We start from the raw sequence: 57,671 nt of genomic DNA on the forward strand, positions 1-57,671 counted from the left end.
AGGTCCTGAACTTAGTAATGACAGAATCTTTATTCATTCCTAGAATCTCATCATAAGGACCGGTCATGCCTACATCCGCTATGAAGGCTGTTCCATTGGGCAGCACGCGGTTGTCCGCTGTCTGGATATGCGTATGGGTACCAACAACGGCTGAGACCTTTCCATCCAGGAACCAGCCCATTGCCTGCTTCTCACTGGTCGCTTCTGCATGAAAGTCAACAAAAACAAATGGTGTCCTTTCTTTTGCCTCGGCGACAAGCTCTTCCGCAGCTTCAAAAGGACAATCTAATGCAGGCATGAAGGTTCTTCCTTGCAAATTGATGACCGCTGTCTCAAAGCCGTTGATGTTAATAAACGTCAATCCGCTTCCTGGTGTGCCTTTCGGATAGTTGGCAGGCCTCACCATTAACTTAGTTTTATCAATAAAATCAAAAATTTCTTTATTGTCCCAAGTGTGGTTACCCATCGTGATGATGTTGGCACCATCATTTAAAAAACGTTTATAAATTTTTTCTGTTATTCCTCTTCCACCTGCTGCATTTTCACCATTCACGATCGTGACGGAAGGACGGTACTTCGCCTTAAGCTTAGGCAGATATTCCGATACCATTTCTCGGCCGAGAGAACCTACTACATCTCCAATAAATAAGATATTCATTTGCAAACCCTTTCTGCTTCAACATTTCTTACATTTTATCACAGCAAGCACAAATCGCATACTGCTCCACTTTTGCACGCTAATAATGACATGCTTTAAAGCAATAACATGCCTTGACAGCCATAGAAAAAGCGGTGTGAAAATCACACCGCTTTATTTTGCGTATTCTACAGCTCTTGTTTCCCGAATGACGGTAACCTTGATATGGCCTGGATAATCCAGTTCCTCTTCAATCCGTTTCCGGATGTCACGCGCCAGACGATGAGCTTCCAAATCATCAATCGATTCTGGTTTAACCATGATACGTACTTCCCTGCCCGCTTGGATTGCGAATGACTTCTCAACACCCTCATAGGATTCTGAGATGTCTTCCAGCTTCTCTAAGCGGCGGATGTAGTTCTCAAGCGTTTCACTCCTGGCACCCGGCCTTGCAGCTGAAAGTGCATCAGCAGCCGCCACAAGTACTGAAATGACAGACGTTGGTTCCGTATCACCATGATGGGATGCGATACTGTTAATGACCACTGGGTGTTCTTTATACTTCCCAGCTAGTTCTACACCGATTTCCACATGGCTTCCTTCTACTTCATGGTCAATCGCTTTACCGATATCATGCAGAAGACCTGCACGGCGGGCAAGCGTTACATCCTCACCCAGTTCGGCAGCTAGCAGACCTGAAAGGTACGCCACTTCCGTTGAGTGCTTCAAGACGTTTTGACCATAGCTTGTACGGAATTTCAATCGTCCTAGGATCTTGATTAAATCTGGATGGAGCCCGTGAACTCCAACATCGAATGTTGTCTGTTCACCTATTTCACGGATATGCTCATCCACTTCCCGTCTTGCCTTATCGACCATTTCCTCGATTCGGGCTGGATGGATCCGTCCATCCTGCACCAATTTTTCAAGTGCAATTCTCGCAGTTTCACGGCGAATTGGATCAAAACCGGATAAGATAACCGCCTCTGGAGTATCATCAATAATCAAATCAATTCCAGTCAGCGTTTCTAATGTACGAATATTACGCCCTTCACGACCGATGATTCGACCTTTCATCTCATCATTCGGAAGGTTTACAACAGATACCGTTGTTTCTGCAACATGTTCTGCTGCACAACGCTGGATTGCAAGTGAAAGAATCTCTTTCGCTTTCTTATCAGAGTCTTCCTTTGCACGTGTTTCATGCTCTCTGATCATCATGGCAAGGTCATGAGAAAGTTCATTCTCAGTACGATCAAGGATGATCGCTTTTGCCTCATCACGCGTAAGTGCGGAGATGCGTTCCAGTTCGGTTTGCTGTAATCGTATCATCTCGTCCACTTTGCTTTCCATCTCTTCAATATGTTGTTGTCTTCCATTCAGAGTATCCTCTTTTCGTTCAAGCTGAGATTCCCGCTTATCGAGTGACTCATCTTTGCGATCAAGGTTCTCTTCTTTTTGCGTTAAACGATTTTCCTGCTTTTGCAATTCATTTCTTCGTTCACGAAGGTCATTTTCCATATCAGTACGAAGCTTGTGATTTTCATCCTTTGCTTCCAAGAGCTTTTCCTTCTTCAGAGCTTCGGCCTCGCGCTTAGCATCTTCAAGAATCTGCTCTGCCGAACCTTTAGCTCCAGCAATTTTTGCCTCAGCAATGGATTTACGAATAAAGTATCCAACAACTACACCGACGATTAGGACAAGCAAAATGGAGATGATTGTAATGAGTTCCATCATTTCACCTCCCCTTGCTATGAACTTTTGTCATGTCTTTTTTACATGTCGGCTGGTACATTGTTCCAAAGGTTTCAATATACAGCGCTAGGCTTTCAAATATTAACATTCGAAAATTTGTAAAATATACATGTTAATTTTAAATCTCAGAATATTCATTGTCAAGGGGGGGAGACCTTTCCCCCTTGATTCTATGGATAATTTCGTTAAAAAGTGATAAAAAACACCTTATTTCTGTAAATTGTCCATCCACTTTTCATGATAAGGTTCCAGGATAGTAGTTCATTATCCCTCCAAATGCATAACTCCACTTGACAGACGCACGGAACCAGCATCGTCTTAATAAAAAGCGGAAGCGTTCAGCCTTCTCCAGAATGAAGGACTTTTCAATGAGAAAAGAAGCTTTAATTATCACAGCAATTCCTTAAGATTAGATAACTACTAACAGGTAAGACACCATAGTGCTTTAGCTCATTTAAAATTCCAGAAATCGAGACCGACTCTCTAATCCCCGTTACTGAGTCTGGAATCAGCGAGCCAATATAGTACCGGAATTTAATCTTTGGCCCTCATTTAAAAAGGCTGTTGTCGCATATTCTCTAATCGAAGAAGAGCAGCTCTTTTCCTTTGTTGTTACAATATTATTCCTTATAATGAGTCTTTTTTTGGAATTAGTTTTAAATAGCAACACAGTTTACGAAAAGAGCCTTTTAAAAAAGGAAGCAGGGAGTTCACCTCCCTGCTTCCTTGAAAGTCTTATTGATCCAGTAACAATTCGTCCTGGCCTTCTTCAGTTTCTGCTTTGCCTGTATCCAGACCATAATGATCACGAATTTTCATCATGATTTCATTACGGATTTCAGGGTTTTCTTTCAGGAAAATCTTCGCGTTTTCACGTCCCTGGCCAAGGCGCTCTTCATTATAAGAGTACCAGGCACCGCTTTTTTGAACGATATCCAGCTCTGAACCCATATCAATGATTTCGCCTTCCCTGGAAATCCCTTGTCCGTACATAATATCAACTTCAGCTACCCTGAAAGGAGGGGCTACTTTATTTTTGACAACTTTGACCTTCGTTTTGTTACCAACAATTTCGTTTCCTTGTTTCAATGCTTCCGCACGGCGCACCTCAAGACGGACAGACGAATAGAATTTCAGCGCACGACCACCAGGTGTCGTTTCAGGGTTACCAAACATAACTCCGACTTTCTCACGAATCTGGTTAATGAAAATCGCAATTGTTTTCGATTTATTGATTGCTCCTGACAGCTTCCTCAAAGCCTGGGACATCAAACGAGCTTGAAGACCAACGTGCGAGTCTCCCATTTCGCCTTCAATCTCCGCTTTAGGAACAAGTGCTGCAACAGAGTCAATGACAAGGATATCCACAGCGCCGCTTCGTACAAGAGCTTCTGCAATTTCTAGTGCCTGTTCGCCTGTATCAGGCTGAGATAAAAGTAATTCATCAATGTTAACACCAAGTTTTTGAGCATAGACAGGATCAAGTGCATGCTCTGCATCTATGAATGCCGCCTGGCCTCCCTGCGCTTGTACTTCCGCAATTGCATGAAGGGCCACAGTTGTCTTACCAGAAGATTCCGGACCGTAGGTTTCAATGATCCTTCCGCGAGGATATCCGCCTACTCCAAGTGCAACATCCAGGGCCAGCGAACCACTAGGAATTGTAACAATATTTCGATCTGTTTGTTCTCCCAGTTTCATGATGGAACCTTTACCGAATTGTTTCTCAATTTGTTTAAGTGCCATATCCAAGGCAGCTTGACGATCGCTCACAAATATTTCCTCCTTTTAATCTCTTACATATATAGAAAGACAGAATAGCAATTAATCAATTGCTTGTCTCATTTCAACAACCTATCTCTACTATAAACCCTTTTGGTCAATTTAACAAGAGAAAAGTCGAACATTCATTCGGTTTTTTTCTTCTTCCTTATTATTCTACTTTATAGATTTCTCTAGAAGAAAATCTCGTTTTTCCTGCCAGCCGAAGGAGCAAAAGGCATTTTCAGCGAAAAACTGATTTGAATGCATTCCCTGTTTTCACCCCTTGACAAGCCTAAGAAATCTAAAGAAATGGATATACACAAATATCGAACGGTCAGCACCTTACGCATACTGCAACTGATGAACCTTTCTGCAAAAGAACAGGCCGACAGGAAAACCTGCCGGCCTTAAACTTATGAATCGCCCTCTCCCCTTAATTCTTTCAAGAGGAAGTAACACCCGTATTTAACTGTCCGTGCACGATTTCCATTTCGTGTACCAGCAAGATTCAATAAGAACGTTTTTGTTTTACTGTCTTTTCGGGCGATACCTATCCAGATCGTGCCTTCATCCTTCCCTTCATGAGGTCCCGGACCTGCAGCTCCTGTAAAACTGATTCCGATGTCAGAATCGAATTTCTCCCTTACATTCTCAGCAAGTTCTTTAGCACAAGGTTCACTAACTGTGCCGTGTATACTGATTGTGTTAGGGGATACGTCAAGAAGGTTCTTTTTTATCTCTGGAGAGTAACAAACAATGCCGCCTTTCAACACGGCGCCAGCCCCTGATATGGAAGTCATCTGCGACTGAAACAATCCACCAGTCAAACTTTCCGCACACGCAATCGTTAGTTCACTCTCCTTAAGCGCTTTCGACATCTCATCCATCAAGCTTGTATCATCATATCCATAAAAATAAGGCCTTACCCTTTTGAGGATTGTAGTTTCCATTTCATCCAGCATTTTTTCAGCATTCTCTTTGGAAACATCTTTAGCAGTTAACCTAAGGGTAACTTCTCCATCAGAAGCTAGAGGAGCAACCGTAGGGTTTGTTTGAGCATCAATAAGATCCATCAATTCTGTTTCCAGTTCCGCTTCGCCTATGCCGAAAAATCGAAGAACCCTGGAAGAAATGATCTCTTTTCTGCCCAGCGCTTTTTCTATTGCCGGCCTTCCGTACTTTTTAAACATCGGGACCATTTCAGATGGCGGGCCAGGCAGGAGCATATATTGATGTGATTCATCGATCAGGAACATTCCCGGTGCCATTCCCTGTTCATTCTTCAGTACATGAGAGCCTTTTAATACATGGGCCTGCTTCTCATTGTTAGGAGTCATCTCCCTTTGTACTCTAATAAAATAATCTTTGATGAATTTAAATGCCTCTTCATCTTTTTCAAGAGAGGTATTTAAGTGCCCTGCTATAGTTTCTTTCGTCAGATCATCTTTGGTCGGGCCCAGCCCTCCGGTAAAGATGATCAATTGGGCACGGGATTCTGCTGTGGTTATTGCACTTTTAAGCCGGTCGGGGTTATCTCCCACGACTGTATGATAATATACATTCACACCTAGTTCAGCCAGCTGTTCTGAAAGGAATTTCGCATTGGAATTTACTATTTGCCCTAAAAGTAATTCAGAACCTACAGCAATGATTTCTGCGTTCATAATTTTATCCCCTTTATCTCAAGCTTGTTTTTTTCACTATAAGAATTATAGGCTTTTTGAGATGATTCCACAAAAAAGAAGTCCTAAACCTCTGAGCAAACCAGGGAAGGACTTCTATTTACTGAATTATTTAGAATTGAGAAATGCCTGGCGGTTCTTGTAAAAGTATTCCCATCCAGACCAGATTGTTATGAGCATCGCGATCCATAAAGTGATCGTGTCAAAAGGAATCGAAACAGCTTCAAAAATGATGTTATGAAGCAGCAAGGATGAGATGGCAATGATCTGAGCCCACGTTTTGATTTTCCCAAGTGTATTGGCGGCAACCACTTCGCCTGTGCCAGCCAATACCAGCCTTAATCCCGTAACGGCAAATTCCCTGCTTATGATGATGATGACAATCCAAGAAGGAGCAAATCCCATTTCAACTAAAACGATTAAAGCTGCAGATACAAGCAATTTATCTGCAAGCGGATCAAGGAATTTCCCTAGATTTGTGACAAGATCCAATTTCCTGGCATAGTAGCCGTCGATCCAATCGGTTGTGGAGGCTATGATAAACAATAAGCCTCCGGCAAAGTGAGTTACAGGCATTTCAGTGCCCAATAATGAAATGTTCCCCCAGTCAAATGGGTATAGCATGATGATCATAAATAGCGGGATTAAAATAATCCTCGATACCGTGATTTTATTTGGCAAGTTCACTCTTTCTACCTCCTTGAATCATAACAAAACAGAATAGCCACAGAGGTGGCTATTCTTGTGCAGAACGCCTGATGATGATGTCCTGCCTGACAACTTCGGCTGCTGAAACTTCATAGTTGATCTGTTCATCGTTTACTTTTATAGTCGTTGCAGGAGCATTCCCGACAATGATGAAAGCTTCACCGTCTGCTGAAAGATCGAAGGATTGACTATCCCCGTTTTTCATCATTTGCGAAAAAAGCTGTTCATCCTTGGAATTATAAACGCCTATCCAAGTATCTCCGCTGGCCGAAATGTCCAAATTTAAGTCTTCTGTATTTTTCAAATCGTAAGTTGTTTCTTTTCCACTTACATTCGCTACAGTGATTTCTTGTGATGGCTGCTCAGCCGGTTCTTCCGGTTCTTCCGGTTCTTCCGCTTCTTCTTCATTTCCTTCTGAATCCGATTCGTCTTCAGAACCGCCTGCTGTATCATTGGATTCATCCGTTCCCCCATCCTCATTATCCGGCTGCTGAACTTCAGGAGACTCGGAATAATCGACGGATTCTTCCTGGTCATTTTCTGTGCCGGCATTATCATTTCCGAATTGCTTCGGCAGCAAATACCATACCACAAAAACCGCTCCAATAACAAAAAGAGCCACAAGAATCTTCGGAATGATGTTCAGAACTTTCGATGAACTTTCAGATACCGGTTTTCTCGACTGTACCCTTGAAAGTTCAGGAAGATCCGCTGCATTGGTAACGGGTATATCATTCGGATATTCTTCAAAAATCCTTTCAGGATCCAAGCCGACAGCTTCGGCATATTGCTTGATAAAGGCCCTGACATAAAACTTGCCGGGCATCATTTCATAATTTCCTTCTTCAATTCCCATTAGATAGCGTTTCTGAATCTTCGTCATGTTCTGCAAATCATCCAGGGAATATCCATTAGCTTCACGAGCTTCTCTGAGTCGTGTTCCTAGTTCAGTCAAAACAAACACCTGCCAATTTTAAAAATCGAATCCCCCAAAATCTGAGTCTTGGAAGAAGTTGTTCTTTTCCACCAAATCATATGTAATCTCTTCGTCAGGGTCATTTCGAAGTTCAATAATATAGTCAAAATCATCCAGAGAGTACTCAGAATTCTGTACAAATATATCTGGATGTTCAATTACTTTTACAGCGGAAAGACGCATAATCTCCCTAACGAGCTGCCAATGCCGTTCATTCGCTCTTCTGGTTGAGACAATTCCGTCGATAAGAAAAATATTTTCAGAAGAATATTCATCATCAATTAACTGGCTGCGTATGGTTTGTTTCAACAATGTGGATGAAACAAAGAGCCACTTCTTATTGGCACACACGGAAGAAGCCACTACCGATTCCGTTTTCCCAACACGCGGCATTCCTCTGATTCCAACAAGTTTATGGCCTTCCTGCTTAAAGAGTTCAGCCATGAAATCCACCAGCAGCCCCAATTCGTCCCTGATGAACCTGAATGTCTTTTTATCATCTGCGTCTCTTTGAATGTATCTTCCATGCCTTACAGCAAGACGGTCCCTTAATTTAGGTTCCCTCAACTTTGTTACATTTATCGTATCCATCGTCTGCAAAATCGATTCAAGCCTCGTAATCTGCTCATCGCTGTTAGCCAGGAGCAGCATCCCTCTTCTGCCTTCGTCCACACCATTAATAGTCACAATGTTAATTGATAGCATACCAAGTAATGAAGAAATGTCACCAAGGAGTCCTGGACGGTTTATTTGAATTTCATATTCCAAATACCATTCTTTTCGTTCCATAAGATCCCTCCGAAATATAAGTGACAATTGTCCAATAGCAGATTTCTACATTTTTCCCGACAATTAGAGAATTTAAGTCATTCATCGTATAGCTTCTATAATATATGATTTTCCTTAGTTAGAAAAGGAAAACCTTACATTAAAGCCTAATATTTCATCATTTCTTACTATTCTTACCCCTATTGACCTATCCCGAATCATTTTCAAGCATATCTTCGTTATTGACATCCTTTCATTAATCATGATCTTTTAGTTCCTGATTTATTTATTGAGCTATCTTCATAGTTCATTTATGGATCAGGACTATCAATATGGAGAGCGAAACGGGATTTTTCAACAAGGGGTTACTCTAATAAAACAGCAGTTTTTGAATAATCCCCCTGTAATGGGACTTTCTATACTGATTGCTGGGATAATTCTGGGGGAGATAAGGCTTTCAACATACACAATTAACCCTTCAACAAATAAAAAAAGAGAGGAATTGCTTCCCCTCTTAGCGAGTGCCGTCATTCTTTACAAGCTTGACCATCATGTTGGCAATTGCATGCTGCTCTTCAGTAGATGCAACAGACCACAAGTCAGCAAGGACACGCTCCTGGTCGTTTTTCGCTTCTACCTGATTTGCCAAATAGTCTCCCACTTGATAAGCAAGGTCTGAAACCACTTCACCTTGAACGCCTTCACTTTGTGCTTGATTCAAACGGTCACCCAAAAAGTTTTTCCAATCTTGCCAGTTATCCAATACAGACATACGTGGAGCCTCCTTAGAAGTCATGCTTTGATTCAGGCCTCATTCTGCAGATTAAAGGCCCTGCATTTCTTTAAGAAATACAACCTTAGTTTGCATCTTCCCCAAAGAAAATATTCATTGGGCTTTCAGAAATTCTCCAGGCCGTTTTGCGATTTTACGTATACCAGCCGCCATTGACTGAAAGCACCTGCCCTGTAATGTAAGATGATTTAGAAGAAAGCAAAAAATCAATGGTGTCTGCCACTTCGGACGGTTCTGCCATTCTGCCCATTGGGATTTCATCAACAACTTCAGAAATTTCCTCTGTTGAAAAACTGGTCATCATGTCTGTTTTTACAGCTCCCGGTGCAACCGCATTCACCCTAACATTGTTTCTAGCCAGCTCTTTGCTTAAAGCTTTCACAAACGCTATTTGAGCACCTTTTACTGAGGAATATAACACTTCACAAGCAGCTCCTGTCTGACCCCAGATCGAACTGACAATGACTGCATTCCCGATAGGGCTCTGTAACAATTTCGGCAGAAGCCCCTGCATGATTTTCATCAAGGATTTAACATGAAGATTCCACATGCCGTCCATTTGTTCGTCTGAAATATCTTGAAACAATCCATATAGGGGTGTCCCGCTAGTATAGATGACCGCATCCACATGGAATATCTGTGAGAGAAGATTTTGTGCTCCGCTTTCCGACGAAAGATCTGCTTTCACTGGTATATACTCACCTTGAAACTCACTAATTTCTCCAAGAAGTTCCTCAACTGCCGTTTGATTAGAATGATAATGAAGATATAAATTCCATCCTTTTTCGGCTAATGTGAGGGCTGTTTGTCTGCCGATCCCTCCTGAGGACCCAATAATCAAAGCAAACTTTTTCATAAGTCTCCTGACCCCCTTTTGAAGCTTTTTATACATTTATGTAAGACTGTTTCTTACCATTAGTTATTGATTTTGCTTTTTAATGTCCCATGGATACTGAGACCTCTCTATAAACTGGAAGAGCTGCCCTATTCTTACCTGCCAGGATAGGCTAGTTCACCAAGCCGTTTTCTTTTAAAAAAGGGTGTTTTCGTATAACGGGTCTGTTACCAATTGAACAAATTCACCAGCAAGAATACCGGTAAATCATCAAAAAAGGAGTGGCAAAACCAATGCGGTTTAACACTCATTTTGAAGTTTTTATTTTTAATTTTGTAATACAAAGTGCACCCTAAATAGCAAATGACAGAACTTTTTTGTTCTTTAAAATTTGCCGCACAATTTCCTATACACTTTCAATCCCATATTAATTTGAAGGAGAGTTGTTAATTCTAAAAAATCTAGCAATGACTTGATTGGAACGGAAGGTGCATGACCTCCTGCTGGACTAGCGTGCGTCTAGTTCCAGCACCTGGAGTGGAAATCAGTAGACATTTTTTTGTATTTCAAACTAAGAGTTTTATCTCTTATCGGGGGAGAGTGGCTCTTTTCTTTTCGGTGTTCCCAGATTTTACCCCTCTTAATATGGTTACTTTTCGGAATTAGTTTCAAATAGCAACAAAGTTTACGAAAAGAGCCTTCAAAAATTTAATAGCAGTAAAATTTCCGAAAGACCCTTATGCAAAAACCCAGCAGGAACTGAGGTTTTGTTCCCTCAATTTCTGCCGGGCTTTTTCAAAATCTGTTTATTTTTCTTTAGGAAGCACCTGACAGACTGTGAACCTTTTTTCGTCAAAATACTCGGACACCACTGAGTTGATATCCTCAAAAGTGATCGTTTCGAGTGTAGGCACGACATCAAATAAGTCCATTTCATTGAATGCATAGCGAGTGAATTGATTGGCGATATACTCAGGAGAATTGATGGCCCTTAAGAATGCTCCGATCTTTTTCTTTTTCGTCCGCTCCAAGGCTTCTTGCGTAAGGGTCTTCCCTTCCTTGGCATTTAAGAGGATTTCAGTGATTCGATCTGCCATCTCATCTGGTTTCTCTGTATCACCGCCAAGAATGGCAAAGCCAAACCCTTTTTCCTGAGTGAAGTCATAATGAAATGTCTCATCGATAAGGCCATCATTATATAATGAGAAGTAATTCTCTGAGCTTTTGCCGAATAACATATCCAACGCAATATTCATGGAAAGCTCGTGTTTCAGCATTTCGCTACCCTGCTGTTCTGTATTGACGGCTTTGACACCCACCAGGCATTTCGGTGCCTGGACATTCATGTGAAGGACCTGTTTCTTCTCAGCGGCCTCCACTGGTTCATCTTCGAAACAGCGTTTGATTTCATCCATTTCTTTGTAGTCTTTTTTACTTTGGTTTTCCCTGACCTGCTTGATGATTTTTTCAGGATCTACAGCGCCCACTATGAACATGAGCATGTTGCTTGGGTGATAAAAAGTTTCATAGCATTGATATAGCATATCCTTGGTAATATGTGAGATGGATTCAATAGTCCCTGCTATATCAATTTTCACAGGATGATTATGATACATATTTTGGATGACACCAAAGTACAAACGCCAGTCAGCGTTGTCGTCATACATTGTAATTTCCTGGCCGATGATTCCTTTTTCTTTCTCAACGGTACTTTCAGTGAAGTAAGGAGCTTGAACAAAGTCAATCAAAGTTTCCAGATTCTTCTCCACTTCAGAAGTAGAAGAGAAAAGGTAGGCTGTCCTTGTAAAGGATGTGAATGCATTGGCGGAAGCTCCCTGCTTACTGAACTTCTGGAATACATCTTCATCTTCCTTTTCAAAAAGCTTGTGCTCCAGGAAATGGGCGATACCATCTGGCACTTTTGAAAATTCAGTACTTCCTTTAGGGACAAAATGATTGTCTATAGATCCATACTTGGTTGTAAATGTAGCGTACGTTTTATTGAATCCCTTTTTTGGCAGTACATATACCTGAAGTCCATTATCCATCTTCTCAAAAAATAATTCTTCTTGCAGCTGATCGAATGAGATTTTTTCCATCATTCATCCCTCCATTCCTGTAAGAAAATAGATGGTATCCATATTGACTTTTTTCGCAACAGTGGTGATTTCTTCTTTTGTAACCTTCTCTATACTCTCCAGCCAATGATCAAGCTCAATTTTTTGCCCTGAAACGACATTGTGGTAAAGGATTTCCACGAGGCCCCTTGGAGTGTCGATGGTTTCAAGAAGCTGATTCCTGATCACCGCTTTAGTCTGCTGAATTTCTCCTTCTGTGAAGTCACCATTTTTCATTGCCTGCATTTGTTCTTTAATGATGGTCACTGCCTGGTCATAATTCTTGCCATCGATCCCCGACATTACCATCATCAACCCTTTATGGCTTTCCAGTCTGCTCGCAGCATAGTAGGCAAGGCTTGCTTTCTCACGCACGTTAATGAATAACTTGGAGTGTGAAAATCCTCCAAAAACTCCATTGAACACTTGCAGTGCCCAATAATCATCCGCTCCATAAGCTACATTCGTTCTATACCCAATGTTCAGCTTGCCTTGCTTAACATCATGTTTTTCAACCACTTCATTGACTTCATGGAAAGAACCTGAGTTGGCACTGCTGATGACCTGGGCATCCCTGTTCTGTAAAGAAAAAATCTCTTCACACATTTTTTCAGCTTCCTCTGCGTCGACGTCCCCTATTACATATAGATCCATTTCATCATTTTGAATTGCTTCCCGATAATACTTATAAAGGCTTTCAGCCGACGTTTTATCGACTTCCTCGAGAATACCATTGGGATGAAGGGAATATGGTTCATCCTTGCACATCTCCTCTACAAGACGGGAATTCGCATATCTCATTTTGTCGTCAAAAACGGACTGAATCCTCACCTTTTGGTTTTTCTTCTCTTTTTCTACTGTTTCTGTATGAAAAGAGTCACCAGATATGTTCGGATACAATACTACATCTGCAAGAAATTGAAGCCCCTTTCTCAGCAGCGGTTCAGAATCCTTCAGGAATTTCTCATTCGCCACCTCGACGGAAAAGCTCATCACATGATATTCGCCTTTTTTAGCCAGGTCTACAAAAAAATTCGCTCCATACAATTCATCAAGATAAGAGCGGAGTGCTGTCGTACTAGGATATTTCTTAGCACTGCTTTGCAGCACGTGGGGAAGGAGCCCTCTTGGCGTCACTTCCTCTGCTTTTAAAGGAGATTTCATTCTCCAAACAAGGGTGTTTGTCTTATATTTATCAGTCCGGACAATATGTAACGAATAACCGCTTTTCGTTTTGACCACTTCATTGACTATAGACATTAGCCATCCTCCTTTTGCTGAAAAGATCTTTTTACAAATTTGCTATTAAAAAATTCAGGTTTTACATTAAAAGAACTGTTTATCATATTTATTTTGATGTAAATTCTCTTTAACTATACATGTTAGGCTTTAACTCTTTCAAGTTTTTACCTCTCATGCCAATCCGATCCCTGCGGGTTTTTTTTCGGATTTTATCTATTATATGCAGATAAAACTGAGAGCATATCTTCATATATTTACCTAAAGAAATCTCTGGATATGAAGATTGAAAATGTATTTTATCTATTGGTTCCACACAAATTGTGTTGAAATAAAAAAATCGCATACTCTTTTTAATAATAGGAGTCAAAGATGCCTACAGCATCCCGCCTTTAACTTATAACCACAGGCAATAAAAAAAGCGGAAAACATTTAACGTTTTCCGCTCAAAGATACCAGGAAGTATTATCTGCTTCCTTTTATATATGGATTTCCAAGAGCTTTCGGTGCATCAGCTCGTCCGATGAATCCTGCCAGAGCAAGGATGGTCAATACGTAAGGCGCAATCTGCAAGTAAACACTTGGTACGTTTTCAAACAATGGAATGCTCGATCCAACAATACTTAAACTTTGCGCGAATCCAAAGAAAAGCGCTGCGCCCATTGCACCGAGGGGATTCCATTTACCAAAGATCATCGCAGCCAGCGCCATGAATCCTTGACCGGTAATAGTGGAATGGCTGAAATCCAGAGAGATCGATTGAGCGTAGACAGCTCCACCAAGTCCTCCAAGGACCCCGGAGATAAAAACACCAATATAGCGCATTTGGGTTACGTTGATTCCCATAGTATCGGCAGCCATCGGATGTTCTCCTACTGAGCGGAGCCTCAAACCAAAGGGTGTTTTATAAAGAATATACCACACTACAAAGGCAAGGATGATTGCAATATATGCGGTATAAGTCACGCGGCTGAAAAACAAGTTTCCAATGACAGGAATATCGCTCAGAAAAGGAATATCGATTTTCTTAAAACTGTTCTCCGTCCGGATGATATCGGTCTGTCCTTTATCATAGATAAGTTTAACAAGGAATAAGCCGGCACCCAAAGCAAGGAAGTTAATTGCAACACCGCTTACAACCTGGTCCGCACGGAAAGTGATGGAAGCTAAAGCATGAAGCAATGAAAGCAGACCTCCGACCGCCATAGCCGCCAGCAGCGCTACCCATGGAGTAGCGGCACCGAAAGTCGATGCAAAAGTAAGGTTAAAAACTATAGCCGCAAAGGCGCCAATGACCATCAGCCCTTCCAGGCCGATATTTACTACTCCTGAGCGTTCAGAGAACACTCCACCCAATGCAGTGAAAATAAGCGGAGCTGCCACAACCAGAGTTGAAGAAATAATGATTTCCAAGATTGTCATAATACCCACTTATTTCACCCCCTTTTTCGGACGATTCAACAGCCATTTAATCATATAGCTGGATGCCACAAAGAATATAATCAAGGCAATGACAATTTCAACAAGTTCATTTGGCACACCTGATTCAAGCGGCATGTTCAAGGAACCTACCTTTAAGCCACCAAACAGAATAGCCGCCAATATAACACCTAAAGCTGCATTGCCTCCAAGCAGGGCAACCGCGATTCCGTCAAATCCAACTCCTGAAAAGCTGGAATGCAAGAAAGCAAAACCGAAAGTTCCCAGCCCTTCCATCGCTCCTGCTAATCCGGCAAAAGCTCCTGAGATGACCATGGACAAAACAATGTTTTTATTCACATTCATCCCGGCATATTGTGAGGCATGCTGGTTGAATCCAACTGATCGCAACTCGTATCCAGTTGTAGTTTTTTCCAGTAAGAACCACATAAGGATTGCGGCAGCAACAGCTAAATAGATTCCATTATGAAGAGTTGAATAGTCAGTCAGTGTTTCAAAAAATCCACTTCTTAATGATGCTGACTCCGGAATGCTTCCAGTCGCATCTGCTTCATCGGCAATGACATTTCTAATAAGATAATTAGTAGAATAAAGTGCGATGTAGTTCATCATAATCGTTACAATTACTTCATGAACTCGCCATTTAGCTTTCAGAATACCAGGAACAAGTCCCCATAAAGCCCCGGCGGCTGCAGCTGCAATTATGGATAAAGGGAGATGAATGATCTTAGGAAGATCGAAAGCAAGCCCTACCCAAACGGAAGCTGTCCAGCCAACCAAAAGCTGTCCTTCCACCCCGATATTGAACAAACCTGTACGGAAAGCGAATGCTACCGCCAAGCCTGCGAGTATATAGGGGATCACCTGTCTCAACGTTTCCCCGACGTAGAACCTGTCACCAAAAGCTCCGCTCCATAGTGCTGCATAGCCTTCTATAGGATTATATCCAGTGATAAGCATGATAATTGCACCAGCCAGCAGACCCAGAATGACAGAAATAACTGGGATTAAAATATTTTGATACTTTCTAGACATTGACAGAGTCACCTTCTTTCTTCCGTTTGGAACCAGCCATCAACAGCCCCAATTCTTGTTCTGTTGTTTCTTTAGGGTCGACGATCGCCACGATCTCACCTTCATAAATAACAGCAATCCGGTCACTGACGTTTATAATTTCATCAAGTTCAAATGAAAGCAAAAGAACTGCTTTATTGTTGTCACGCTGTTCTATTAAGCGGCTGTGAATGAATTCAATTGCCCCAACATCCAGCCCTCGTGTAGGCTGTGCAGCAATTAAAAGATCAGGATTTCTGTCGATTTCCCGGCCGATAATTGCCTTTTGCTGGTTTCCGCCAGATAAAGATCTTGCAAGTGTATATTCACTAGGTGTACGGACGTCATATTCACCAATTAATGAAGCAGCTTTTTTGTAAACCTGCTTAAAATTCATTACCCCCGATTTGGAGTAAGGTTTTTGGTAATAGGTTTGCAGCACCATGTTTTCACCAATTGGGAAATCAAGAACAAGACCATGTTTATGGCGGTCCTGAGGAATATGGGCAAGGCCCGACTCCGTAATTTTACGGGGCTTATGATTTTGTATTTCTTTTCCGTTCAGTTTTATAGAGCCGCCTGTCGTTTTATGCAGCCCAGCAATTGCTTCAATCAGCTCTGTCTGGCCATTTCCGTCCACACCGGCAATCCCCACAATTTCCCCTGCTCTAACAGTAAGGCTCAGTCCTCTTACCGCCTCGACTCCCCGTGAATCTTTTACTCTGAGGTTTTCTATTTCCAGAACAGGCTCATTCGGAGCGGCCGGGCTTTTCTGGGTTGTAAAGTTAACTTCCCTTCCAACCATCAGGCTTGCAAGTTCATTTACATCTGTTTCTTCCACAGTCACTGTACCGATTCCCTGACCTTTTCTGATTACGGTACATCGATCACAAACTTCCATGATTTCTTTCAGTTTATGAGTGATAAGAATAATGGATTTACCTTCTTTTATCAGTGTTTTCATTATTACAATAAGCTCTTTGATTTCCTGAGGCGTCAATACGGCTGTCGGTTCATCAAATATCAGGATTTCTGCTCCGCGGTATAATGTCTTCAATATCTCTACGCGCTGCTGCATTCCGACGGAAATATCAGATATCTTAGCTTGAGGATCTACCGCCAGTCCGTACCGATCTGAAATCTCCCGCACTTCCTTTTCTGCCTTTTTAATATCGATTTTACCGCCTGATTTAGGTTCCTTACCCAAAATGATATTTTCTGTAACCGTAAAGGTATCCACAAGCATAAAATGCTGATGGACCATACCGATCCCCAGATCATTGGCAATGTTGGGATTAGTAATTTTGACACTTTTCCCATTGACTCTGATTTCACCCTTTTCAGGTTGATAGAGACCGAAAAGAACGTTCATTAGTGTTGATTTTCCAGCACCATTTTCCCCCAAGAGCGCATGGATTTCGCCCGGCTTTAATTGAAGGGTTATATTATCATTAGCCACGATACCAGGAAATTCTTTGCGAATATTCAACATTTCAATAACATATTCCACCAGATTCACTCCTTGCTATAAATAGAGTCTTTCATTAAAGTATGAAGTCAGACTTTTAAAACAGTTTGAATTTAATTTAGGAATTTAGCCCCCTGAAAAACCCCTAAATAAAAAGCAGAATCAAAAAATTCTACTTTTTATTTAAGCTTTTTAATTAATTGGTGGGAAATGAGTTCGTTCTCTTTCCCCACCAATTATGGCAATTATTTATTCTGGTTTAGTCGGAACTTCAACTTCACCATTTGCGATTTTTTCTTTCCACTCATCAACTGCAGCTAACACTTCTTCAGACAAGTTATCTTGTGTTGGAGCAATTCCTACACCATCGTCTTCCAAGCCATACTGGACAGTTTCCCCGCCAGGGAATTCTCCGTCCATAGCTCTCTCAGCGATATCAATTACCGCAGTATCTACACGCTTGACCATTGAAGTCAAAGTAATGTTCATTTCTTCACCATCAACAGTAACCGAACCTTCAGCAGCCTGGTCACGGTCTACTCCGATTACCCATAGCTCTGAATCAGGATCTTGTTGTTTACGGTTTTTCGCTTCAGTAAATACTCCATTACCAGTTCCGCCTGCAGCGTGGTAAATGATGTCGCTTCCAGATTGATACATTGAAGCTGCCATTGATTGACCTTTATCCGCCTTATCAAAAGCACCAGCAAATTGAATGTCAACTTCTGCTTCAGGGTTTACTGCTTTAACACCCGCCTGGAATCCGGCAGCAAACTTGTTGATCAAGTCAGAATCAGTTCCGCCAATGAAACCTACTTTGTTTGATTTAGTAGTAAGACCTGCTACCACACCAACAAGGAAAGACCCTTCATGCTCCTTGAAAGTTACGCTGGCAACATTATCGACTCCTTCGATAACATCATCAACAATAACAAAATTGCTCTCTTCACGTTGTTTAGCCACTTCTTCGATGGCAGGCTTTAATTTATAGCCGATACCGTAGATAAGGTCGAAATTGTTTCGCACGGCTGTATTTAAGTTTGTTTTATAGTCAGCATCAGATTTGGATTGAATGTAATCATAACCCTCTGTACCTTGATCCAGTCCATTATCCTGGCCAAATGCCTCAAGGCCTTCCCAAGCAGATTGGTTGAAAGATTTATCGTCCACGCCGCCCACGTCAGTAATCATTGCTGTCGTGAAAACATCTCCTTCACCATTTTTCGCTGGTGCTACGTCTTCACCGTTATTGTCATTAGAACCGCATGCACCAAGAAATGTACCTGCTGCAAGCAGCATTGAAAGCGCTAAACCAAATTTACGTTTTTTCACCTTGGTTACCCCCTGTTATTATGTTGATGTTACTGATCTTGCTGATGTAGTAAGAAAAATACTAGACTTACAGAACTGATTAAACCCGTTTTCTTAACACTTGGAAACTGAACTTGTCTGAACGGAAATAATTGACAGAATAAAGAATCGGATGATCATTCTCATCAAAATGCATCTGCTTAAGAACAAGCAAAGCAGATTCCGGTTCGCAATTGAGTATTGGGGAGATCCTTTCGTGAAATCCCACCGGTTCGATTTGCGTCACGGCATAAGTGATTCTTTTATTCTCTTCCTGTTCAAGAACTTGAAAGAGAGAGTTGACATCTGTGGTAAACCTGCGCGGATAAACACTGGAGGGCATTTTGTCCACACAATAGACAACCGGTTCTCCATTTGCAGTCCTTACACGTTCAACCATGACGAGTTCCTCTTCTTCTTCCAGTGAAAATCGACGGATATCTTCATCTGTGGCCCCTTGGAAGCTTGAGCTTAAGAAAATGGTCCCAGGCTCCATGCCTGCATGTTTTATCATGTTCGTGACACTGTTTAACTGCTCTATACCAGAAGTGAAGAGCGGCTTAGCGTTTACAAATGTTCCAACCCCGTGCCTGCGGATAATGACATTTTCTTCTTCGAGAATGCGTAAAGCTTCTCTAAGTGTCGCCCTGCTGACCCCAAGCTGTTTCGCAAGGTCGAATTCGGAAGGCAGTTTTTCTTTCTCTTTATACTGCCCTTCATCGATGTCCTTTTTTAGACGATCGATCACTTGTAAGTATAAATGTCTATTGTCTGCTTTTATTGTCATCCAAGAACCACCACCATTTCTTCCCAAGCACACACTTTTGATGTATATCTTTCCTACTAATCCAAAATACTATATCATTTTTAAAAAAATAAATAAATAGGTTATTAAGTTTTTGTCGAAAAAACTAGAAAATCGCAAATTTCAAAATTTTCAACTTGGGTGAAAGGGTTGTCTTTTGGGTGATAATTCCTTTTCTGTATCTTTTTATTATGAAGAAAACATAATGTAAACGCTTTTAAAAGTATAACACATTAACAATCAAGAAGGCTAGAGGTCTGACCTTTTAAAGTTTAAATTATTTTTACCAATTATAAAACCGTTTTCATTTATCTTTGGATTCTCATAAGGTTATTCTATTCTTTTTTCGAGCGACTTTTTTAAATGAGACTATTTAGTTCCAATTTCTTATACAGACTTAGTAAACTCATTCAAAAAGCGCAGGCGCCTTTATCAGCCCCGACAGGTAAACGTTCCAAAGAAAAAGAAAGGCGGTCTTGCCTTTTATTCTCTTTGGGTTATTTGACCCCGAGGGCTTTGGAGACGGATTAAGAAACGCTGCCTAATTTCCGATCTAAAGATTTGAGGTTATCTTTTTAAAAAGCTGTTTTCGCATATATTGTTGCTTTCGGATATCCCCGGATACTAAGAGTTTTATTTCTTATCGAGGAGAGCAGCTCTTTTCTTTTCGATATTACCGTATTTTTTCCTTCTTAAGATTGATATTTTTCGGAATTAATATCAACTAGCAACAAAGTTTACGAAAAGAGTTTTTAAAAAAAACTGCCTGAAAAAATCCAGGCAGTCAATCTCATATTATGAAGAATGTTCCTCGGAAGGCTTTCCGATAAGTACGGTTCTTGGCTTACTGCCTTCGTACGGTCCGACAACACCGCGCTCTTCCATACCATCTATCAATCTGGCAGCCCTTGTGTATCCTATTCTGAATCTCCTTTGCAGCATGGAAACAGATGCCGTCTGCATTTCTGCGATCAATTGGACCGCTTCATCGTACAACTCATCCTCGACAGTTGCTGTACTGCTTCCTTCAGACACTTCATCAGGAATCATCTCTTCCTGATACTGTGCCCGCTGCTGGCCGATTACATAGTCGACAATGTCTTCAACTTCTTCATCCGATAAAAACGCTCCCTGCACCCTTGTCGGCTTTGATGCTCCAACAGGCGTGAACAGCATGTCACCACGGCCAAGGAGTTTCTCTGCTCCTCCGGTATCCAGGATCGTTCGGGAGTCCGTCTGTGAAGACACAGCAAAAGCAATACGTGAAGGAATGTTCGCTTTAATGACGCCTGTTATGACATCGACGGAAGGCCTCTGAGTGGCGATAATAAGATGGATTCCGGCAGCACGCGCCATTTGGGCAAGGCGGGTGATAGCATCCTCTACATCACTTGAAGCCACCATCATCAAGTCAGCCAGCTCATCGACTATAACAACGATATACGGAAGTTCCGGCTGTTTTTCTTCGTTTTCTTTATTATGTCTTTTGATATGTTCATTATAGCCTTCTATGTTTCTTGTTCCCGTGTGAGAGAACAGTTCATACCTTCTCTCCATTTCATTGACGACTTTCTTTAGTGCCTGCGAAGCTTTTTTGGCATCCGTTACAACCGGAGCAAGCAAATGCGGTACTCCATTGTAAACATTCAGCTCGACCATTTTGGGATCGATCATCATTAACTTTACTTCATGAGGTTTTGCCCGCATCAAGATGCTTGTGATAATGCCATTAATACATACACTTTTTCCGCTTCCCGTTGCACCGGCCACAAGAAGATGGGGCATTTTGTTCAGTTCGGCCAATACGGCTTCACCCGTGATGTCCCGGCCGAGGCCAATCAGCAATTTAGAATTGGGTTTATCGTTGGATTTGGACTCAAGCACTTCCCTTAAGGATACCATCGCCACCTCCGAGTTAGGAACTTCAATTCCGATGGCAGATTTTCCGGGTATCGGTGCTTCAATTCTAATATCCTTAGCTGCCAGGGCAAGTGCAAGGTCATCACTCAGGTTGACGATTTTGCTTACTTTCACCCCAGTATCCGGATGCACTTCATACTTGGTAACGGCAGGCCCAAGATGAACCTGGGTCACCTTTGCTTTGACACCAAAGCTTTGGAACGTTCTTTCAAGCTTTGCCGCATTTGCATGGATCATCTGGTACTCATTGCTTTGATCTGTCTGTGTCGGCCTTGCTAAAAGGGAGATAGGCGGCAGGTTATAATCTTTGTTTTCCACTTCTGTAAACGTTATTGGAGGAGCATCATCATCACTTGAAGAGGCTGGTTCCTCCTGATCCCCCTGCTGTTGTGATGAAGCAGTCTGGTCAGCTTCAGCTGACAAGGAAGGAATTGTTTCATCCGGATAGGCTCTTTCATTGAAACTCGAAATGATCGGCTCCACTTTCACTTCCTCTGCGGGTTCAACCATTGGTTCAGATTCTGATTTCGGCTTAACCCTCTCTGTCTTCCTTTGCTGCTTCTCTTCCTTCTTCTCGATTCTTTCTTCTTTCCAATCTTTCATATCTTCCCTGAAGGCATCCCATTGGTTTCCGAAGAACTCCGTTGTTGTATTTCCCATTTTACCAAGAGCGGAACCGAATGACTTTCCTGTGATCAAAACAATACCGATTGCAATCAATGCCATACACAGGATTTTGGTCCCGGCAGAATCAAATAGAAAAAAAGAAACAGCATATAAAACTGCTCCAATGACACCTCCTCCTAAATCAGAGGTGCTGGATTCACCGCGCACTTCCATCCAGTAAAGCTCCCATGTATTTGCGATCACACTTGGGTTTTGAAATGCCCCATCATTTGAAAGCAGTTCAAAAAGCTTAACATGGCTTAAAAGTAATGTACTTAATAAAATTATGTATATCCCGGCCAGCCTTCTTGTAAAAAAGGCCGGCATTTCCCTTTTTACCATCAAATATCCCGCCATTGCCAATAACGCAATGAACGCAGCCATGTACCACTCGCCCATAAAAAACCTGAAAAAGTGGACCAGTGCTTTTCCAACTGCCCCCAGCTGTATGATAGCAATCAAACTTAGGGCTATCATCAGCATGCCGATCAGTTCATATTTAATTGTCTGTTTAATAGTGGACGACTTCTTACTGCTTCTTCTTTTTCTTTTCGCCAAAGTTCTTTCACCTAAATTCTATTTAATATGCTTATGTTCCGGATCATTTATCATTCCCGGACGCTTGATGACAACATCTTATAGATGAAGAAAGGGCTGGCATTTCCAGCTTCAGCCGCAAGCAGGAAAAACCAGTCCCATATATTTGAGAAAGCTTGTCAGAACCATGTTATTTACTTCCGCTTTCTCCATTTATTATATCATATACTGCCATTGGCGAAAATCAATCCAAAGATTACATTTGAAGATACTGTCCAGGACAAACCTGCTCATTTAAATAGTGAGCAGGATCACTGCTCATGACCCTGACGACTCTGTATTGGTGCTGTGTTTGTTCAACAAGCAGAGGAATTCCCTGCCATTCCATGAAGACTTGCTGTGTAAAGGCGTTTTCTTCAGGAGGAAATATCAGTTCTTGGGGAACAGTTGTATGGAGGATCATTGCAGCATTCCTTCTTCTTTGCTGCCGCCTTTAAGAGAAATGAGCTCGTTTAATTTCTTTATTGCTTCCCCAACACCGCCTACTCCGTCAATCAATCCATATTTCACTGCATCTTCACCGACTACATTCGTGCCGATGTCTCTTGTCAGATTTCCTTTGGCAAACATTAGCTCTTTGAAGTCTTCTTCTGTCACTTTCGAATGCCTTGTAACAAAGTTGACGACACGGTCCTGCATTTTATCCAGATATTCGAAGGTCTGAGGAACTCCGATGACCAATCCTGTCAATCTTACCGGGTGTATGGTCATTGTCGCTGTACCGGCAATGAATGAGTAATCACATGATACTGCGATTGGGACTCCTATCGAATGTCCCCCTCCCAATACGATAGAGACGGTTGGTTTAGATAAGGAAGCGAGCATTTCAGAGATAGCCAGCCCTGCTTCTACGTCTCCTCCTACTGTATTAAGTACAATCAATAATCCTTCAATTTTCGGATTCTGTTCTATTGCCACCAGTTGAGGAATGACATGCTCGTATTTAGTCGTTTTATTTTGCGGGGGAAGCTGCATATGTCCTTCAATCTGTCCGACAATCGTTAAGCAATGGATATTAGAATCACTTGATAGCTGAGGTACATTGGTCTGCCCGAGCTGTTGAATTTTTTCCATTAATCCAGTAGGTTTACCCTCTTTTTCTTTTTCCTCATTCTTATCCGCATTTTGATTCATATTAAAATTCATTCCTAAGTCACTCCTTCTTCAGCAATAATAGGAATAGTATTTTCTTGTTGTGGTGTTTCAATTCATGATAGGCCTGGAAGGAGTAAATAAAAGGGATTGGCAATGTGGAGCATGGCTTTCTGAAAACTCAACTCTGATAAATCATTCTTTACATGGCAAAAAGCATACTGACATTAGAGACTTTATCACTTCACCGTACTAAAAGCGATTGTTCATTATAGCGCGTTAAAGCGTTAGAGTTTTTACCAAAAGCTTAATACTAATCCCAAAAAAAAAACGTAATTCACCGAAATAACTTAGTCAGTATGAAAAGAAAAGAGCTCCTATCTCCGATTAGAAAGAGAAGCCTTAGTTTACTGGGAAAAATCCATCTCTCTTGGAATTTTCCCAAAAGTAACAATGAATGCTAAAACAGCCTTACCAAAAGAAAAAGCCGGCCTCTAATGGGGCCGGCTCTTTCTCAATTAGAATTATACTTCCATGATAATAGGCAGGATCATCGGCCTTCTTCTTGTTTTGCCAAAAAGAAGGTGGTTCAGCTGATCTCGGATATCCTGCTTGATATTGGACCATTCAAATGTCCCTTTAGCAAGATAACCCTCAACAATTTGTCTTACGAGCTGCGTAGACTCATCCATCAATTTTTCCGACTCACGGACATATACAAAACCACGCGAGATGATTTCCGGGCCTGAGACAAGAATTTTTCCTTTACGGCTCAATGTCACAACAACAATAAAGATACCGTCTTGTGAAAGGAGCTTTCTGTCTCGAAGGACAATATTGCCGACATCACCGACACCTATGCCGTCAATCAGGACATTTCCAGCCTGGACCCTTCCGCTCATCCTCATTTTTCCATCTTTATACTGAGCGACATCCCCCTTATCAAGGATGAACACTCTGTTATGTGAAATCCCGACTGAATTCGCAACTTTGGCATGTGCGATCAGCATTCGGTATTCCCCTTGAATTGGAATGAAGTATTTTGGTTTCATCAAATTCAGCATCAATTTCAAATCTTCCTGGCTTCCATGTCCGGAAACGTGGACTTTCTTATTGGCTGTCATAACATGAGCGCCCGAACGGTACAGCATGTCCACTGTTTTTGACATCGTCAATTCCATTCCATGTGAAGGAGTGGCAGTAATAAAGACTGTATCGCCATCCTGGATGTTCACCAGTTTGTGTGTCTGTTTAGACATTTTCTGAAGAGCTTCAAATGGCTCTCCCTGATCCCCGGTGGCAATGATAATTATTTCATCGTCATTATAGTTCGAGATATCCTGAATCGGGATGATCACGTCTTCCTTGATTTGCAGATATCCCATATTCAATGCAATTTCATATACTCTCTCAAGGCTTTTGCCCACAACCGCCACTTTTCGGTTGTTTTGATAAGCAGCATCGAAAACCTGCTGAATCCTGATTAAGTTCGAAGCAAAGCAAGCTACGATAATTCTGCTTTTCGCTGAATGAAATGCGGAGTTCAACTGATTGGCAATCACTTCTTCCGAGGTTGTATACCCAGGCCTTTCTGCTTCCGTACTATCGGAAAGCAGGCAAAGCACTCCATTATCCCCGATTTTCGCCATCTTCCCCATATCCGGGCGGTACAGGCCTTTAGCTGCCTGATCGAACTTAAATTCACCCGTATGTACAATCGAACCTTCCGATGTATTGATAGAGACTCCCACAGAATCAGGAATACTGTGGGTTGTTCTGAAGAATGTGACATCTACTCCATCAAAGAACAGCCTGCTGTCTGAATGGACATTATAAAATTTGACATCCGCCTTCATGTCTTCATCTTTGAGTCTCCCTTTTACAAGGGCATTGGTCAGTTTGGTGCCGTATACTGGAGCTTTGATTTTTCTAAGAACATATGTGATGGCACCGATGGCATCTTCATGTCCGTGGGTAAGAAAGATCCCTTTGACACGTTCTTTGTTATCAACCAAATATTGGATATCAGGTATGACCATATCAATCCCGAACATTTCGTCTTCAGGGAACATCAGCCCTGCATCAATGACAAAAATCTCCTCATCCACTTCAATTACATACATGTTTTTGCCGATTTCCCCAACTCCTCCAAGGGGAATGATCTTTATACTTTCATTCTTTTTCTTGCTCAATGTCGTTTTCCTCCTATGCTGTAATTCCCGATCATTAATCAGTTAAATACATTATACTTTATCGGATTTTATCTTTACAACGAAAATCATCAGAATCGGTCAATAAATTCAAAATATTATGGTATTCGGTTCATATATAGTCTTTTATCCATTTGAATTTCTGCCTTATTCAAGCTTTCATATTTTTTTGCCCCCATTTATTTCCGGTGAAAGACTGACTGCAGAAAACCCATCCTGTTAAGACAGTCACACTTTCTGCAAGAACAGTACCTCATGCAATCATGAACTGATTCTTCAAAAAAAAAAACGCAGCCGGAAGTTTACGGCTGCGTTTTTGTTGCATATCCCTTTATTTAAATTTCAGCACTGCTGCCAGCTGTGTTCTTTCCTCTTCTGTTAAGGGAATGAGCGGAAGCCTTACGGAACCTACATCCATCCCCTTAAATTGAAGTGCCGTTTTAACCGGTGCAGGGCTCGGAGCTGCAAATAAACCATTCATTACCGGCAGTAATCTGCCATGCAGTTTAGAGGCTTCACGCACGCTGCCTTCAAGGAAGACCTTGATCATTTCCTGCATCTCATTCCCGATTACATGGGAAGCTACGGAAACAACACCGGTTCCTCCGATTGAAAGGATAGGAAGTGTCAACCCGTCATCTCCGCTGTATAAGAGAAAATCATCAGGAGTATTGGCGATGATTTCGGTCATTGCATCCAAATCCCCGCTCGCCTCTTTGACGGCTGTGATATTGCTTATTTCAGAAAGCCTGATGACCGTTTCAGGAGAAATTTTTGCAACTGCCCGGCCAGGCACATTATATAGCATGACAGGAAGCTCAGTGGCTTCAGCAATTGTCTTGAAGTGCTGGTACATGCCTTCCTGGCTGGGTTTATTGTAATAAGGCACAACGACCATGATGGCGTCGATTCCCGTTTCGACTGCTTTTTTTGTAAACTCCACGGATGCATAAGTATTGTTGCTTCCCGTTCCCGCCACAACCGGAACCCTTCCATTGACGGCTTTTACTACGTGCCGGAAAAGTGCTAATTTTTCTTCTTGAGATAAAGTCGGAGACTCTCCTGTCGTCCCTCCGACAACTAAAGAATCACTGCCATTTTCGATCAAGTAGTTTACTAGTAATGTTGTTTTTGGAAAATCAATGTTTCCCTTATTATCGAATGGTGTAACCATTGCTGTAGATACACGCCCAAAATGCACTGTACTCCACTCCTTTTCATTCTTCTATACTCAGTTTACCCTCTTCCGCCTCCAATTGAAAAGAGTCATGAAGAGAATTTACTGCAGTTTTAAGATCTTTTTCTTTTATGAGTACCCAGATGGTCGTATGGCTGTCTGCAGATTGCAGAATGCGGATGTTGTTCTCTGACAGAGCTGTAACAATTCCGGCCGTCACCCCCGGAACCCCTTTCATTCCTGCCCCAACAACTGATACCTTCGCACATTCGGTTTCAATCAAAGGGTCGTGTCCCAAGTTCTTTAAAACATGGAAAGCCCTTGAGGTCAGTTCGGATGGTACCGTGTAAATGACTCCTTGAGGCGAAATGTTGATAAAGTCGACCGAGATATTTTCGTTAGCCATCGCCTTAAATACCTCTGACTGAAGATTATATTGCTCTTTCTTGGCGGAGACTTTAATTTGTGAGAGACCTCCGACATGCGCTATGCCGGTAATCGTTCCGTTCTCCAGCCCTTTTTCCCTTTTTTTCTCCAGCGAAGTAACCAAGGTGCCAAGGTTTTCAGCATAGGTGGAGCGGATTCGAAGAGGAATCCTTGCATCCATGGCAATTTCTACTGCGCGGGGGTGAATTACCTTAGCTCCTTGATTTGCAAGGTTGCACACTTCGTTGTATGAAATAACGGAAAGCGGCCTTGCTTTATCCGTAACTCGTGGATCAGCGGTCATGATTCCTTCGACATCTGTAAATATATCCACCCACTCTGCCCTTAATGCAGCGCCCAAAGCCGCAGCAGATGTATCGCTTCCGCCACGGCCGATAGTCGTTACATCTCCATTCGGTGAGACCCCCTGAAATCCAGCCACTACAACAGCTTGGTTTTCTTTTAATTCAGAGAGCAGCCGGTCACATCTCATTTCGGTGATTTTTGCGTTGGTATGGTCATTGTTTGTGCGGAAGCCTGCTTGTGCTCCTGTCAAAGCAGCGGCTTTGATTCCCAACTCCAGCAGCAGATTCGTAAATACAATTGTGGAAATCGTCTCCCCGCACGATAGAAGTACATCTTGCTCGCGGTTACTGACCTTAGTGTCCTTGCCATTGATTAAAGAGAGCAATGTATCCGTTGAATATGGCTCCCCTTTTCTTCCCATGGCAGATACCACCACGACCACCTTGAAACCTTCTTCAATCGCTTTTGCCACATGCCCGGCTGCCTTTGAACGCCCTTTATCATCACGGACCGATGTTCCTCCATACTTTTGAACAATTATTTTCATTTCTACACCCCGATGTTTTTAAAATATAAAAACAAGAGGCCTTACTGCAACTGTTTCATGGAAGATTACGGTATATACTACTGGATGAGCCTCAAGAAAGCTGTTATTTCTTTTTAATTAAATTCAGTTTAATCAGGCTTTCGGCAATCTGAACAGAGTTCCAAGCTGCACCCTTCAGCAGATTATCTGAGACTACCCACATATGGAACCCGCGGCTGTCATCCAGGTCTCTCCTGATTCTTCCTACAAAGATATCATTGCTGCCGACTGCATTTGCCGGCATAGGATACAGCTGATCTTCAGGAGAGTCCTGAAGCACGATGCCAGGTGCATCCTTTAAGAGTGTCTGGATATCTTCTACTGTGACATTATCATCCTTTATCTCAAAATATACACTTTCAGAATGTCCTGTGACTACTGGAAGCCTTACACATGTCGCGGCAACCTTAAGGTCAGGCATCGACATGATTTTCTTCGTTTCATTTATCATTTTCATCTCTTCAAATGTATAGCCATTCTCTTCAAAGTTATCAATTTGCGGAATGGCATTGAAAGCAATCTGGTGATGTTTCTTCCCGCTTTTTACCGGAAGTACTTCTGCTTTTGGCTCTTCTCCATTCAAAATCGCCTGAGATTGCTCATGCAGTTCATCGATTGCAGCCGCTCCGGCTCCGGAAACCGCTTGATAAGTAGATACAATCACTTTTTCTAATCCGTATTTTTCTCTAACAGGTTCTAAAGCTGCAACCATTTGAATAGTGGAGCAGTTTGGATTTGCGATAATTCCTTTATGATTTCTGATTTCTTCTTCATTCACCTCAGGCACCACCAAAGGGACATTCGGATCCATTCGGAATGCACTCGTATTATCGATACAGACGGCACCTCGTTTGGCCGCTTGTGGGGCGAGTTCCTTAGACACGCTGCCTCCAGCACTGAACAAAGCAATATCAATATCATCAAATATTTCCGCTTTTGCTTCTTGGACAGTGATTTCTGTCCCTTTATAAGTAACTTTCTTGCCCGCAGAACGAGCTGAAGATAAAAGAGTCAGCTTTTCAATGGGAAAATCCCTGCTCTCTAGTGTTTTGATCATTTGCTGCCCAACCGCACCTGTTGCGCCGACAACTGCTACATGAAATCCATTCGAATTCATACTTCATTCTCCTCCCAGACCCTAGATCCTTAGCTTTCACTGTTTTCATCACATTCTCCCTGCATTTTAAGTACACCGGATGTGCTTGCGATAAATTTTTACTCATTCTTGATTCCCGAGAAGAACCCTCAAGGAGCACACCGTAAGCCTCCTGCAATAAGAAACAGCGTATTGCCGCTGCCATGAGTGAGATTTTGCAATAACCAGTATAGAAAGCCTTGTTTATTTTAAAATTCGGTATAATTAACATTTTAATCATTTACCGTGATAAAGAATATTTTAACATAAACAATAATCGGACAATATTATTTTTTATTGAAAGGACACTGGAATATTTCGGGTGGCTGGCTGTGCAGGAGTCCTTATATCTGATTTTCGTCTCTTGCGTTAACTTCCCTTCCCCTTCAGGGCAAGCCAAAACCGCCCCCTGACTGGAGCGGCATAATATCGGATTTTATGAAATCGTGGTACTAGGGAAACGGCTGTTAACTATCCAGGTATTTTTCGACCACAACCGGCTGAAGCTGTTTCCCTTCAAGAGCCGCCTCCACTGTTTCCACTAAGCGGGACATTCTGGCAACCATCGATTTTGGTTTCTTTTCCGGATCATCCTGCCCGAATGGAATAAAGTAAATATCTTTCGCAGAAATCAGTCTCATCAAGTTTACGCCATTCAGTCCTAAGGCATCGTTCGTTGAAATGCCTAGAACAACCGGCCGGTGATTTCTCAATGTCGCTTTTGCAGCCATAAGAACAGGGGAGTCCGTCATTGCGTTCGCAAACTTGCTCATTGAATTTCCGGTTAAAGGAGCAATGACCATACAGTCAAGCGGCAGCTTAGGACCCAGAGGCTCTGCTTTGACAATAGTATCGACTACTTTATTTCCTGTTACCTCTTCAATTCTCTGAATCCAGTCTTCGCCATCTCCAAACCTTGTAACCGTGTTTTTAACTGTAGAAGTAACGACTGGGATGACTTCTGCTCCTTCGTTCACCAGTCTTTCAATCTCTGGGAATACTGCATCGTAGGTACAATGGGATCCAGTTAAGCCGAATCCGATACGTTTTCCTTTAACACTCATATCCATTACTCCTTTCGTGATGTAAAGTCATGAAGCAATAGCTGTGACAAAACGTTCGCCAGAATCTGTCCAGCAGATTTAGGAGCCACAATGCCAGGCAGTCCCGGGGCAAGCAGGGCTTTCACTCCACGTTTTTCTGCATAACGGAAGTCTGTTCCCCCCGGCTTGGATGCAAGATCGATAATAAGTGTGTGGGCCGGCATCTTTGCTATGACTCCAGCCGTCACTACTTGCGCGGGTATCGTGTTGATGAGCATGTCACTATTACTGACTTCCTTTTCCAGATCATCCAGGTGGAACGGGATGAGTCCCATTTCGGTGATGCGTGCTAAATGCTCACTCTTTCTGGCTCCCACCTTCACCCTGGCTCCCAAGTGGTGAAACGTCCGCGCTACACTCATTCCAACACGGCCAAGACCTAAAACGATCAGATTTGAACCGTGAATGGTAAAGTCCGTATGTTGGATAGCCATCATGATCGTTCCTTCTACAGTTGGGATGGAATTATATATTGCCACGTCATCCCTCTCAAAAAGCTGTATCAGCTCTCTCTCTGCAGAAGAGGTAACTTCGCTAAGATACTTGTTCGTGATTCCTGAATAAATCTTGCAATGTGAAGGGGTTTCCTTCAGAGCTTCTTCAGTAAGTTTTATCTTTTCATTAGAAAAAATCGTTTCGATTTCTCCCTCCAGGTTCGTTCCGGGTACCGGGAGGATGATCGCATCAACGGCGTTGAATTCGACTTCATCTATCTTTTCTTTAACCGCACCTGTAAATGCATGGTCCAATTGCTCAAATCCTATCAAGGATATTTTCGCATCGAGTTCTGTAAGCTTACGAATAATCTCGAGTTGACGAGCATCTCCGCCTAAGACTGCGATCTGCATTCCAGTCAACATCAATGCTTTCACCTTCTTTTAACGTAATCGCGTTGCCACCTGCAAAGGTTTATCACTTCAACATTGTATGAAGGGTAGGGGAGATGGGTGAGTAGCGCAAGAAAAATAACCATATTCTGAGGGGAATTGGGGGAGTCAATGAAGCGTAAACAGCAGTTCGGATAACAATTTTATAGTGAATCCATTTTTATAAACTAATTTTGAACCCTGTATAATCCCTGCTGCAAGTGTACGACTAAGCTGGTGGAATGCAGAACTCCTGCTCTGATTGCTTATCCTGGCTAATTCAGTTTATTAGTTGCACTTTAGCTCTTTCTGACTGAGGACGTGAGACTGCTTGGAAGGTGCTCATTCTTGTCTGCACCTCGCTCCTTTGAGGACATGGGGTGACTGAATACAGGTCAATCTTGTATGCACCTCGCTCCTCTGAGGACATGAGTGGCTTGAATACGGCTCACTCTTGTATCCATCTCATTCTTCTGAGGACATGAGTGGCTTGAAATAGCCTCACTCTTGTATCCATTTTGCTCTTCTGGTGACATGAGTGGCTTGAAAGCGGCTCAATCTTGTATCCACCTCACTCTCTTGAGGACATGGGGTGACTGGAAACCGTTCACTCTTGTATCCACCTCACTCCTCTGAGGACATGAGTGCTTGAAAAGGAATCACTCGTGTATCCACCTCGCTCTCTTGAGGACATGAGTTGCTTGAAAGGGCCTCACTCTTGTATCCACCTCGCTCTTCTGGTGACATGAGTGGCTTGAAAACGGCTCAATCTTGTAGGCACCTCGCTCCTCTGAGGACATGAGTGCTTGAAAAGGAATCACTCTTGTACCCACCTCGCTCTTCTGGTGACATGAGTGGCTTGAAAACGGGTCACTCTTGTATCCAACTCGATCTCTTGAGGACATGGGGTGACTGAAAACCGTTCACTCGTGTATCCACCTCATTCCTCTGAGGACATGGGGTGCTTGAAAAGGCCTCACTCGTGTATCCACCTCACTCTCTTGAGGACATGAGGTGGCTGAAAACCGTTCACTCGTGTATCCACCTCGCTCTTCTGAGGACATGAGTTGCTTGAAAACGACTCACTTTTGTATGCACCTCGCTCTCTTGAGGACATGGGGTGACTGGAAACCGTTCACTTTTGTATCCACCTCACTCCTCTGAGGACATGAGTGCTTGAAATGGGCCACGCTCGTGTATCTACCTCACTCTCTTGAGGACATGAGGTGGCTGAAACCCGTTCACTCGTGTATCCACCTCGCTCTTCTGNTCTTGAGGACATGAGGTGGCTGAAAACCGTTCACTCGTGTATCCACCTCGCTCTTCTGAGGACATGAGTTGCTTGAAAACGACTCACTTTTGTATGCACCTCGCTCTCTTGAGGACATGGGGTGACTGGAAACCGTTCACTTTTGTATCCACCTCACTCCTCTGAGGACATGAGTGCTTGAAATGGGCCACGCTCGTGTATCTACCTCACTCTCTTGAGGACATGAGGTGGCTGAAACCCGTTCACTCGTGTATCCACCTCGCTCTTCTGAGGACATGAGTTCCTTGAAAAGGACTCACTCTTGTACCCACCTCACTCTTCTGGTGACATGAGTTGCTTGAAAACGGCTCAATCTTGTATGCACCTCGCTCCTCTGAGGACATGAGTGCTTGAAAAGGGCCTCACTCGTGTATCTACCTCACTCTTGAGGACATGTGGTGACTGAATACAGGTCAATCTTGTATGCACCTCGCTCCTCTGAGGACATGAGTGGCTTGAATACGGCTCAATCTTGTATCCACCTCACTCTCTTGAGGACATGGGGTGACTGGAAACCGTTCACTCTTGTACCCACCTCACTCTTGAGGACATGGGGTGCTTGAAAAGGCCTCACTCGTGTATCTACCTCACTCTCTTGAGGACATGAGGTGGCTGAAAACCGTTCACTCGTGTATCCACCTCGCTCTTCTGAGGACATGAGTTGCTTGAAAAGGACTCACTCTTGTATGCACCTCGCTCTCTTGAGGACATGGGGTGACTGGAAACCGTTCACTTTTGTATCCACCTCACTCCTCTGAGGACATGAGTGCTTAAAAAGGGCCACGCTCGTGTATCTACCTCACTCTCTTGAGGACATGAGGTGGCTGAAAACCGTTCACTCGTGTATCCACCTCGCTCTTCTGAGGACATGAGTTGCTTGAAAACGACTCACTTTTGTATGCACCTCGCTCTCTTGAGGACATGGGGTGACTGGAAACCGTTCACTTTTGTATCCACCTCACTCCTCTGAGGACATGAGTGCTTGAAATGGGCCACGCTCGTGTATCTACCTCACTCTCTTGAGGACATGAGGTGGCTGAAACCCGTTCACTCGTGTATCCACCTCGCTCTTCTGNTCTTGAGGACATGAGGTGGCTGAAAACCGTTCACTCGTGTATCCACCTCGCTCTTCTGAGGACATGAGTTGCTTGAAAACGACTCACTTTTGTATGCACCTCGCTCTCTTGAGGACATGGGGTGACTGGAAACCGTTCACTTTTGTATCCACCTCACTCCTCTGAGGACATGAGTGCTTGAAATGGGCCACGCTCGTGTATCTACCTCACTCTCTTGAGGACATGAGGTGGCTGAAACCCGTTCACTCGTGTATCCACCTCGCTCTTCTGAGGACATGAAATTGCTTGAAAAGGACTCACTCTTGCATCTACAGTCCGGTCAATTATCAAGTTCTTTTTAACTGAGGAATTTTTCAAGGAATAAGGGGAGAGCTCTCTCTTGGTTAGGAAAGGAGGTTTCTTTAATACCACGCTCTAAGCTCTCTGGCATCTCCGCATATCCCGGGATTCTTAAGACCATCAAAAAGCCTCCTTTGGCAAGGAGGCTTTTTGTCTGTTAATCTTCCGCTACTTCTAATATGATCATATCAGATCCAATTGTCCGGATATGCTGCCAGGGCACCCTGATTTCAGCGCTCTGCTTTCTCATCCATTTACCTGTAGGAATCACCAGGGCGTTGATTTGACCTGTCCGTTCATTGAATTCCAAGTCTGTCTGTCCCAGCACACCCAATCGTTCAGCTTTCTTGTAGTCCACTATTTCCTTCCCGCTTAGTTCACTAAGACGCATTTTAGTCACCCGCTTTTCAGTAATGTAGCCCTTTCAAGAGCCAGCCTAATATATTCATCCTTATACTAAATGTATAAAGTGCTTTTCCATTTTAGAAGTGATGTTGAAAAATACTTGTTTTTTTATCAGATAGAAAAGCAAAAAGCTCCGACCCCTTTAAGGGCCGAAGCTTGGATTCACGCTTTCTTTATATTGGAAGGCATTTGCCCATCAGGACTGATAAGAGCCGCAGAAAAATCGTTACTGAAGATTTCTTTCCCTAGATTGTTAACCCTGTCAATGGAAACCCCATCAATTTCCTCAACAATTTCATCCAGAGTTCGGTGTTTTTTCAGCAGCAATTCATTTTTTCCATTCCTGCTCATCCGGCTGTTTGTGCTTTCAAGGCTGAGCATTAAGTTTCCTTTCAACTGCTCTTTGCTGTTGGCCAATTCTTTTGAAGTGATTCCTTCAGCTGTCAAATCAGTAAGAGTGGTTTGAATGGTATCAAACAGCTGGTTCAACTGCTTAGCTCCGGTGCCGCCATAAATGGTTAGCATACCGCTGTCTTCATAGGCTGAATGATAGGAAAACACGGAATAAGCAAGTCCCCTCTGTTCGCGCACTTCCTGGAACAGGCGGGAAGACATGCTGCCTCCCAGTACATTATTCAAAACAATTAAGCTGTAGACATCATCATGGCCGATTTGCAGCCCTGGATAGCCAAGGCAAAGGTGAGCCTGTTCTGTTTCTTTCTTTTTGGAGATTTTATTCTGGTGGAAGGAAGGAACCTCATTTTTCTCATGCCCTTTTCCGCCTTCATATTTCCCAAAAAGATTTTCAACTTCCTTAATGAACGAAGCATCCACATTTCCAGCTACTGAAATGACTACATCGTCAGGAGTATACATGTTGTGCATGTACTCCCTTAATGTATGGCCATTGAATGTATCAAGAGTTTCTTCGGTTCCCAGGATTGGATAGCCCAGCGGGTGGTTTTCATATACCGCCTTGCTCAGCACATCATGAACAATATCATCCGGAGTATCTTCATACATCTTGATTTCTTCATATACGACGTTCTTTTCTTTCTTTAATTCCTCTTCATCGAATGCCGAGTTAAAGAACATATCCGCAAGTGTATCAAGTGCATATTTCGCGTGATTATCAAGGACCTTTGCATAATAGCAGGTATATTCTTTAGAAGTAAATGCATTTACCTGTCCTCCGATGCTGTCGAAGGATTCAGCGATATCACGAGCACTGCGGGTTTCCGTCCCTTTAAAAAACATATGTTCTAAAAAGTGGGAAATGCCGTTGTTTTCTTTATTCTCATGGCGTGAACCAGTACCAATCCAGATACCGATTGCCACCGAGCGGACAGTTGGAATTTCTTCCAGAACAATTCTTAGACCATTTGAGCACGTATATTTTTTAATCAAAAAAATTCCTCCTGTTCATGTTGTCAACATCTGCTAGTTCTTATTATTACTTTTTCCTTTTAGGAGAGAATTATTTCCTGTTTTTATAATTCTTTCTTCCTTCAGCAAACTAGAGACTGTTCCAATTCTTATTTCTTCTTGTTTAATTGCCATTATAAGTGCAGGCAGCGCCGATGATGTAGAAGCTGTGGGATGCATCAATATGAGCGCACCATTATGCAATTTTGAAGTTACTCTTTCTACTATGACACTTGGAGAGGGTTTTTGCCAGTCTATTGTATCAACGCTCCACAATATCGTTTTCATTTTGAGCTCAGCCGCAATCTTTACAACTTCATCGTTAAATCCGCCACTTGGGGGACCGAAAAGACTCACTCTTCTGCCGGTTGTTGCTTCAATGATTTCATTGGTTTTTGACATTTCCTCCCTGATTTTTTGAGGCGTTAAGGTTTCCATTTGGGGATGGGAGAACGAATGATTTCCTATTTCATGTCCCGACTCTGCAATCATCTTTGCCAGTTCCGGATTCTGCTTCACCCATCTTCCTTCCAAAAAGAAAGTGGCATATATCTGGTGCTTCTTCAAGGCAGCCAGCATATCCGGTATGTATTCATTTCCCCATGCGACATTGATGATAAACGAAGCCATAGGTTTTTCCGGATTTCCTCTATATATAGGAAGCGGCGGAAGGCCTGAAAGATGCATTTTTGGCGGAACCTGTTCGAAAACAAGTCTCTCACTGTCAAATTTGCCCTCTTCCTTCATTTTCTCATAAGAACTTTTAATATTCACCTTTAAACCATTATATCCAGGTGTTCCTTTCCAGACAGGATCATTCTTCGCATCTATTGGGGGAATTTCATATTTTCCTGCTTCTGATTTAATTTTTTCCATTAAGTCTCCAGGCTTGGAATCCACAGCCACCGCCGGTTCTTTTAAAGTCTCGACATATTGTGCTGTCATAGGATTGCTAACAGATAATATGGCAAGAGCGATGCAGACAGCGATGCCGGTCAGTACCTTAAAATTCATCTATTGATCACCCCTTTCTTATCCCTACAGCATATGAAAAAGGAGGACAAGGTAGAACCCAGGGTGTTCAGACGGTTGGAGAAATGGTGTTTCACTTCCAGAGGGACAGCAGCGATTTCACATACGAGACCCCAAGCGCAGTTTTATGAGCATTGTTAAAGAAAACTTCATCTGTATACACATGTCTCTTATCAGCTCTTCTTTTTTAATACTTGACACATCATCTTTTGGGCTAAGTAATTTCCATGAATTTTGCTGCTATTTAAAGTGAATATCAAAAAGAACCGCCTTAGTACATCCGGGATAAAGATTCGAGCTTCTTAGGATAGAAAACCAAGTCCCAAGGGGAATCCTTAAAGCAGCAATCTATACGAAAAAACCGATTAAACAGCAGTCAGCTATAACACTGAAAGGAACTCATTTACCACTCGCAGATGCTTTCTTTACCGGTTTCATTCTATACCGATCTCTTCTTCATTAGAAAGAAGCTGACCATATCGGTCAGCTTCAATCATTATCTATTCTTATTTTTCAGCTTGTTCCGCCTTTTCGCGCTGCTCTTTGATTACCGCTTTACGAGAAAGGTTGACACGTCCTTGACGATCAATTTCAGTCACTTTCACAAGCAGTTCGTCACCAATGCTGACGACATCCTCGACTTTACCGATTCGCTCTTCAGCCAGCTCAGAAATATGAACCAAGCCGTCTTTTCCGTTGAAGATTTCAACAAAAGCTCCGAATTTCTCAATACGTTTTACTTTACCAAGATATAACTGCCCGACTTCCACTTCACGAACAATATCCTCGATGATCTTTTTAGCCTTTTTATTCATTTCTTCATCAATGGAAGAGATGAATACAGTACCATCTTGTTCGATGTCAATTTTCACGCCGGTTTCTTCAATAATCTTATTGATTTGTTTTCCGCTCGGCCCAATAACATCCCTGATTTTATCCGGGTTGATAGCCATCATAAGAATTTTAGGCGCGTATTGTGATAATTGTTCGCGGGATTCTGAGATTGTTGAAAGCATGCTGTCTAGGATATGCATACGGCCGCTCTTGGCCTGTTGAAGAGCTTCTTCAAGAATTTCCCTTGAAAGACCTTCAATTTTGATATCCATCTGCAATGCTGTTACTCCTTTAGAAGTACCTGCTACTTTAAAGTCCATGTCCCCTAAATGGTCTTCCATTCCCTGGATATCAGTCAGGATTGAATAATGTTCCCCTGATTGAATGAGGCCCATGGCAATACCGGCTACAGGTGCTTTGATCGGCACTCCTGCATCCATCATCGCAAGAGTACTTGCACAGATGCTCGCTTGGGAGGTGGAACCATTAGATTCCAACACTTCGGAAACAAGACGGATTGTATAAGGGAAATCCTTCTCATTTGGAATGATTGGTTCTAGTGCTCTTTCACCCAGTGCACCATGCCCGATTTCACGGCGTCCAGGTCCGCGGAGGAAGCCTGTTTCACCAACACTGAATAATGGGAAATTGTAATGGTGCATAAACCGCTTTGACTCTTCAAGGCCCAAGCCGTCAAGTACCTGTACATCTCCAAGAGCACCAAGGGTACAAATGCTTAACGCCTGAGTCTGTCCGCGTGTGAACAAACCTGAACCGTGAGTTCTTGGAAGAAGGCCTACTTGCGATGCAAGCGGGCGGATTTCATCAAGGCCGCGGCCATCAGGACGAAGCTTCTCTTCAGTGATCAAACGGCGAACTTCACCTTTGACCAGCTTGTCCAGTACCTGTTTAACTTGCTTAAGCTGATCATCACCAGCTTCTTTCTCTTCGAATTTAGCGATGACTTCATCTTTCACTTCTTTGATCGCTGCTTCACGGGCATGCTTTTCCTGCACTTGAATCGCTTTGATCATATCTTCTTCACAAATGCCGCGAACTTCCGTTTCAAGTTCCTGGTCAATTTGATAGAGTTCAACTTCAATCTTTTCTTTGCCAACTTGGGCAGCAATTTCTTCCTGGAAGGAAATCAATCTTTTGATTTCTTCATGTCCGAACATAATCGCTTCAAGCATCGTTTCTTCAGGAACTTCGTCAGCACCTGCTTCAACCATGTTGATGGCATCTTTTGTTCCGGCAACGATCAGGTTAATTTCACTCTTTTCAAGCTGTTCCACGTTCGGGTTGATAATGAAATCGCCCTGGATCAAACCAACCTGCACTCCTGCAATCGGCCCTTGGAATGGGATATCGGATAGAGTCAATGCAAGGGAAGATCCAAACATTGCCGCCATTTCAGAAGAACAGTCCTGATCCACACTCATGACCATGCTGATCACCTGTACTTCATTCCTGAAACCATCCGCGAATAGCGGACGGATCGGACGGTCAATCAAGCGGCTTGCCAAAATGGCTCTTTCACTTGGACGTCCTTCACGCTTGATGAATCCTCCTGGTATTTTACCAACAGCATATAAACGCTCTTCGTAATTGACCGTCAGCGGGAAAAAATCAAGCGGCTTTGGATTCTTCGATGCTGTTGCCGTGCTTAGTACAGCTGTATCTCCGTAACGGATCATTGCTGCACCGTTTGCCTGCTTAGCCAGCTGACCATACTCTACTGTTAATTTCCTGCCTGCCCAATCTATGGAAAAAACTTTTGTTTCCTGTTCCATAATGAACCCCTCTCTTTACTTCTCAATTAAGAGTATTCGGTTTCTCTCATACCCTTGAAGCAGTTATATACATTTTTAATTGAATGAACGACTTTTATATGTATTGTGACTTATCCTGAATGGGAATATTCCCACTGCTTCCCCTTTCCAGAATTATAAAGTCTCCAGCAAGCAGCACTAATGAAAATACTGTCCAGCGAAAAAATCCGCAAACTTCCTAGTGTGAAAGTAAACAATCAAAAATGAAAAAGCAAAAGCTTTTTGCTGCTTCATTCTTGATTGTTTGGTTAGCAGTATTCCCAATATAGCGATTGCCTTAAACCTAAATAAAAAGCGGGAAAAAATCCCGCTTTTGAGTCACTTATCGGCGTAAACCTAATTTGTTGATCAAATCACGGTAGCGCGCAACATCTTTATTACGCAGGTACGTTAAAAGATTACGACGACGTCCTACCATTTTCAAAAGACCGCGACGAGAGTGGTGGTCTTTCTTATGCGTACGCAAATGGTCGTTCAGAGTGTTGATTTCTTCTGTAAGGATAGCGATTTGAACTTCTGCAGATCCAGTATCGTTCTCATGAGTTTTGTACTCATTGATTAATTCATTTTTACGTGTTTGTGTGATAGCCATCCGTTTCACCTCCTAATATTCTTTCAAAATCCCCTGTGACCCAGCAAGCCGTTGGTGAATCGAGCTGCCAAGTAAAGGTTCATTGTCATACGTTAATTAGAATACTACTTTTTCTACTATAAATCAAGTCTAAACTAATAATTTTTCAAAGTATGATACAGCTTCCTGTTTATCCTTTTCGATTTGTGCAATCAATTGCTGGATTCCATCGAATTTTTGCTCTGATCGAATATACTTATGCCATTCTACTTTTACTTCTTCTCCATAGATAGACGAGTTATAGTCAAAGATATGTACCTCTATGGACAGTACCTTATCGTCCGGATTATTGAACGTGGGCTTATATCCAAGGTTCGCCACTCCATTATGCCAGTGATTCTGCACAAAAATTCGCACTGCATAAACTCCGAGCTTAGGTATGATGTAATCATCGGACAGTTCTATATTGGCTGTGGGGAATCCGATTTTTCTTCCCCGCTTATCTCCATGAATGACCGTTCCAGAGGTAGAATAATAACGTCCAAGGAGATGTTCCACCTTTTCTGTTTCACCTTCAGCCAGTGATTTCCTGATCAAGGTTGAACTGATTTTCTCTTCATGATCTGTCTGTTTGTTCACTGTTGTATAGGAGAATTTATCTCTTGAATGGAATTGAAGCGTTTCCATGTTCCCTTTCCCAAGCTTCCCATAGGAAAAGTCAAAGCCTGCGGAAATATGACGTACATTCAAGTTGATTATATACTGATCAACATACTCCTGAGGATGGAGATCGGCAAAATCCGATGTAAACCTGACAATAAATAAATATTCTACTCCCAGCTCTTCCATCAGCTTAATCTTATCCTGAAGCGGAGTAATATAGTGTACATGCTTATGCTTTCGTCCCAAAACCACTGAAGGGTGAGGATCGAATGTCATGACAGCGGTGCTAAGGCCGCTTTCTCCCGCTTCCTTGATAGCTGTTTTGATCACCTTCTGATGTCCTCTATGGACCCCGTCAAAATACCCCAGCGCCATTGACAAAGGAGGAAAATCCTTTGGAACGAAAGAATGGGGATGATGGACCGTAATAACCTTCATGTTATCTCACCTATTTTCGCTAATCATTGAATAATACTTTTACAGGCTTTATGATGCCCTTTTTCTCTGGATGAGCCTGATAGATCGCTAAAGTCCTGCCGTCATGGTTCATAGCAACTTGGTCATCCGGCCAATCATTCGGCATCTCAAGCACTGATCCATTCTTGACTTTCATAGCTAATGTATCACTTAAATTCCATTTCGGCAAATGAGAGATTCCCGTTTCAATGGGGAATAATGTTTTTTCAACCTCACCTGACCCTGCCAGTTCTTCTAGTTCTTCAAAAGTGACGCAATCTTTTTCTTCAAAAGCAGCAGAGCGGACTCTGCACAGTTGAGACATATGGGCTGGATAGCCAAGCTTCTCACCGATTTCAACTGCCAGAGTCCTGATATAGGTACCCTTGCTGCAGGAAACTCTGAATTTGAAACTAATACGTTCCCCTTCAAAGACCTCTCGATCATCCAGCAATTCAATGTGATGAATGATTACTTTTCTGCTTGGGCGGTCAATCACTTTCCCTTCCCTTGCATACTCATACAGCCTCTTGCCGTTCACTTTGACAGCGGAAAACATGGGAGGTGTCTGGGTGATTTCTCCTTGAAACGAATGAAGTGTATTCAGTATCTGATCCCTGCTGAATGAATCAATGACCTTTTTTTCAGAGACTGTTTCACCCCAGGCATCCTCAGTTGTCGTGGCCCTGCCTATGGTGACTTCTCCTTCATAAGATTTTCCGCCGTTCATTATGTATTCGGCAATCTTTGTTCCCCTGCCGATGCAAAGCGGCAGGACACCGGTCACTTCAGGATCAAGTGTTCCAGTATGACCAACCTTCTTTGTCTTTAAAATCTTTCTGACTTTAAAGACGCAGTCATGCGAAGTCATCCCTCTTGGCTTCCATAACGGTAGTATTCCATTCATGTCTTTCCCTGCCTTTCTATTATTGATTGCTCAACATTCCGTCCGTCCAACACTCTTCCAGGCGGTGCTTCTTCCATTTGCATGTCCCATGCTGCCAGCTTGTGGACATCTTTTTAGGCTGCACACCATTTTCTTGTACCCATTATGACATCTTGAAGACATCAACTTAGGCCGAAACCATTTTCTTGTATCCATACAGCATGCAGCCCGCATATGGACCTGTTAGTATTATGTACCAATTGAACTACCCACCACTTCCCCCCCTTACAGGTCGCTTGAAGTGGGGGATTCCTAAGAACACAAACCTATTGGTTCGTTTTTGATTAGGCTATCTCCGCAGTCCCTGCGGTTAATCGCAATGCTTCATTGCGAAGATTTATACTTGCGTTAAGATCCCTTTGATGGCTGCTTTTACAAGTTGGACAGGTCCATTCACGCAACGCAAGATCTTTAACGTCTTTATACTTATAAATGCATACAGAACATAGCTGGCTGGAAGGGAAATTTTTCGCTGCGGCTATCACCTGTTTACCGTACCATACTGATTTGTATTCCAACATAGACCTGAATTGGGCCCAGCTTACTTCGCTGATTCCTTTAGAAAGGTTTTTGTTTTTCAACATTTTTTCGACGGACAAATCTTCAATGCCGATAATGTCGTGGTTTTTGACTATTTCGGTAGAGATTTTATCCAGCATATCTTTACTTGCAGTAGCGATTTTTTCGTGCAACCGGGCAACTTTCTTTTTTTGTTTAGTCCAATTCGAAGAACCCAATTGCCTCCTTGAAAGAATGCGTCGGGCATTCATTATTTTCTTTTCTAGTGTACGGAAAAAACGGGGGTTTTTATAGGTTGTGCCATCTGAAAGAGTAGCGAAATCCTTCAGACCTACGTCGATTCCGACAGAGGTGCCAGTTTTTTTATAGGGTTGAACTGCTGATTCAGCCAAAATTGAAACGAAGAACTTACCCGAAAGGCTTCGTCGAATGGTGGCGTTCATTATACGTCCTTCTACCTCACGACTCTTGGCAAACCGAACAAGGCCGAGTTTTGGCAATTTGATGTATTGATCTTTCACTTGTATATTCCCGTTCACAAACTTTGTGGTATAGGATTGAACGGGATTCTTCTTCGATTTGAAGCGAGGTAAACGATTTTGTTTCTTGTAAAACCGTGTGTAGGAATCATGAACGATTTCAACTGATTTCTGAAGGGCAATACTATCGACTTCTTTCAAGAATGAATAGGTCTTCTTGAGCTCTCGAACATCTTTGATGGATTGGTTCTTGTTGAAAAATTCACCTTTCCAATTGTTAGCTGTCCATTCTGTACCATTTCATTTACGATAGACCAATAAGCGTCTTTGTTCTTTTGTTTCCCAACAAAATAGTTGTAGATGAACCGGGAACAACCGAACGTTTTATTGATTAATTCAATCTGTTCGTGATTTGGATAGATCCTGAATTTAAAGGTTTTTTAACATTCAAATGGTTTCACCTCCTTTTAGTAATTATACCAAGAAAGATTGTAATATGAGAACATATGTTTCTTTCGAAGTTTTTTTAGTAGAGACCAAAAGGCAGGCGATTCATCTCCCCCTTACCGTTGGGCTATGCCCTTCACACGCTTGAAGAGGGAGTTTTCTCGCCATTTTATAGATAAAAAGGCTGACCAGAATTAATTGGTCAGCCCTTGTCCATTAATGAAGCAAGCAGCTGTTTCCTCGCGGAAAATCAGTCCTGCTTTTCTTCAGGGTCATCTTGAATCTTTTTAAGCAATGATTCGATGCGATTTCCATAGTTGATCGATTCATCAAATTCAAAAATGAGTTCAGGTGTTTTACGCAAACGAACTCGCTGTCCGATTTCCGAACGAATAAATCCTTTAGCTTTAGCCAATCCCTTCAAAGTGTTTTCCCTCTGCTCCTCATCTCCGAGGACGGTTATAAACACCTTGGCCTGCTGCAGATCTCCTGATACTTCTACATCAGTCACTGTAACAAAGCCAATTCTTGGATCTTTGATTTTTCGTCCGATAATATCGCTGAGCTCCTTTTTCATCTGCTCGCCAACACGATTAGAACGATGGCTCATCAATATCACCTCTTAACTTCCTGTTTTTATCTAAAGTCTGTGGGATTAAAGTAGTTCGTGTATTGTTTCCCCTCTTTCCCATTCGGGAAATGAATCAGTCAGCTTCAGAGCACTATCAATCACTGCGCGGGCCGATTGACTGGATGATGACACAGTAACAATGGCTATTCTTGTCCTCTGCCAAACATCCTGGTGGTCAATTTCAGACACCGCTACATTGTATTTTTGCTTCAAGCGGGTTAACACCCGCTGAAGCACCGATCTTTTGTCCTTAAGAGAATGAGAATCATGGATAATAAACTCACATTCCACATAAGCGATCATTATCTTTTGATTTCCTGCATTACGAAGGCTTCAATGATATCTCCTTCTTTGATATCGTTGAAATTCTTGATTGTGATACCGCACTCATAGTTAGTGGCAACTTCTTTCACGTCGTCTTTAAAGCGTTTCAGGACATCGAGTTCGCCTTCATATACGACGACTCCATCACGGATTACGCGAACACCGCTGTCACGGGTGATTTTCCCGTCTGTTACATAGCTTCCCGCAATTGTTCCGACTTTAGACACTTTAAATGTTTGGCGCACTTCTGCCTGGCCGATGATTTTCTCTTCAAATTCAGGATCAAGCATACCATTCATTGCAGATTCAATCTCTTCAATGACCTTATAAATGATACGGTGAAGACGGATTTCAACGCCCTCTGCATCAGCGGCACGCTTAGCATTGACATCCGGCCTTACATTAAAGCCAATGACAATTGCATTCGATGCAGCGGCAAGAGTGATGTCTGATTCATTCAATGCACCGACACCGGTATGGATGATTTTAACATTTACTCCTTCAACTTCTATTTTTTGAAGTGAAGCAGCCAAAGCTTCTGCAGATCCTTGAACATCCGCTTTCATGACAATATTAAGATCTTTCATTTCACCTTGTTTCATCTGTTCAAACAGGTTATCAAGGCTGACACGTGATTTTTCACCACGCTGCGCTTGCAGGGCTTGCTGTGCACGATTTTCCCCTACGGAACGTGCTGTTTTTTCATCTTCAAACACGACGAATCTGTCGCCTGCTTGAGGCACATCATTCAATCCAGTGATTTCAACAGGGGTTGAAGGGCCGGCTTCTTTCACCCTGCGGCCAATATCATTGACCATTGCACGTACACGGCCAAATGTGGTGCCGACTACAATCGGATCACCGACTCTCAGCGTTCCATTTTGAACAAGCAGGGTTGCTACTGATCCACGGCCTTTATCAAGTTCTGCTTCAATGACAGTACCTTGCGCCAGGCGGTTAGGATTAGCTTTTAACTCTTCCACTTCAGTTACAAGCAGGATCATTTCAAGAAGGTCATCGATGCCCTCGCCTTTCAGGGCAGAAAGCGGTACGAAGATTGTATCGCCGCCCCATGCTTCTGGAACAAGCTGATACTCGGTTAGTTCCTGCATGACACGGTCAGGGTTCGCTGCTTCTTTATCCATTTTGTTTACTGCAATGATGATTGGAACTTCTGCGGCTTTGGCATGGTTGATGGCTTCAACCGTCTGCGGCATTACGCCGTCGTCGGCTGCAACGACGATGATGGCAATATCCGTAACTTGAGCTCCGCGGGCACGCATAGTGGTGAAAGCAGCATGTCCAGGTGTATCAAGGAACGTGATTTTTTTGTCATTCTCAACAATCTGATAAGCACCGATATGCTGCGTGATTCCGCCCGCTTCCCCTTCGGTTACTTTTGTGTTTCTGATAGAGTCTAAAAGCGTCGTTTTACCATGGTCAACGTGACCCATGATGGTTACTACAGATGGACGTTCCACCTGGTCTGCTTCAGAGTCTTCTGTGAAGTATACTTCCAGATCTGATGTATCGACAAGGATTTCTTCCTCTACTTCTACACCATACTCAGCAGCGACAAGTTCAATCGCTTCCTTCTCAAGCTCTTGGTTGATTGTTGCCATTACACCGAGCATGAACAGCTTCTTGATGATTTCGGAAGGCTCGCGGTGCAGTTTTTTCGCCATTTCGGCAACAGTAAGAGATTCTGTGAAAGTGATTTTTTCAGGAAGCTCTTTTTCCTTTTTCTTTTGAGGCTGGCTGTTGGCAGGCTGGCTGCCTCTGTTGTTGTTGTTATTTCTGTTATTGTTCTTGTTGTTGTTGGGCTTATTGTTGTTTTTACCTTTTTTATTATTGTTAAACCCTTTTTTATCTTTTGACTGGCCTGCCTGTTCAGGCTTTTTGCCATCGCGGTTAGCTGGTGTGCTGCTTTTTGCTGCTTCTTTATTTGGAGTTTTAGCTGAAGCAGATCCTTCAGATTTTCCTCCATAAGACTTGTCTAGTTTGTTAACGGTGTCGTCCTCCAGTGTTGCCATATGATTTGATACTTCAATATTCATTTCTTTCAGTTTGGAAATAACGTCCTTGCTTGAAACGTTATGTTTTTTTGCGTATTCGTATATACGTACTTTGCTCATATGTTCACCCCCATTGAGATTCATCGAGCAGCTTGGAAATCTTACTTGCAAAACCGGCATCGAGTACAGCGATGGTTACCCTTGCTTCTTTTCCAATTGCCCCTCCGAGAACACCTCTGTCTTCCACTTGATAAACAGGAACTTTGTAGTAGCTGCATTTATCGGTGATTTTTTTTCTGGTGTTTTCAGATGCATCGCCTGCAAGCAGAACGACTTTTGCCCGGTTGTTTCTGATTTCCTTAATAACAAGCTCTTCGCCTGAGATCACTTTGCGTGCCCGATTGGCCAATCCTAGCAGAGACATCCATCGATTTTCCTGATTCATATAATCGTGAATTACTCCTTTTCCACCAGCGCAAGCAGCTCTTCGTAAATCGAATCATCCACTTTTGTCTGTAATTGATTGGCTATTGCATTTTTCTTTTTTGCTGTGAGAATGGCATCCTCTGTTTTCGAAAGGTATGCTCCTCTTCCTGACTTCTTGCCTGTCTGATCAACGGATACTTCGCCTTCCTTTGAACGAACGATCCTGATCATTTCTTTCTTTGGTTTCATTTCCCCTGTGGCCAAGCACTTTCTTAAAGGAACTTTCTTTTGAGTACTCATCACTATCACCTTTATTCCAGATCTTCGGAAGAATTATCTTCATAATCCTCTTCTTCATTCACAGGAAGAAGCGGCTCATCGCTGTTTGGATACAGGCCTAATTCACGGGCATCTGTTTCACTCTTGATGTCAATTTTCCAGCCTGTCAATTTTGCAGCAAGGCGTGCATTCTGGCCTCTTTTTCCGATTGCCAATGATAGCTGATAGTCCGGTACAACGACCCTTGTTGCCTTTGCGTCTTCATCCACTTGGACATCCAATACCTTGGAAGGACTGAGAGCGTTCGCAACAAAAGTGACAGGATCTTCTGACCATTGAACAATATCGATCTTTTCGCCTTTAAGTTCATTCACGATTGCCTGGACACGGGCTCCTCTGGTACCTACACAAGCTCCTACAGGATCGATTTCTTCATTTGAGGCAGACACGGAAATCTTGGAGCGGTCGCCTGCTTCCCGGGCAACAGATTTAATCTCAACTGTACCGTCAAAAATCTCAGGAACTTCAATTTCAAACAACCTTTTTAACAGGCCAGGGTGGGTTCTGGACACAAAAATCTGCGGCCCTTTTGTTGTTTTTTCCACCTTTGTAATAAACACCTTAATGCGGTCATGCGGTTTATATGACTCGTTTGGCATTTGCTCATTAACCGGCAGAAGCGCTTCAATCTTTCCAAGCGCAACATAAATAAAACGTCCGTCCTGCCTTTGGACGATACCTGTCATGATGTCTTCTTCCCTGTCAGCGAATTCAGAGTAGATAATTCCGCGCTCTGCTTCTCTTACACGCTGTGTTACAACCTGTTTGGCTGTTTGTGCCGCAATTCGGCCGAAGTCTTTAGGAGTGACCTCCAGCTCTACTACATCGCCTGTGTCATAACCAGGGTTAATTTGTTTTGCATCTTCCAGGGAGATCTCGAGGCGTGAGTCAAAAACTTCATCCACGATTTCCTTGCGGGCAAATACGCGCATGGAACCCGTTTCGAGATTAAGGTCGACCCTCACATTTTGCGCCTGGTTGAAGTTTCGCTTGTAAGCAGAAACAAGGGCAGCTTCAATAGCTTCGATAATAACATCCCTAGAGATGCCTTTTTCTTTTTCAAGTACATTTAGAGCCTCAAGTAATTGTGAACTCATTATTATGTCATCCCCCTTCTAATAAAGGTCCTTCCGTCTTATGAAAAAGTGACAGCCAGACGTGCTTTAGCTACTTTTTCCATCGGAATGTCTACCTGCTTTTTCCTTGTCTTGATTGTCATTTCTATTGATAAAGAGTCTCCATTATAAGACAGGAGCTTCCCTTCAATCGCTTTTTCTCCAATGATAGGTTCATATGTTTTCACCAGGACATTTTTCCCGATTGCTTTCTCAAAGTCCCTTTCTTTTTTCAGCGGGCGTTCTGCCCCTGGAGAAGAAACCTCAAGAAAGTAATTGTGGGTAATCGGGTCAAGTTCATCCAGTTTTTCACTCAGCCGCTCACTTACGATTCCGCATTCCTCAATGTCGACTCCGCTATCTTTGTCAACAAATACACGCAGGAACCAGTTCGAGCCTTCCTTTACATATTCAACATCTACCAATTCAAGTGACATGTCATCTAAAATCGGTGTCACGAGTTCATCTACGAGTTCAGTGATTTTACTCATACATACCTCCTGGATTATAAAAAGAAATCTTGGACCAGGAATAATCATTCCCAGCGAATAAAATATCGGACGCCTAGTAATATAGACAGGTATTGCCACAACCTTCGCTGCACAACCCCTGTCTATCACCTTAAACTCTCGTTAGTCTGGATACCAAGCCTGAAAGACCTGTGAGGGCTCCAGCCTGTCAGCAGCAGCTGCTGACAGGCTTTAATCCGAAACCCACTTGAAAGATATTTTATCATTCCTGCTACAAGATGACTTTCGGCTTGAGGGATGAAAGGCAGAGCAAGATTCGTTTCTGTCATAAGATGAACAAATAGAATCCAGTCAAGCAAAAATCCCTAATCAACAACGAAAGAGTGGGGGCGCCCCACTCTTTCTTCAGAGTTATCATTAGTATTTCCAATAAAAATATACCATAACCAACATTTTTTTGCAAACAAAACCCTTGACAGGAAAGGGTCCGCATTAGAATAAGGACAGTTGGTTCTGGTCTGGAAGGGCATCAAGGCAGCCGTGATTCGTCAGGTACTCAATAATCGTCTTGGATACTCTTCCTCTTTGCTGAAGATCTTCCTTTGAAAGAAATTCTCCTTCTTTTCGCGCATTGACAATGTTGATCGCCGCATTTGTGCCAAGGCCCGGTATAGCGTTGAACGGTGGAATAAGGGAATCTCCATCAATGACGAATTCTGTCGCTGAAGATCTGTATAAATCCACCTTTTGAAATTTATAGCCCCTTTCACACATTTCCAAAGCAAGTTCCAATACTGTCAATGTATTCTTTTCTTTTGGTGAGGCATCAAGTCCTTTGCTGTTGATTTCTTCAACCTTTGCCTTGACAGCCTGGCTTCCCCTCACCATTGCTTCTATATCAAAGTCTTCTGCACGGACAGTAAAGTAAGCAGAATAATAGAGCAGGGCATGGTGGACTTTAAAATAGGCGATCCTTACGGCCATCAATACATACGCAGCAGCATGGGCTTTAGGGAACATGTATTTAATTTTTTTGCAGGAATCGACATACCAGCTGGGAACACCATTCTTGGCCATTTCCTCTTCCCATTCAGGCTGAAGTCCCTTTCCTTTTCGGACAAATTCCATTATTTTAAACGCCAATGAAGGCTCAAGGCCCTGATAAATCAAATAAACCATGATATCATCACGACATCCGATTACTTCACTCAGGTTACAGATATTATTGTGGATCAATTCCTGGGCATTTCCGAGCCATACATCTGTTCCGTGAGAAAGACCGGAAATCTGGACCAGCTCAGAGAAGGTAGTTGGTTTTGTATCTTCGAGCATCTGCCGGACAAATCGTGTTCCGAACTCTGGAATACCTAATGTTCCAGTTTTACACATAATCTGATCCTGAGTAACCCCAAGGGACTCTGTACCGCTGAAAATCTTCATGACTTCAGGGTCATCTGTAGGAATCGTTTTAGGGTCGATGCCGGATAAGTCTTGAAGCATACGGATGACGGTTGGATCATCGTGTCCAAGTATATCAAGTTTCAGCAAATTATCGTGAATGGAGTGGAAATCAAAATGTGTCGTTTTCCATTCCGAGTTTTTGTCGTCCGCCGGAAATTGGATAGGCGAAAAATCGAAAATATCCATATAATCAGGTACAACGATGATTCCACCTGGATGCTGACCGGTGGTTCTCTTGACACCTGTGCATCCTTTGGCCAGCCTGTCGACTTCCGCTCCCCTGATTTGCAAGTTATTGTCTGAAGCGTATCCTTTTACATACCCGAAAGCCGTTTTGTCCGCTACTGTTCCAATAGTGCCGGCACGGTAAACGTTATCCTCGCCGAACAGGACTTTTGTATAGTCATGCGCCTGCGGCTGATACTCACCGGAGAAGTTCAAATCGATATCGGGGACTTTATCTCCTTTAAAACCAAGGAAAGTTTCAAAAGGGATATCATGTCCATCTTTTTTAAATTGAGTTCCGCATTCAGGACATATTTTATTCGGCAGGTCAAACCCAGATCCCACAGATCCATCATCAAAGAACTCTGAATGCTTGCATGATGGACATACATAATGTGGGGGCAGCGGGTTAACTTCCGTGATTTCCGTCATTGTGGCCACCAGGGACGAGCCAACCGATCCACGTGACCCAACCAGGTATCCATCACTCAGAGATTTTTTAACAAGTTTTGCGGAAATCAAATAGATAACAGCAAACCCATGTCCAATGATGCTTTTCAATTCTTTTTCAAGTCTTGCTTCGACAATCTCAGGAAGCTCCTCCCCGTAGATACTCTTTGCCATCGCATAACTCATCCGGCGCATTTCTTCGTCTGCACCTTCGATTTTAGGAGTATATAAATCATCTTTGATTGGTTTAACATCTTCGATTAAGTCTGCGATTTTATTTGTGTTCGTCACAACTATTTCTTTCGCTTTGTCTTTCCCAAGGAATGAAAAACAATCAAGCATTTCATTTGTTGTCCTGAAATGAACATCAGGAAGTTTGTGGCGGTTAAGCGGATTGGCTCCGCCCTGTGAACCGACAAGGATTTCCCGGTGGACTTTATCAGTCGGATTAAGATAATGGACATTCCCTGTCGCCACTACCGGAAGGTCCAGCTTTTCCCCAAGCTTAACTATGTTCCCGATGATTTCTTCAAGGTTCTGATTGGATTGAATAAGTTCCAGTTCTATCAAATGCTGATAGACTTCTTTCGGATGGACCTCGAGATAATCATAAAACCGGGCAACTTCTTCCACTTCTTCCGGGGCCTTCTGCATCATCCCTTCAAAGACTTCACCTTTATCGCACCCTGATCCTACGAGAATGCCGCTCCTGTATTTGCGGAGCAGTGAACGGGGAATCCTCGGTACACGGAAGAAGTATTCCAAATGAGATCTTGTCACCAGCTGAAACAAATTCTTTAAGCCTTCTTCGTTCTGCGCAAGCAAAGTCACATGAGATGGACGTGAACGTTTGTATGAGTCGCCTTTTCCCATATAATCATTGAATTGATCATGATAGACAATTCCTTTTTCATGAGCATCTTTTAACATCTTGAGAAGGAGATAGCCTGTTGCCTCTGCATCATATATTGCCCGGTGATGCTGAGTCAGTTCTATATCAAACTTTTTAGCCAGTGTATTCAGACGATGGTTTTTCATCTGCGGATACAGAAGCCTACCCAATTCAAGAGTATCAATGACAGGATTATCGGCTTTATCCAGACCTGCCTTTCCGTATCCTACATTCAGGAAGCCCATATCAAAGGAAGCATTATGAGCGACCAGGACAGCATCTTCTGCCCAATCTTTAAATGATTTAAGTGCCTCCTCAATTTCTGGTGCATCTTTTACCATTTCATCTGTGATACCTGTCAAATTGATGGTTGTAGCAGATAAAGGATGATGAGGATTAGCAAATGACTCAAATCGGTCTATGATTTCACCGTCGCGGATCTTGACTGCCGCCAGTTCGATAATCGTGTTATACATCGCAGAAAGACCGGTCGTTTCCACATCAAATACCACATACGTATCTTCTTCCAGATTACGATGTGCATCATTATAGGCGATTGGCACGCCATCATCCACCAGATTTGCCTCAAGTCCGTATAGAATTTTGACTCCGTGTTTCTTGCTGGCATTATACGCTTCAGGGAATGATTGAACGACAGCATGATCTGTGATCGCGACAGCTTTATGGCCCCATTTTTTCGCCTGTCCTACAAGATCAGCCACTGAAGAAATACCATCCATTTGACTCATAGGTGTATGAAGATGAAGTTCAACCCTTTTCTCATCTTCAGCTGCTGTATCTTTTCTCAGGACAGGAGTTATTTCATTCACATCATTGGCAATCATGACTAAGTCCCTGACAAATGTATCGTTCTGAATGCTTCCTCTGCAGCGGACCCACATTCCTTTTTTCACATTGCCCATGATAGCTGCATCTTCCTTATCACGGGAGAACATTTTAACAAGGATTGAACTTGTATAATCAGTGATTTTGAATGTTAATAAAGTCCTGCCGCTTCGAAGTTCTTTCGTTTCAGCATCGAAAATATATCCTTCAAGAGCAATTCTTCTTTCCTCATCATAGATTTGCTCGATCTTTCGGAAATCAGCATCATCTTTGATGGTCAGGCCGATATTGACTGGTCCGGATGGTGCACCATCCTGTTCTTTCTCATTAGCCTGCTTCTGCATCTCGATTACTGCCTGCTTGGCTCGTTCTTCGTCTTCTTTTCTTTTAGCTTCGAGGAACTGCTTATAGTCATCGTTTCCGCTGTCTGACTGCTTGACTTCCGCATCAATCGTGTAAGCGGGAAAACCGAAATTTTGAAATACAGAAGCAATAAAGCCTGCATACTTTCTTTTTAAGGCAGTGGCCTCTGTTTCATTAGATGTTTCCACTATGATCTTACTGCCTTTTATCCTTGGAACCTGTTTATTTAAAAGAGCCAGAAGCGGCGGTGAAATTCCGTCAATTTCTTTGATGCATTCGCTCCAATATTCGAGAAGCTGCTCTTCGGTGTGCGAATCATCGACAAGGTTGATGGAGTATTGGACTTTTGCAATATGTTGAAAGGCTTGCTGCAATCTTATGGAGAAGGTGCTCCATACTGAACAAGGAACGAGCTTCTCTAATCTGAAGTAAAAATGCCATCTCTTTTCCTGGCGGTCAACCAGCAGCTTTTCAATCTGGGCAGATTGAAAATGCTTTACAACAGCATCTTCTGTTAATCCAAGCTGCATGAGAAGCACTTGAAATCTTTCTTTTTTACCGGCGGGATTCTCCTGCAAATCAATTCTCCCCCATTCTTTTTTTCTTTATCTTTATCTAAAATAAAATATTTCATCTTAGAAAACGTCATGCTTTCAGTTTATCAAAAAATTTCAAGCATAGTTAGAGAATCGCAATCATAATCTGGATAACCCTGAGATTATTTACTAAGCGGAAGATGCTTTACCGTGTCCGATTTATACCAAAACCAGAGTCAAGTGACTTAGCGTCCAACAAATATCGGTCTCTCTCCTTGCGATAAGTCAATTAGTTCATTTCCTGTCCTTATATAAAGTTGTTCATAGAAAAAGCCGGAATTAGGGCCTTTTCTTTGATTAAGGATATCCTCGTATAGACCAGAAGTAAAGTCCTAGGGAATTGAACATCAGCTCACTGCGTTCGCTGTGTTTCCTTTATCTCATGCGAGAGCCCTGAAATCTGTACGGCGCTGAACAAGGCGCTTCCGCTTTATACTCAATCCAGCTCCAGCGCCTAGCCTCTCGGGGTCAAATAACCCTCAGAGAATAAAAGGATAGACCGCCTTTTTTTCTCTGAGGAACATTTGCCTGTCGGGGCTGAACAAGGCGCTTCCGCTTTATACATAAGAAAGGGACTGACCTAATGATCAGACCCTTTTTTAGTCTTTAGATTTATCTTACCATAAATTCCGTTGTTATTGATTGCGAAATAATTCCTGCAGCTTAGCGGCTAGTTCATCTTTATGTACTTCGATGACTTCACCACTTTTTCTCACTTTCACTTCTACTACTCCATCTGATGCTTTCTTGCCGACTGTAATTCTGAAAGGAATTCCAATCAGATCTGAGTCTGTAAACTTAACTCCAGGGCGTTCCTGGCGGTCATCAAGGAGCACGTCAAATCTATGCTCTTTCAATTGAGCATATAACAGTTCTGCAAGCTCTCTTTGCTCATCATTTTTGATATTGACCGGGATAATATGAGCATCGAATGGTGTTAAACTGGAAGGCCATTGTAATCCATTTTCATCGCTGTACTGCTCTGCAGCAGCTGCAAGTGTCCTCGAAACACCTATACCATAACAGCCCATGATCATGGATTGAGACCTTCCATTTTCATCAAGGTACTGTGCACCCATAGCATCACTGTATCGTGTACCGAGCTTGAAGACATGCCCTACTTCAATTCCTTTTGCAAATCGGATGGTTCCTTCACCGTCAGGAGATGGATCTCCTTCTTGAATGAATCGAAGGTCTGCGAATTGATTCACCTCAAAATCTCTTCCGTGATTAACATTTAAATAATGATAACCTTCTTCGTTTGCACCGCAAACTGCATTTTTAATGTATTTCACTGCCTCGTCAGCAATGATTGTTACTTCTGCTTGAAGTTTCACAGGGCCGACTGAACCTACAGGGGCTTTAAGAAGTTGTTTTGTTTCCTCAGCAGAAGCTAACTCAACGACAGAAGCGTTCAGCAGATTCTTTACTTTAATATCATTCACTTCATGGTCACCGCGGACAAGGACAAGAACAAATTCTTCGTCTGCTTTAAAGAGAAGCGATTTGATACATTTGTCTTTCCCAGCTTCCAGCTGGCGGCTCACTTCCTCAATCGTTTTAAGACCGGGAGTTTCAGCCTTTTCAATATCCTTCACTTCTTCTGCGGAGTCTTCAAATTGAGCCAGGACAGGAGCCATCTCGATATTTGCCGCATAACGGGAAGTGTCTGAGTAAGCTATCGTATCTTCTCCAATTTCAGAAAGAACCATGAATTCATGAGTATCTTTTCCGCCCATGGCGCCAGAATCGGCGATTACGGCCCTGAAGTTCAAACCGCAGCGCTTGAATACATTGGAATATGCCTGAAACATTTTCTCATAGGTGTCATCAAGGCTTTCATAAGAAGAATGGAATGAGTAAGCATCTTTCATGATGAATTCTCTTCCCCTCAGCAATCCGAATCGAGGGCGCTTTTCATCACGGAACTTTGTCTGGATCTGAAACAGGGTAAGAGGCAGTTTTTTATAAGACTTGATTTCATCTCTTACAAGGGAAGTGATGACCTCTTCATGGGTGGCACCCAAAGCAAAACTGCGCTTGTGCCTATCTTCCATTCGCATTAATTCGGGGCCATATGTATCCCACCGTCCCGATTCCTGCCATAGTTCTGACTGCTGCAGCGCCGGCATCAATAGTTCCACTCCGCCTGCGTTAATCATTTCCTCTCGAATGATTTCTTCCACTTTTTGAAGAACTTTACGTCCCATAGGAAGAAAACTATAAATACCACTGGCATTTTGCCTGATATAACCTGCTCTCAGTAACTGCTGGTGACTTTTCACTTCTGCATCTGCTGGTGTTTCCCTCAGCGTTGGAATTAACGTCATACTTTGTTTCATTGTGTTCCACCTCGACTAAAATAAGATTGATAACTTCTTTAAATTTGCTCTTCTGAAAAGCGGCAGATTTCTGGTTCAGCCGCATGAATGGCGACTCCGATTCTCCTTACAGGAAGAACCAGACAATAGCAACTTATATAACACTATTTGAGAAAAGAGTCATTCACAAAAAGTGCAGCCTGTTGCTTAAAAATTTTTCTGCTGAATTATCTTTTGGAGACAAGACTTTATAGTATTTAATAATGGACGAATGATGCGATTACTGCAAGCTTCCAAAAGGTCGTTTTTTCTAAAGGCTCTTTCTGCAAACTTTTTTGCTGTTTTGTACCAATTTCAAAAAAGAATAATTATCATTCACCGGAATAACCTGACAATCATGAAAAGAAAAGGGCTGCTCTCTCCAATACTGAGAAAACCCTTTGTATCCGGGAATAACCGAAAGTAATTTATGGGAACACAGCCTTTCTAAAAGTCTGTAAATTCCGACCTTAAAGTAAAGAGTTCATCAATTTTCACAAAAGAAAAGAGAACGAACAAGTTCATTCTCTTTCCTCGGTAACTGTTACAGGAAGAAACGCTGAATATCGTTCCAGGTAACCACAAGCATTAATACCATCAACAAAGCAAAACCGATAAAGTGGACCATACCTTCTTTGTGGCGGTCTACAGGTTTGCCTCTTACCGCTTCTACGAGGAAGAACATCAATCTTCCTCCATCCAGCGCAGGAATAGGGAGAAGATTCATAATGCCCAGGTTGATACTGAGGATAGCTCCCCAATTCATTAAATTGTATATACCTGATTTTGCAACGATATCCGTTGACTGATAGATCCCGACAGGACCTGACAGGGCATCAATAGAGAACTGCCCGGTTATAAGCTTCCCAAGCATGACAAAAATCAGCTTTGTCCATTCATAGGTTTGTGTAAAACCATTACCGACCACTTTTAACGGAGACTTTTCTACAGGGTTATATGCCCCGATTATACCTATCTCCTGATCTTCAATCACTTGCGGCTTTGGAGTAACAGCAATCTCTTCAGTAACACCATTACGGTCAATAGTGAATAGGAGTTGATCGCCAGGGTGCTTCTGAATAATACTGACAATATCTTCCCATGTGGAAATTTCGTTGCCATCCACACTTAATACTTCGTCTCCCTGTTGAAGACCAGCTTCTCTTGCTGCACCATCTTCCGTAAGCTTTCCAAGTACAGGTTCATCGACGGGTACCCCCTGCAGCAAACCTACGATTAAAAAGATAAAAAATGCCAAGATAAAGTTGAATAAAGGACCTGCAAAGATGGCCATTGCTCTCTGGGATAAAGTTTTGGAAGCAAACTGCCGGTCCCAAGGTGCCACTTGTGT

Annotated in this window: 42 protein-coding genes and 1 pseudogene (2 of these 43 cut by a window edge); all 43 read right to left on the minus strand. The window is 42.6% G+C overall.

Going from position 1 to position 57,671, the window contains the following annotated elements:
- Nucleotides 1-658, minus strand: partial view of a TIGR00282 family metallophosphoesterase gene (locus FZC78_RS12810; RefSeq protein WP_148940097.1) — the 5' portion only. 143 nt of this gene lie to the left of the window's left edge; the window shows 658 of its 801 coding nt (coding positions 1-658); it begins with the start codon at nt 656-658; the stop codon falls past the left edge of the window.
- Nucleotides 659-811: 153 nt separating this feature from the next.
- Entirely contained in the window at nt 812-2,374 is a 1,563-nt protein-coding gene (gene rny, locus FZC78_RS12815) for a ribonuclease Y (protein WP_187444930.1), read from the minus strand.
- A 753-nt stretch (nt 2,375-3,127) separates the two neighbouring features.
- Nucleotides 3,128-4,165, minus strand: a complete 1,038-nt coding sequence (recA, locus tag FZC78_RS12820) for a recombinase RecA (RefSeq protein ID WP_148940098.1) — start codon at nt 4,163-4,165, stop codon at nt 3,128-3,130.
- Between the two features lie 404 nt (nt 4,166-4,569).
- On the minus strand, nt 4,570-5,820 hold the full coding sequence (locus FZC78_RS12825) for a competence/damage-inducible protein A (protein WP_148940099.1): 1,251 nt from the start codon (nt 5,818-5,820) through the stop codon (nt 4,570-4,572).
- Between the two features lie 126 nt (nt 5,821-5,946).
- On the minus strand, nt 5,947-6,525 hold the full coding sequence (gene pgsA / locus FZC78_RS12830) for a CDP-diacylglycerol--glycerol-3-phosphate 3-phosphatidyltransferase (RefSeq protein WP_148940100.1): 579 nt from the start codon (nt 6,523-6,525) through the stop codon (nt 5,947-5,949).
- A gap of 49 nt (nt 6,526-6,574) precedes the next feature.
- Entirely contained in the window at nt 6,575-7,501 is a 927-nt protein-coding gene (locus FZC78_RS12835) for a helix-turn-helix domain-containing protein (protein WP_148940101.1), read from the minus strand.
- An 18-nt stretch (nt 7,502-7,519) separates the two neighbouring features.
- Nucleotides 7,520-8,311 carry a DUF3388 domain-containing protein gene (locus FZC78_RS12840; RefSeq protein ID WP_148940102.1) on the minus strand — a complete coding sequence of 264 codons (792 nt, stop codon included), beginning with the start codon at nt 8,309-8,311 and terminating at the stop codon, nt 7,520-7,522.
- A 493-nt stretch (nt 8,312-8,804) separates the two neighbouring features.
- Nucleotides 8,805-9,062 (minus strand): DUF3243 domain-containing protein, encoded by a 258-nt coding sequence (locus FZC78_RS12845; RefSeq protein ID WP_148940103.1) that lies wholly within the window; start codon nt 9,060-9,062, stop codon nt 8,805-8,807.
- A gap of 154 nt (nt 9,063-9,216) precedes the next feature.
- Nucleotides 9,217-9,939: an elongation factor P 5-aminopentanone reductase gene (gene ymfI / locus FZC78_RS12850; RefSeq protein ID WP_148940104.1), complete on the minus strand. Its 723-nt coding sequence runs from the start codon at nt 9,937-9,939 to the stop codon at nt 9,217-9,219.
- 785 nt (nt 9,940-10,724) lie between these two features.
- Nucleotides 10,725-12,017 (minus strand): EF-P 5-aminopentanol modification-associated protein YfmH, encoded by a 1,293-nt coding sequence (gene yfmH, locus FZC78_RS12855; protein WP_148940343.1) that lies wholly within the window; start codon nt 12,015-12,017, stop codon nt 10,725-10,727.
- A 3-nt stretch (nt 12,018-12,020) separates the two neighbouring features.
- Entirely contained in the window at nt 12,021-13,295 is a 1,275-nt protein-coding gene (yfmF, locus tag FZC78_RS12860) for an EF-P 5-aminopentanol modification-associated protein YfmF (RefSeq protein WP_148940105.1), read from the minus strand.
- A gap of 444 nt (nt 13,296-13,739) precedes the next feature.
- Nucleotides 13,740-14,705, minus strand: a complete 966-nt coding sequence (locus FZC78_RS12865; protein ID WP_148940106.1) for an ABC transporter permease — start codon at nt 14,703-14,705, stop codon at nt 13,740-13,742.
- Complete coding sequence (locus FZC78_RS12870) at nt 14,706-15,749, minus strand: ABC transporter permease (RefSeq protein ID WP_148940107.1); 1,044 nt, start codon at nt 15,747-15,749, stop codon at nt 14,706-14,708.
- Entirely contained in the window at nt 15,742-17,277 is a 1,536-nt protein-coding gene (locus FZC78_RS12875) for an ABC transporter ATP-binding protein (RefSeq protein ID WP_148940108.1), read from the minus strand. The genes FZC78_RS12870 and FZC78_RS12875 overlap by 8 nt, the downstream gene beginning before the upstream one ends.
- A gap of 207 nt (nt 17,278-17,484) precedes the next feature.
- Nucleotides 17,485-18,567, minus strand: coding sequence for a BMP family lipoprotein (locus tag FZC78_RS12880; RefSeq protein WP_187444931.1), 1,083 nt, complete (start codon nt 18,565-18,567; stop codon nt 17,485-17,487).
- 79 nt (nt 18,568-18,646) lie between these two features.
- A complete protein-coding gene (locus FZC78_RS12885) occupies nt 18,647-19,372 on the minus strand; it encodes a GntR family transcriptional regulator (protein WP_148940109.1) in 726 nt (241 codons plus the stop codon).
- An 813-nt stretch (nt 19,373-20,185) separates the two neighbouring features.
- Entirely contained in the window at nt 20,186-22,534 is a 2,349-nt protein-coding gene (locus FZC78_RS12890) for an FtsK/SpoIIIE family DNA translocase (RefSeq protein WP_148940110.1), read from the minus strand.
- Nucleotides 22,535-22,769: 235 nt separating this feature from the next.
- Nucleotides 22,770-22,976, minus strand: a complete 207-nt coding sequence (locus tag FZC78_RS12895) for a YlzJ-like family protein (RefSeq protein WP_148940111.1) — start codon at nt 22,974-22,976, stop codon at nt 22,770-22,772.
- Complete coding sequence (locus FZC78_RS12900) at nt 22,973-23,707, minus strand: ClpP family protease (protein ID WP_148940346.1); 735 nt, start codon at nt 23,705-23,707, stop codon at nt 22,973-22,975. Before FZC78_RS12900 ends, FZC78_RS12895 begins: the two co-directional genes overlap by 4 nt.
- Nucleotides 23,708-24,189: 482 nt before the next feature.
- Complete coding sequence (locus tag FZC78_RS12905; protein WP_148940112.1) at nt 24,190-25,857, minus strand: ribonuclease J; 1,668 nt, start codon at nt 25,855-25,857, stop codon at nt 24,190-24,192.
- Between the two features lie 349 nt (nt 25,858-26,206).
- Entirely contained in the window at nt 26,207-27,076 is an 870-nt protein-coding gene (gene dapA, locus FZC78_RS12910; protein ID WP_286365498.1) for a 4-hydroxy-tetrahydrodipicolinate synthase, read from the minus strand.
- Nucleotides 27,077-27,092: 16 nt separating this feature from the next.
- Nucleotides 27,093-28,331, minus strand: coding sequence for an aspartate kinase (gene dapG / locus FZC78_RS12915; protein WP_148940113.1), 1,239 nt, complete (start codon nt 28,329-28,331; stop codon nt 27,093-27,095).
- A gap of 103 nt (nt 28,332-28,434) precedes the next feature.
- Nucleotides 28,435-29,487, minus strand: a complete 1,053-nt coding sequence (gene asd / locus FZC78_RS12920) for an aspartate-semialdehyde dehydrogenase (protein ID WP_148940114.1) — start codon at nt 29,485-29,487, stop codon at nt 28,435-28,437.
- A gap of 485 nt (nt 29,488-29,972) precedes the next feature.
- Nucleotides 29,973-30,569 (minus strand): dipicolinate synthase subunit B, encoded by a 597-nt coding sequence (gene dpaB, locus FZC78_RS12925; protein ID WP_148940115.1) that lies wholly within the window; start codon nt 30,567-30,569, stop codon nt 29,973-29,975.
- Nucleotides 30,570-30,574: 5 nt separating this feature from the next.
- Nucleotides 30,575-31,468, minus strand: a complete 894-nt coding sequence (gene dpaA / locus FZC78_RS12930; RefSeq protein ID WP_148940350.1) for a dipicolinic acid synthetase subunit A — start codon at nt 31,466-31,468, stop codon at nt 30,575-30,577.
- Nucleotides 31,469-34,355: 2,887 nt separating this feature from the next.
- Nucleotides 34,356-34,589: a YlmC/YmxH family sporulation protein gene (locus FZC78_RS12935; protein ID WP_148940116.1), complete on the minus strand. Its 234-nt coding sequence runs from the start codon at nt 34,587-34,589 to the stop codon at nt 34,356-34,358.
- Nucleotides 34,590-34,765: 176 nt separating this feature from the next.
- Nucleotides 34,766-36,010, minus strand: coding sequence for a M16 family metallopeptidase (locus FZC78_RS12940; RefSeq protein ID WP_148940117.1), 1,245 nt, complete (start codon nt 36,008-36,010; stop codon nt 34,766-34,768).
- Between the two features lie 33 nt (nt 36,011-36,043).
- Nucleotides 36,044-37,042: a polysaccharide deacetylase family protein gene (locus tag FZC78_RS12945; protein ID WP_148940118.1), complete on the minus strand. Its 999-nt coding sequence runs from the start codon at nt 37,040-37,042 to the stop codon at nt 36,044-36,046.
- A 524-nt stretch (nt 37,043-37,566) separates the two neighbouring features.
- Complete coding sequence (gene pnp, locus FZC78_RS12950; RefSeq protein WP_148940119.1) at nt 37,567-39,687, minus strand: polyribonucleotide nucleotidyltransferase; 2,121 nt, start codon at nt 39,685-39,687, stop codon at nt 37,567-37,569.
- A 361-nt stretch (nt 39,688-40,048) separates the two neighbouring features.
- A complete protein-coding gene (gene rpsO, locus FZC78_RS12955; protein WP_113929935.1) occupies nt 40,049-40,318 on the minus strand; it encodes a 30S ribosomal protein S15 in 270 nt (89 codons plus the stop codon).
- A 129-nt stretch (nt 40,319-40,447) separates the two neighbouring features.
- Nucleotides 40,448-41,398 carry a bifunctional riboflavin kinase/FAD synthetase gene (gene ribF, locus FZC78_RS12960; RefSeq protein ID WP_148940120.1) on the minus strand — a complete coding sequence of 317 codons (951 nt, stop codon included), beginning with the start codon at nt 41,396-41,398 and terminating at the stop codon, nt 40,448-40,450.
- Nucleotides 41,399-41,417: 19 nt separating this feature from the next.
- Entirely contained in the window at nt 41,418-42,323 is a 906-nt protein-coding gene (gene truB / locus FZC78_RS12965) for a tRNA pseudouridine(55) synthase TruB (protein ID WP_148940121.1), read from the minus strand.
- A 323-nt stretch (nt 42,324-42,646) separates the two neighbouring features.
- Nucleotides 42,647-43,782: pseudogene (gene tnpB, locus FZC78_RS12970) on the minus strand (IS200/IS605 family element RNA-guided endonuclease TnpB).
- A 275-nt stretch (nt 43,783-44,057) separates the two neighbouring features.
- The gene (gene rbfA / locus FZC78_RS12975) at nt 44,058-44,417 is read right to left on the minus strand and encodes a 30S ribosome-binding factor RbfA (RefSeq protein ID WP_148940122.1); all 360 of its coding nucleotides are present in this window, start codon (nt 44,415-44,417) and stop codon (nt 44,058-44,060) included.
- Nucleotides 44,418-44,462: 45 nt separating this feature from the next.
- On the minus strand, nt 44,463-44,741 hold the full coding sequence (locus FZC78_RS12980) for a DUF503 domain-containing protein (RefSeq protein ID WP_148940123.1): 279 nt from the start codon (nt 44,739-44,741) through the stop codon (nt 44,463-44,465).
- Nucleotides 44,741-46,897: a translation initiation factor IF-2 gene (gene infB / locus FZC78_RS12985; protein ID WP_148940124.1), complete on the minus strand. Its 2,157-nt coding sequence runs from the start codon at nt 46,895-46,897 to the stop codon at nt 44,741-44,743. Before infB ends, FZC78_RS12980 begins: the two co-directional genes overlap by 1 nt.
- 4 nt (nt 46,898-46,901) lie before the next feature.
- On the minus strand, nt 46,902-47,222 hold the full coding sequence (locus tag FZC78_RS12990; RefSeq protein WP_187444932.1) for a YlxQ family RNA-binding protein: 321 nt from the start codon (nt 47,220-47,222) through the stop codon (nt 46,902-46,904).
- Between the two features lie 11 nt (nt 47,223-47,233).
- Complete coding sequence (gene rnpM / locus FZC78_RS12995; RefSeq protein WP_148940125.1) at nt 47,234-47,503, minus strand: RNase P modulator RnpM; 270 nt, start codon at nt 47,501-47,503, stop codon at nt 47,234-47,236.
- Nucleotides 47,504-47,514: 11 nt separating this feature from the next.
- The gene (nusA, locus tag FZC78_RS13000; protein WP_148940126.1) at nt 47,515-48,639 is read right to left on the minus strand and encodes a transcription termination factor NusA; all 1,125 of its coding nucleotides are present in this window, start codon (nt 48,637-48,639) and stop codon (nt 47,515-47,517) included.
- 38 nt (nt 48,640-48,677) lie between these two features.
- On the minus strand, nt 48,678-49,148 hold the full coding sequence (gene rimP / locus FZC78_RS13005; protein WP_148940127.1) for a ribosome maturation factor RimP: 471 nt from the start codon (nt 49,146-49,148) through the stop codon (nt 48,678-48,680).
- Nucleotides 49,149-49,619: 471 nt separating this feature from the next.
- Complete coding sequence (locus FZC78_RS13010) at nt 49,620-53,942, minus strand: PolC-type DNA polymerase III (protein WP_148940128.1); 4,323 nt, start codon at nt 53,940-53,942, stop codon at nt 49,620-49,622.
- A 653-nt stretch (nt 53,943-54,595) separates the two neighbouring features.
- Nucleotides 54,596-56,302, minus strand: coding sequence for a proline--tRNA ligase (locus tag FZC78_RS13020; RefSeq protein ID WP_148940129.1), 1,707 nt, complete (start codon nt 56,300-56,302; stop codon nt 54,596-54,598).
- 562 nt (nt 56,303-56,864) lie between these two features.
- Nucleotides 56,865-57,671: the 3' portion of an RIP metalloprotease RseP gene (gene rseP, locus FZC78_RS13025; protein ID WP_148940130.1), read on the minus strand. Its footprint extends 450 nt past the window's final position; 807 of the gene's 1,257 nt are visible here — the last part of the coding sequence; the start codon falls outside the window, past its right edge; the stop codon is at nt 56,865-56,867.

Origin of the sequence: Rossellomorea vietnamensis (assembly GCF_008180415.1) — a bacterium.
In the GTDB taxonomy this organism is placed as follows: Bacteria; Bacillota; Bacilli; order Bacillales; family Bacillaceae_B; genus Rossellomorea; species Rossellomorea vietnamensis_C.

Bases quoted from the DNA above. Each gene is read 5' to 3' on its own strand.
- FZC78_RS13020 (WP_148940129.1), bottom strand. From the start codon at position 56,302: ATGAAACAAAGTATGACGTTAATTCCAACGCTGAGGGAAACACCAGCA.
- yfmF (WP_148940105.1), bottom strand. From the start codon at position 13,295: ATGTCTATAGTCAATGAAGTGGTCAAAACGAAAAGCGGTTATTCGTTA.
- FZC78_RS12935 (WP_148940116.1), bottom strand. From the start codon at position 34,589: ATGCGTCTTAGTGAACTAAGCGGGAAGGAAATAGTGGACTACAAGAAA.
- dapG (WP_148940113.1), bottom strand. From the start codon at position 28,331: ATGAAAATAATTGTTCAAAAGTATGGAGGAACATCGGTCCGTGATGAT.
- FZC78_RS12900 (WP_148940346.1), bottom strand. From the start codon at position 23,707: ATGAATCAAAATGCGGATAAGAATGAGGAAAAAGAAAAAGAGGGTAAA.
- FZC78_RS12980 (WP_148940123.1), bottom strand. From the start codon at position 44,741: ATGATCGCTTATGTGGAATGTGAGTTTATTATCCATGATTCTCATTCT.
- rny (WP_187444930.1), bottom strand. From the start codon at position 2,374: ATGATGGAACTCATTACAATCATCTCCATTTTGCTTGTCCTAATCGTC.
- dpaA (WP_148940350.1), bottom strand. From the start codon at position 31,468: ATGTTGACTGGAATGCAGATCGCAGTCTTAGGCGGAGATGCTCGTCAA.
- dpaB (WP_148940115.1), bottom strand. From the start codon at position 30,569: ATGAGTGTTAAAGGAAAACGTATCGGATTCGGCTTAACTGGATCCCAT.
- FZC78_RS12945 (WP_148940118.1), bottom strand. From the start codon at position 37,042: ATGAATTTTAAGGTACTGACCGGCATCGCTGTCTGCATCGCTCTTGCC.
- FZC78_RS12870 (WP_148940107.1), bottom strand. From the start codon at position 15,749: ATGTCTAGAAAGTATCAAAATATTTTAATCCCAGTTATTTCTGTCATT.
- ymfI (WP_148940104.1), bottom strand. From the start codon at position 9,939: ATGAAAAAGTTTGCTTTGATTATTGGGTCCTCAGGAGGGATCGGCAGA.
- infB (WP_148940124.1), bottom strand. From the start codon at position 46,897: ATGAGCAAAGTACGTATATACGAATACGCAAAAAAACATAACGTTTCA.
- FZC78_RS12840 (WP_148940102.1), bottom strand. From the start codon at position 8,311: ATGGAACGAAAAGAATGGTATTTGGAATATGAAATTCAAATAAACCGT.
- FZC78_RS12845 (WP_148940103.1), bottom strand. From the start codon at position 9,062: ATGTCTGTATTGGATAACTGGCAAGATTGGAAAAACTTTTTGGGTGAC.
- ribF (WP_148940120.1), bottom strand. From the start codon at position 41,398: ATGAAGGTTATTACGGTCCATCATCCCCATTCTTTCGTTCCAAAGGAT.
- FZC78_RS12990 (WP_187444932.1), bottom strand. From the start codon at position 47,222: ATGAATCAGGAAAATCGATGGATGTCTCTGCTAGGATTGGCCAATCGG.
- FZC78_RS12885 (WP_148940109.1), bottom strand. From the start codon at position 19,372: ATGACAATAAAAGCAGACAATAGACATTTATACTTACAAGTGATCGAT.
- asd (WP_148940114.1), bottom strand. From the start codon at position 29,487: ATGAATTCGAATGGATTTCATGTAGCAGTTGTCGGCGCAACAGGTGCG.
- rbfA (WP_148940122.1), bottom strand. From the start codon at position 44,417: ATGAGCCATCGTTCTAATCGTGTTGGCGAGCAGATGAAAAAGGAGCTC.
- FZC78_RS12825 (WP_148940099.1), bottom strand. From the start codon at position 5,820: ATGAACGCAGAAATCATTGCTGTAGGTTCTGAATTACTTTTAGGGCAA.
- rpsO (WP_113929935.1), bottom strand. From the start codon at position 40,318: ATGGCTATCACACAAACACGTAAAAATGAATTAATCAATGAGTACAAA.
- pnp (WP_148940119.1), bottom strand. From the start codon at position 39,687: ATGGAACAGGAAACAAAAGTTTTTTCCATAGATTGGGCAGGCAGGAAA.
- FZC78_RS12895 (WP_148940111.1), bottom strand. From the start codon at position 22,976: ATGATCCTCCATACAACTGTTCCCCAAGAACTGATATTTCCTCCTGAA.
- nusA (WP_148940126.1), bottom strand. From the start codon at position 48,639: ATGAGTTCACAATTACTTGAGGCTCTAAATGTACTTGAAAAAGAAAAA.
- yfmH (WP_148940343.1), bottom strand. From the start codon at position 12,017: ATGGAAAAAATCTCATTCGATCAGCTGCAAGAAGAATTATTTTTTGAG.
- truB (WP_148940121.1), bottom strand. From the start codon at position 42,323: ATGAATGGAATACTACCGTTATGGAAGCCAAGAGGGATGACTTCGCAT.
- rnpM (WP_148940125.1), bottom strand. From the start codon at position 47,503: ATGAGTACTCAAAAGAAAGTTCCTTTAAGAAAGTGCTTGGCCACAGGG.
- rimP (WP_148940127.1), bottom strand. From the start codon at position 49,148: ATGAGTAAAATCACTGAACTCGTAGATGAACTCGTGACACCGATTTTA.